This window comes from Methylobacillus glycogenes JCM 2850 (assembly GCF_000617925.1).
Classification (GTDB): Bacteria; Pseudomonadota; Gammaproteobacteria; order Burkholderiales; family Methylophilaceae; genus Methylobacillus; species Methylobacillus glycogenes.
The window spans coordinates 1-57,671 of sequence record NZ_BAMT01000013.1; the positions used below are offsets into that span (position 1 = coordinate 1).

Consider the following 57,671-nt stretch of genomic DNA (forward strand, 5'->3'; position numbering starts at 1 on the left):
CTCCTGGTCACCGATCTCAATATGCCTGGTATGAATGGCTTTGATATGTTGAGGCACCTCAAGCGCGCCAAAGAGTTTGATGGCTTGAACATTATCGTGCTGACCGCACTGAATGATGACTATATTAAGGACGTGGGCGGCTTGCCAGAAGGTGTGCAAGTATTCCACAAGCCTGTTGCACTCAGCAGGCTGGAGCCCGTGATCGAAGCTCTGATTGCCAATACGGCCGAGAGTCATTATGCCCAGGTCAATTCGCCAGCTTAGACCCGCGAGTCTTCCATCCAGCGCTGCGGTCGATATCCTGGATAGTTTTCCCTATCATCTGATTGTGGATGAGCAGCTCACTATCGTGGATTGTGGCAGCGCGCTACATCAACTAGATCCAGAGTTGCTGCCACATCGTAATATCGCCGAATGTTTTGATATTGCAGCACCCATTGAGGTTTTCTGCCTGACCACCTTGATGGCTGTCAATGATGAGCTGTGCCTGCTAAGACACAAAGCTAGCGGCTTGATGATGGGGGGCAAGCTTGCCGCTCACAAGAAAAACCGCGCGGTTTTCTTACTGTTTCCCTGGGTGACAGATACTGCTGGCTTGGCGAAGCTAGAAGCCGAGTCTGCTAAGGCGCAGCCTGAGATTAAAAGCGCAAAACATACCGTTGCCAGTATGCCTACTGCCAAAGGCAAATTTTCCGTACAGAAAAAACAGTTATTCCAGGCGCATGCCTTGCTTTCCATGCGCGAGTCAGAATCCCGCACATTGACGCATATAGTCTCAATGTCTGATAACTCCGTGGTAATTGCCAATGCTATGGGTTATGTTGAATGGGTAAATGATGCCTATATGCAGCGCTCTGGCAACAAGGCTGAAGAAGTCATTGGACGCTATCTTGGGGATTTATTGGATGCGGATGAGGCCACTGTAGATAAAATCCGCAAACTTCTGGAAAACGGGCAGGGATATCAGGCTGAATTATTGCGCACCGCTAAAAATGGTAGTGAATATTGGGTCGATCTTGATATTGAGCCTTTGCTGGACTCTAACGGCAATATCTGTAATTACATAGCGATAGCACGCGATATCACCGAAAAAAAAGCGGCGCTGGAAGTCTCTGGTCGCTTGCATGGCATTATGAAAAGCACATTCGAGCTTAGCCCGGATGGTTTTGTAACATTTAACCAAAATGGCGTGCTGACCTCGGTTAATCCAGCTTTTCTCAAAATGACAGGGCTGGTACAAACGCAGCTGATTGATATCAAACAGGACGCCTTTGAGCGTTTGCTTTCTGGCCTGGGCGACGATGATGAGGGCTTTGCAGGGCACCATCTGCAAGATGCAGTCATATTACGTCTCTCTCAACCCAAGCTAACCGTGATCAAGCGTTCTATACGCGAAGCGCATGACGACGATAACCGTTTCGTTGGCACTATCCATTATTTCCGCGATATCACTCAGGAATCCGAACTGCATCGTATGAAAGGTGAGTTTCTTTCCATGGCTGCGCATGAATTGCGTACGCCTATGTCGAGCATCCATGGATTTACCGAGCTGCTGCTCAAGCGCGAGTTCAAGCCTGAGCAGCAGAAAGATATGCTGGCCACTGTACATAGACAGTCCACACGCTTGACCAAGCTCATCAATGACCTATTGGATTTGGCCAAGATAGAAGCGCGTAAGGGCATGAGCTTTGACATCAAGCCTTATCGCCTGACCGATATCGTTGATACCGCGCTGAAAGAGTTTATGGTCAGTGGGGAAGGGCGTGCCATTGGCTTTAATTTTAATAATCATGCGCTTAAAGTATCTGCCGATTTCGACAAAATCATACAGGCGTTGATGAATGTTTTGTCCAACGCGCATAAGTACTCTGCGCCTGGAACTGAAATCCATCTTAGTATTCTCGAGCAAGAGAAGTATCAGCACTCCTTTGTCGGTTTGTCCGTGGTTGATCATGGCATAGGCATGACCAACGAACATCTCAGCCGTTTGTTTGAACGTTTTTACCGGGCTGATACCTCGGGCAATATTCCAGGTACTGGCCTAGGCTTATGCCTAGTGAAAGAGATTGTTGAAATTCATGGTGGCTGGGTTGATGTCTCATCAGAGTTGGGCGAGGGGACTACGGTCACACTCTGGCTTAAAAAACTCAAGGATTGATTCAAACTAATGGCTCAAGCCTAGCGCAATGCTAGCGCTTGAGGAATTAATCTCACTTTGCTGTCTTAACCCTGTTGTAAATTTCCCACCTGCATTCAAATATTCACCCAGATTTAACGCTCATTAGCTGATCAGTGCCTAACGGCCTTGCAGGCCGCTCCCGGGGCATTTTTTAAAAAAATGTTTTAATTTCTTACAGTTGCGCTAAAAAATAGTTATGAAAAAGTGCACAAATAAATTGACACTTATTGCAAAAGTGATAAATATGATAACTGTGTGAGCGGAATTCCGTTCACTGGAGACAACAAACGATCACTGAGCATGGATTGCACCGCGCAAGCAAAGCCAGCAATCAATGATTCGTCTGTAGTTACATGAGGTAAGGAAAACTTGCCCGGGTTCCAAATTTGAGGGGAATGCCATGTCTACTTTATCGAATCGGAAATTAAGTCGGGCCGTCAGTCTGGCGGTCATGTGTTCATCAGTTATATTGGTTGGATGTAACGACGGTGATAATGGGAATGTTCGCCCTAGTGCTGCCAATGCGAATAACCCTCCAAATCCTGTCATACGGACTTTGAGTGGAGGTCCCAGTGCGCTAAATAGCACAATCAATACGGTCAATGGGTTGACTAATGGGGTTTTGACACCCGTTACCTCGGCTTTAAATCCCGTGATTACGCCTTTGGGGGTTGCAATTGATCCGCTGTTGAATCCAGTATTATCTGGACTGCAGCCTATCGTGTCTCCTTTAGTTTCGACGATCAGCCCGGTTACCGCAACTCTGGCACCTATTACTGACAGTCTATTGCCCCTGACTAATGTCTTGGGTAATACATTGGCTCCTACCGCCTTGGCTTTGGCCCCTACATCACAAGCACTTTCCAGCGCTGTGTCACCTTTGGCCAGTGCTATCGGCCCGGTGGCCGAGGGTGCCCATGATGCGGTGCGACCTCTTACTAATTCGGTGGGGAATGCAGTTACCCCTGTATTGCAGGGTGCGGACACAGTCATAGCTCCAGTGACTGAAACCTTGACGCCAGTAATCAATGCTACAGGCGAGGTATTACAGCCAGCACTGAGTCCGGTTGCAGGTCTACTTGGGGCTACCACTGAGGCATTGGATGTACAGGCCATAGGGCCATTGAGCAATATTGTTGGCCCTGTGGTTGGTGCCGCCAGTGATGTGGTCAATGGAACGCTCTATACTGCATCCGGCCTGACCGGTGTTGTTGCAGCGATTACAGAGCCAGTTTTCCAAGTCAGCGGTGGCATTATCGGTGGCTTGAATGGCAGCACATTCCCGATTGCTGGCGTAGTCGACAATATTGCGGTGCCTTTAACTACCCCAATTGGTGCTGCTTTGGCCCAAATAGGTGGGCAGCTTGGTACAAATAATCAGTCTTTGACTCAAGCCGTACTAGCTGGCATTTCCGGTGGAACAAGCAATACCTTGTTGGATCCGGTAATTGGCAGCAATGGTCTTGTGCCACTAACCACTGCGGGCGGTAACCAAACTCTGGCTGATCCGTTAGTAGGTAAAAATGGTGTGCTGCCATTAACCAGCGGCGAGGCCAGAAATGGGCAGCCCGCTTTGCTTGATCCAGTCATCGGTGAGAGTGGGGTTGTTGCCTTGACCAGTGCGGAAGGTAATGTAACTCCATTAGATCCTTTGGTCGGTCAGCGCGGGCTGGTGCCCCTCACCAGCAATGTGGCTGGAACTGGGGCTCCAGTGCTGAACTTGAATACTGCACAACTGGCTGGTCTGGGTAACAATGTGCTAGTACCTGTGACTGAGGCACTGAGAAACGGCAATCCTCAAGCTGCATTGTTGCCAGCCAATATCCTGGCACCTAACGGCTTCCTGGCTCCTGGATTGACTCCCGTGGTTAATGTGGTGACAGGGCTTACCTCTGCTTTGCCCAATAATCCAGCGAATAACGTGCCACAAACCGGCAATCCGCTAGCACCGATATTGGCCTTGCCGCAAAACCTGCTTCAACCACCAACACTGACACCTGTTGCAGTGACAGGGGCAGGAGGAGTTGCAGTAGGTGCTAATAGCAATACTGGAGGGACTAATGTGGGTGTTGGTTTGGGTGGTGCCCTTGGTGCAATCCTAGGACGTTAGCCAAAATCAAGCGCTGAAACAAAAAATCCCGGTGACAAATGTGGTCCCGGGATTTTTTTCACAGGAGCAGTGTGCTGGAATGATAAACAAAAAAAAGAACAACCCTTTACAGCAAGTTTGTACAAAGCTGTTGATTCTGAGCATAAGTCTGGTGCATCCCAATATAGAGGCTGTGGAAAACCCGGTAGATACTCTACCTAAAGCGGATGTGCCTAAAACGCGACCAAATGCCAAGGTGGAAGTGGAGCAGCAAAGCGGGATTTCTGCAGAAATGCAGAAGGTGCTGGACACGGAAGTGCAGCCTAGCAGTTTTGGTATCTATGGTGTCAAAGCGGTGCCATTTGAGGAAGTCAGTGCCATTTTTGCGCCTTATGCCAATAAAAAAGTAACCATTGCCCGCATTATCGAACTCTCACGTGAAGTGACGCAGTACTACCAGAGTCGAGGGCTGGCTTTATCCTTTTGCTATATCCCCACGCAAAACTTCAACGACCCCATCATTAAAGTGATTGTCATCGAAGGGCATGTTAACTCCGTGAAATTTGAGGGGAATCCCGGAGCGACTGAGGCAAAATTACGCGAAATTGTGGCGCCCATCTTGGCGGAAAAACCGCTCACGCGCGCTACCATGGAGCGTTATTCCACCATGCTGGGCTTGCTGCCTGGCCTGAAAATTCAAGCATCTCTGCCTTTGCCACAACAGTTGGATGGCGCGAGCGAGTTATTGCTCAAGGTAGAGCGCAAGAGCATCGATGGCGTAGGGCGGATAGAAAGCCTGCAGCCTTTTAGTCGAGGCATCATTACCCTCAAGGCCAATGGCAATACACGCTTGGCAGAAGAAGTCACGGTTTCCACATTGATTTCAGGTGAAAACGAGCGCTACTTTGCCGCGAGTTATGCTCAGCCACTGGGGCGGGAGGGATTGGTCGTCCGGGTAGATGCCTCAGACTATGATGGCAAACCCACGGCAGACCTGGAGCCGGGGCTGGGCCGCCATGTCACTTCACAGCGTGCCAATGTCGCCTTGAGTTATCCTCTGGTGTTACGTCAGGATAGAAGCCTGTTGGCAACGGCATCTTTCACCGCCACCAAGTTTGAGGATCAGATACGCAGCAAAGCCAGTGGCCGGGCGCTGACTAGCAATACCGAAGTCAGAGCGGTCTCAGTTGGTGGCATTTACAGTGACTCAACGCCTACACGCGCCAGGCGTCTGCAATTGACCATGAGCCGAGGACTCGATGCACTAGGTGCCAAAAATGACGCTACAACCAATTTCGGCGCACTAGTGCAGCCTGCTGCAGTGGATCTTAATTTTTCCAAATTCGTGCTGAATTATGTACAGCGTAATTATTTTCCCAATCACTGGGGCAGCTCTATATCCACCACACTGCAATATTCTGATGATGATTTACCTATTACCGAGAAAGTGCTATTTGGGGGCTATCAGCATGGTCGTGCCTATCGGCCAGGGCAACTGGTAGGTGACTCGGGTTGGGGGATTGGTTTGGAGCTGAATCGCACCATACCTTTCAGTTATCAATTGCCTTACTACCAAGTGGCCGCGATACAACCGTATTTTCTGTTTGAAGCCGCTCGCGCATATCAACATACGCAAGCTCAGGAATTCGAACACCTAAGATCCATCACGCTGGGTATACGCCTGATCAGCAATCAACCCGATCGTACCAATCTGGATTTCTCGCTATCCAAAGCGGTCGCCGCTGGCGGGCGCAATAATGTCTTCAAGGATCTGGCATTTGGCTTCAACTTTGGCATACCGTTCTAGCCTGCTTGCTCAGCGGCGTTGATAACTGCGAGGACAAATAACAAAAGCACCCTAAGGTGCTTTTGTTGGAGAGGCTGGGATCAAGGGGGAGTTTAAATCACACCTTGTGCCAGCATTGCATCAGCCACCTTGACGAATCCCGCGATATTCGCGCCGTCAACATAATTCACTGTGCCATCTGCGCGAGTGCCATAACGTGTGCAAGCATCATGAATCCCCTTCATGATGTCAAATAGGCGTGCATCGACTTCTTCCCTGGTCCAAGAAATACGCATGGCGTTCTGGCTCATTTCCAGGCCAGATGTGGCCACGCCGCCAGCATTGGTCGCCTTGCCTGGCGCATACAGCGTGCGCTGGTGGTCAAACAATTTCATGGCTTCTGCGGTACAAGGCATGTTGGCACCTTCAGCGACGCAGATCACGCCATTGGCAATCAGCGTGCGTGCATCTGCTTCGTCCAGCTCATTCTGGGTAGCGCAAGGTAGCGCCACATCTGCTTTAACGCTCCAGGGCTTGGCACCTGCCACAAACTTAACGCCTGCGCGGGCTGCATAATCACTGACGCGACCATATTCATGGTTCTTGATCTGCATCAATAACTGCAATTTTTCTGTGGTGAAGCCATCTTCATCAATCACAGTGCCGCTGGAGTCAGAGGCGGTGATGACTTTTGCACCCAAGGCCATGGCTTTTTCTATGGCATATTGCGCTACATTGCCCGAGCCTGAAACCGCAACGCGCAAGCCTGCAATTGTCTTGCCAGCGTGGCGCAACATTTCTTCGGCGAAATAGACAGTGCCGTAACCTGTTGCTTCAGGCCGGATCAAGGAGCCACCGTAGGAAAGACCCTTGCCGGTCAAAACACAGTCGGCACGGTTGGTGAGTTTCTTGATCATGCCAGTCATATAACCAATTTCGCGCGCACCAACCCCAATGTCGCCCGCAGGTACATCGGTGTCAGAGCCTACATGGCGGAACAACTCACTGACAAATGCCTGGCAAAAACGCATGATTTCGCCATTGCTCTTGCCCTTAGGGTCAAAATCGGAGCCGCCTTTACCGCCACCCATGGGCAGCGTGGTCAATGCATTCTTGAAAGTCTGCTCAAAAGCCAGAAACTTGAGAATCGACAAATTGACAGAAGGGTGGAAGCGCAAACCGCCTTTGTATGGGCCGATGGCACTATTGTGTTGAATGCGGTAGCCGCGGTTAACCTGAACTTCGCCTTTATCGTCGACCCAGGAAACGCGGAACAGAATGGCTCTTTCTGGCTCAATCAGTCTATCCAGTACCCCATGCTCGGCATAACGGGGGTGGTCGCTGATGAAGGGCCACAAGCTCTCAACCACTTCAGTGACTGCTTGCAGATATTCGATTTGACCGGGATTTTGCTTGGCGACGACGGCAATAAATTCATGCGCCGATTGATACTTCATTGAAAAACTCCTCTAGGTTTGCTCCAAAACAGTGCATTTTCTCTTATTGCGATGGATTGTGCACCAAAATAATTCATTCGCTCAATTGTGGTGCATTTGGCGAATGCTAGAGAAGCGTCAATAGCGGTTCCTGCACAGTATGCAAGCGGATATAAGGCCATGCAGCATTAGCTTCAGATATCACTATCATCTTCCAAGCTAGGGTGTGTGAGGGCGCTGATCCTGAAGTGTTAGCCCCTTAGTGCGGTAATTGTTCAAGTAGCTTGGGTGAAATGGTTTAGATAAATAAGTGCAAAGCCCGGTTTTTTGCAACTTGTCACTAGTCTCTGTGTCTATCAACATATAGGTGACTTGTATTTATTATTACAGTACTTCCCTAGCTGTAATCCCATCCCCCCCGGAGATATCCATGAGTTATGGTTGAGGCTGTTTTCGCCTCAAGGCCGGAGAGCGAGGTGTGTGATGAAAAATTCTGGGATATGGCTGGATTTGTTGGTGTTGTTGATTATATTGAGTTTCTGTATATGGCTGGCCTATACCCTTTGGTTTGCATAGGTTGTAGTAACTCTCAATATTTGGCTGTAATCCTGCTTTGGTGGGACTGAACACTATTTGTTGAAATAATCGCGTTTCAAATTCCTGTTGTCCTGCTAAACAGTTCTCTCCTTTTTCCCCTGCATCCATCAGCAGCCTTTTGATTAAAACTCTACTGGGCTTGAAATGAGCTTAATTGATATTTGGGAAGGTCAGGGGCTTTCCTGCTACTATGTCCGCTTCGCGACCAAGGGTGCATCCTGGCATTAGCTGGTATGGAGTAGCGAAACAGTTGTTTCCGCCCAAGGTCATGCATGATGGCTCTTGCTATAAGGGCCACATAAGGTAGAACGTCAATCGGTACATCCGGTGTTACATGCGACAACTGTTGCTTATGTCATGCGCAAGCATGAAAATTGTGGAGGGTGCTTTGGATACAAAAAAACCAGCATTCTCGGGACTAAGCCTTCAAATCACTGGTTATTTGTATTGTTGGGATGGTGCCCAGAAGAGGACTCGAACCTCCACAGTGTTGCCACCACTAGGACCTGAACCTAGCGCGTCTACCAATTCCGCCATCTGGGCATCGATCAACGATGAGCCGCGCATTCTATAGGAAAGTTACACTTTGTCAACGAAAAAAAATCAGACTAAAAAGAAAATTGTGAAAAAGACCGCTGCACCCCACAAAGCAAAACAACAGCGGGCCGTAGATCCCTTTGCTGAGCGTGAATCGGCAAATTATGCTAACCCATTGCCTAGTCGAGAATTTATTCTGTCAGTCATGGCGGAGCAAGGCGTGCCAGTGCCTCTGGATCAGCTATATAAGCTGGTAGGCATCAAAAAAACTGAACAGGAAATTTTTGGTCGTCGTTTGAGCGCCATGGAGCGTGACGGTCAAATTATCCAGAACCGCAAGGGGGCTTTGTGCATCGCCGAAAAAGTCCATTTGCTGGCGGGCAAGGTGCAGGGCCATGCAGATGGCTTTGGTTTCTTTATCCCCGATGGTGAAGGTGATGATTTGTTCTTATCTCCACGCGAGATGGCCCAAGTCATGCATGGGGACAGGGTGATGGTGCGCCCAGCGGGGCTGGATAGGCGCGGTCGTCCTGAAGGGCGAATTGTTGAGGTGCTGGAACGTTCCACTAAGACCCTGGTAGGTCGTGTAATCAGTAGTCATGGTGTGACCATCGTTGCGGCGGAAGATAAACGCGTTAATCAGGATATTCTGATTCCCTACCATCTGGACATGGGCGCCAAGGATGGCCAGGTTGTGATGGTTGAGCTGACCGAGCAACCTTCTGCACACGCCAAGCCTGTTGGCAAAGTGATTGAGGTGCTGGGTAATTACGCGGATTCAGGCATGGAAATTGAAATTGCGCTGCGCAAGCATCAATTGCCGCATGTGTTTGCTGCGGCTGCGATCAAGCAAGCCGAAAAATATCCCAAACAGGTACGCGCCGCTGACTGGAAAGGCCGTATAGATCTGCGTGAATTGCCGCTGATTACGATTGATGGCGAAACCGCGCGTGATTTTGATGACGCCGTTTACTGTGAGCCGCAAGGCAAGGGCTGGCGTCTGGTGGTGGCGATTGCTGACGTGAGTTTCTACGTCAAGCCCGGTGATGCGCTGGACCACGACGCTTATGAGCGCGGTAATTCCGTGTATTTCCCGCGCCGTGTAATCCCCATGCTGCCGGAAGCGCTCTCCAATGGTTTGTGTTCTCTCAACCCCGATGTGGAGCGCCTGTGCATGATTTGCGATATGCAGATCAGTGCCACTGGCCAGGTTAAGCAATATAAATTTTACCCTTCGGTGATGCGCTCCAAAGCGCGTATGACTTACACCAAAGTGTTTGAGATGATCAGTCACCCTGAAGGCGATCTGGCCAAGGAGTATGCCTGGTTGCAGCCGCATGTGCAGCATCTATATTCGCTGTACAAGCTGATGTTGAGCGCGCGCGAAAAGCGTGGTGCGATTGAGTTTGATAGTAGCGAAACACTGATGGTCTTCAATGACAACGGCAAGATAGACCGCATTGAAGCTACATCGCGCAATGAGGCGCACCGTTTGATTGAAGAGTGCATGCTGGCAGCCAACGTCTGCGCGGCTGATTTCCTCAAGAGCAGCGAGCACCCGGCGCTGTATCGTATACATGATGGTCCTACGCCAGAAAAACTCGAAGCTCTGCGCACCTTTATGGGTGAGTTTGGCTTTGGTGTGGGCGGTGGCGATGCGCCACATGCCAAGGATTACGGTAAACTGCTCGCCCTGATCAAGGGGCGGCCAGATGAGCAGCTGTTGCAAACTGTATTGCTGCGTTCTATGCAACAGGCGGTGTACAGCCCAGATAATATCGGTCACTTCGGTTTGGCTTACGAATCTTATGCGCATTTCACCTCGCCAATTCGTCGCTATCCCGATCTTTTGATTCACCGCGCTATCAAGGCGGTGTTGAATGGCGAGCATTACAAGGCTGGTGATTGGCAGGAGCTGGGCAAGCATTGCTCCATGACCGAACGCCGTGCCGATGATGCGACGCGTGATGTGGAAGCCTGGCTTAAGTGTTACTACATGCAAGACAAGCTGGGTGAGGAGTTTGATGGCACCGTGGCTGGCGTTAGCAGTTTCGGTTTGTTTGTTGCGCTGGATGGGGTGTATGTAGAGGGCTTGTTGCATGTGACCGAGCTGGGTAATGACTACTTCAACTACGACAAAGCCAGACATGAAATGCTGGGTGAGCGTACAGGTGTGCGCTACCGCCTGGGTGACAGATTGCGCGTCAAGGTGAGCCGGTAGATCTGGAAACCAGCAAGATTGATTTTGTGTTGGTGGCACGCGAGTCCGAACTGGCAAAGTTAGCTGCTGATGGCGAAGCTGGTGAAGGAGATAGTAGCGCTGCACAGGTGAAAGCCTCTTCGGCGCGCAAGCCTGGCGGTAGTCGCGCTGCGTCAGCTAAGGTGCAGCCGGAAAAAACGCCAGCAAGCAAATCTGTGGCAGCGCGTAAGCCAGCAACCGTGAGTGATGCAAAAGCAGTGCCTCAGGCAGCAGAAAAACCACGTGGGCGCCGGACTGCTGCATCGACAGCAAGCCGTGAGCCTGCTGCCAAGACCGTAGCCAAGGGTGCAGTCAAACCCGTAAGCAACACGGCAAGTAAGGCCCAAGCACAGACTGTAGCCAAAGCTGAAACTAAGCCAACCGTAAAAGTGGCGGTCCGGCCGGATACCAATGCGGCTGCCAAGCCTGTTGCTAAGATGGCGGAAAAGCCAGCGACTAAAGTGGCGGGTCGGTCTGCTAATAAAGCGGCCGGAAAACCACCTAAAGCCAAAAGTGGAAAATCCACGGCAAAAGTGACAACCAAGGAAAAGAAAGCAAGTTGATTGAATGAGTGATACCCGTATTTTATTTGGCTTTCATGCCGTTTTAAGTCGTTTGCGCCAGCATGGCGCCAGCATTCAGGAAATCCTGATTGATAGGGATAGGGTGGATGCGCGCATGAAGGATTTGCTGCAGTTGGCAGAGTCTGCCAATGTGCGCGTCATGCAGGTGGAGCGCGCCAGGCTGGATGGTATGGCAGGCGGGCAAGCCAGGCACCAGGCGTTATCGCCAAGGCAGTGGATACCCCCATTCCATACAAAGATATCCATGATGTGCTGGAATCTGGCCTTACTGAGCCGCCGTTTTTCCTGGTGCTGGATGGTGTGGAAGATCCGCATAATCTGGGCGCGTGTTTGCGTGTGGCGGATGCCATGGGCGTGCATGCGGTGATTGCACCCAAAGATAGGGCTGCAGGCCTCAATGCCACTGTGCGTAAGGTGGCCTGTGGTGCGGCTGAAACCGTACCGTTTATTGCGGTAACCAATCTGGCACGCACGCTGCGCGAGTTGCAAGAAGCTGGTGTGTTTGTAGTGGGGGCGGCAGCGGAAGCGCCGTCTGATTTGCTCAACACCTCTTTGACTGGGCCGCTGGCTCTGGTGCTGGGTGCTGAAGGCTCGGGTTTGCGCAGGCTGACCGAAGAAACCTGTGATGCCTTGGTCAGCATCCCCATGTTTGGCTCGGTGGAAAGTCTGAATGTGTCGGTGGCCAGTGGTATCTGTCTTTACGAAGCCAGGCGCCAACGTAGCAAGGCGTAAAGCATTCGCTCAACATAAACCCGCGTCAGCGGGTTTTTTCTTGCCTGGCATGCCTTGAGCTTGTGCGAGGTTTTTAGCCTGAGCTCAGGGTCATAGCCCAAGGCCAATGAAATGACATGCGGCTGTCATGCAGTGGCGCTAATTTGCAAGCAAAGCTGGCTGTTTGTTGCGGCTCGGCTTTATTTTAGGCTGCTAAAATGTTATTTTATCGGTCTTTCCGTAGTAGTTTTTATCTCATCAAATCTTTGGAGTCATCATGGCTGTTGAACGTACCCTTTCCATTATCAAACCCGATGCAGTTGCTAAGAATGTTATCGGCAAGATCTACACACGTTTTGAAGATGCTGGCCTCAAGATCATCGCTTCCAAGCAAGTGCAACTGTCCCAGGCTGATGCTGAAGGTTTCTACGCTGTGCACAAAGAGCGTCCTTTCTTTGCTGATCTGGTCAAGTTCATGATCTCCGGTCCAGTCGTTGTGCAAGTGCTGGAAGGTGAAAACGCAGTGCTTAAGCACCGTGACCTGATGGGCGCTACCGATCCTAAGAAGGCTGACGCTGGCACTATCCGTGCTGACTTTGCTGATAGTATCGATGCTAACGCTGTGCACGGTTCCGATTCCCTGGAAAATGCTGCGAACGAAATCGCTTATTTCTTCGCACAATCCAACGTCTACAGCCGCTAAGGCTTAAAGGTGTTATGACGGTCAATCTCCTCAATCTCAATCAGGCAGCACTCGCAGAATACTTCCAGAGTATTGGCGAGAAGCCTTTCCGCGCCAAGCAGATGATGCGCTGGATGCATCACTTTGGCGTCAAAGAGTTTGCTGAGATGACCGACATCGCCAAGGCGTTGCGCGAGAAACTCGCGCAGGAGGCAGTGATTGTGCCTCCGTCAGTCAATCTGGAGCAGATATCCGAAGACGGAACTCGCAAGTGGTTGATTGACGTAGGTGCAGGCAACGGTGTGGAAACCGTGTTTATCCCTGAAGATGAACGCGGCACCTTGTGTGTCTCATCTCAGGTGGGTTGTGCGCTGGATTGCACGTTCTGCTCCACAGGTCGTCAGGGCTTTAACCGCAACCTCAGCGTGGCCGAGATCATAGGTCAGCTTTGGGTGGCCAATAAAGCGCTGGGACGTGACCCCAAGGGTGACCGCATCATCAGCAATGTGGTGATGATGGGTATGGGTGAACCGCTAGCCAATTTTGATAATGTCGTCGCGGCGATGAATATCATGCTGGATGACTCGGCCTATGGCCTGAGCCGTCGCCGCGTGACACTCTCTACCTCGGGTATGGTGCCTGCGATGGATAGGCTGCGCGATGAGTGTCCGGTGGCATTGGCCGTGTCTCTGCACGCGCCTAATGATGAATTGCGCGATGAAATCGTGCCTATCAACCGTAAATATCCAATCAAAGAGCTCATGGCAGCTTGCCAGCGTTATCTGGAAAAAGCGCCGCGTGATTTTGTCACCTTTGAATATGTCATGCTGGATGGCATAAACGACAGTCTGCACCACGCCAAGCAATTGCTGGAGATCGTCAAGGATGTGCCTTGCAAGTTCAATTTGATTCCCTTCAATCCTTTCCCTGGCAGTGGCTACGATACTTCCAAGCCGGACAATATCCGCCGCTTCCGCGATGTGTTGATGCAGGCTGGTTACATCGTCACTACGCGCAAGACCCGCGGTGAAGATATTGATGCCGCATGCGGTCAGTTGGCTGGCAAAGTGCTGGACAAGACCAAGCGCTCCTTGCGCCGAATCAAGGTGGAGGTAGTAGCGTGAGGGGATGGCTGGTGTTGTGTGCAGCGTCTATGCTGGTTGCGTGTGCTGGTAGTGAAACCAGGCAAGATACCGAGGCCAGCCGTGAACGTGCCCGTGTGCATACTGAGCTTGGTGCTGGCTATTACGCCCAAAACCAGATTGCCGTGGCGCTGGAAGAGTTTCAGGACGCGGTGCGTATCAATCCCAATTATGCCCCTGCTCAGAATGGCTTGGGGCTGGTCTATGGCACTTTGCGTGAAGATGCCAAGGCCGATGCAGCTTTTCGCAAGGCTTTGCAACTTGACCCCAGCAGTTCGGAAACCCGCAACAACTATGGCAGCTTTCTTTGCTCGCGTAATCGCATAGACGAATCCATTGTTCAGTTTACCGAGGCTGTAAAGAATCCACTCTATGTCACACCTGGCGTGGCGTATATGAATGCAGGCACCTGCTTGTTGCGCAAGCAGGATGTCAAAAACGCTGAGTTGTATCTGCAGCATGCGCTGCAATTGCAGCCACAATTATTCCAGGCAGGTTACCAACTGGCAGCTATTGCCTATAACCGGGGTGATTATGGCGTTGCGCGCAATTACCTAGCCTCTGGCCTGGAAAGCAACACACCAACAGCGGAAATGCTTTGGTTGGGCATCAGGTTGGCGCGACTAGAGAAAGACCGCGATGCTGAAGCCAGCTATGCCTTGCAATTGCGCAAGCGCTACCCCAGTTCGGAACAAACCAAACAATTATTGTCAGGACAGTAAGTATGAGTGAGCAATCTCCTGATCAGGCAAGCTCGGTAGATTCTGCAACTGTTAGCAATCCCAGTGCGCACTTGACCCATATTGGTCCCAGTCTGATCGCGGGCCGCGAAGCGCTGGGTTTGAGTGTGGACGATGTCTCCAATCGCCTGCGATTGAGCCCACGGCAGATACATGCACTGGAAAGTGATGATTTCATCATCCTGCCGGAAGCTGTCATCACGCGTGGTTTTATCCGCAACTATGCTAGGTTGCTAGGCATTGATCCTGCGCCCTTATTGCAAATCTACAATCAATATGTGCCGGTACAGGATAACCAGGCGATCGCCATTCCTTCCGCCAATATAGTCATCTCAGGCGAGGCTAACCGTAGCTGGCGGACCTATGCCTGGGTAGCCGGAGTGGTGATTCTGTTGCTTGGTGGCTGGATTGCCTATATGGATTATTTCAGTAAAAAACTGCCCGGCGATACGGTCGCTAGCAGTAATGCCACGCTGCTTGATGCAGCGCCAGTCAGTTCCTCGGCTTCCGCAGTGGCAGAATCTCAATCCGCGGATTCCACATCGGCGGAGCAAGCCCCAGCTCAATTACCAGAAGCGCAATTGCCCGTGGCTTCCATCGCACCAGCAACCACCGCTCAATTGACTGAGCCTGCAGCCCCAGTGATCGCTGAGCCTTTGCCCGCTAGCCCTGCACCAACTGCGGCTGTGCCCGCTGCCCCTGCCACCACTTCCACTCCGGTAGCTGCGACTACAAGCCCTAGTCCCGCTGCTGGCGCTGCAACAGGCCAGCTCAAATTCACCGCCAATGAAGCCACCTGGATCAGCATCTATGATGCCAGTGGCAAGCAGATTGCCAACAAGACCTTGTCCGCCAATAGCAGCGATACTGTTGCTGGCACACCGCCTTTCAGAATAGTGGTGGGCAATATCAAGGGTACAACCCTTGAATACAATAACAAGCCCGTTGATCTTGCGCTTTACAGCAAGGTTAACGTGGCGCGCTTGACGCTGGAGTAGTTGTGGACGATCCCGAAGTGGTTGTACAAGAGCTTGGTATGCTCAGTCGCCGTCAAACCAAGACCGTCATGATAGGCCATGTGCCTGTGGGCAGCAGCGCCCCAGTGGTGGTGCAGTCCATGACCAATACTGATACTGCAGATGCTGCAGCCACTGTGCAGCAGGTTTACGAGTTGTGGCGTGCTGGTTCAGAAGTGGTACGTATTACAGTGAATTCTCCAGAGGCAGCGGCTCAGGTCAGTACCATACGTCGTCGTCTGGATGACATGGGCTGCGATGCGCCACTGGTGGGTGATTTCCATTTCAATGGCCACAGGCTGTTGGCGCAGTATCCCGATTGCGCCGAGGCCCTGGCAAAATACCGTATCAATCCCGGAAATGTAGGCAAAGGTTCCAAGCGTGACGAGCAGTTTTCCGCCATGATTCGCGCTGCCATGGATTACAACAAGCCTGTGCGCATAGGTGTGAACTGGGGCAGTTTGGATCAACCAAGATGGCGCGCATGATGGATGCCAATGCCCAGTTGGCTCAACCCCTGACGGCGGAAGCGCTGATGCGCGAAATGCTGATTCAGTCGGCGCTGGAAAATGCCGCTGAGGCGCAGGATATAGGCTTGCCTGCGGACCGCATCATCATTTCCTGCAAAGTAAGTAGCGTGCAAGACCTGATCAAGGTCTATCGCGACTTAGGTAGCCGTTGCGATTACCCGCTGCATTTGGGTCTGACCGAAGCTGGCATGGGTTCCAAAGGCATAGTCGCATCTACCGCGGCCCTGTCTGTGCTCATGCAAGAGGGCATAGGAGACACCATACGCATTTCCCTGACGCCTGAACCTGGCGAGTCACGTACCAAAGAGGTGGTGGTGGCGCAGGAAATCCTGCAAACCATGGGCATACGCTCTTTCACGCCTCTGGTCACCGCTTGCCCAGGCTGTGGCCGCACTACCTCTACCTTCTTCCAGGAGCTGGCACAAAAGATTCAGCACTATCTGCGCGATCAAATGCCTATCTGGCGCAATGAATATCCAGGGGTTGAGAATATGAGCGTCGCGGTGATGGGGTGCGTCGTCAATGGCCCAGGTGAATCCAAGTTGGCCAACATCGGCATCAGCCTGCCAGGTACTGGTGAAGTACCGGTAGCGCCTGTGTTTGTTGATGGCGAAAAGACAGTCACCCTCAAGGGTGAGGGGATTGCTGAGGATTTCAAGCTTATCGTCGACGAATATGTACGCACCCATTACGCCGAAGGCGGACGCTTGCGCCAGGCGGTGACAAGCAAACTACCTAAAACCATTCCGCTTAAAGCGATCTAAAAAAGTACTGCTGAATATCTATGTCCGACAAGTTTCAAAGCATTAAGGGTTTTTACGACATTTTGCCTGCGGACACCGCACTCTGGCAGAAGCTGGAAGACAGCGCGCGTGAAGTACTCAGTCAGTATGGCTACCGCAATATCCGTTTGCCCATTGTTGAACCCACCGAGCTGTTTATCCGTGGGGTAGGTGAGCATACCGATATTGTCGAAAAAGAAATGTACTCCTGGGTGGATCAACTCAACCAGGACAAGCTGACCCTGCGTCCTGAAGGTACTGCAGGCTGCGTACGCGCTGTGATCGAACATAGCCTGACTTATAACGGTCCGCAACGGCTGTGGTACATGGGCCCTATGTTCCGCCATGAAAATGTGCAAAAGGGCAGGCAGCGCCAGTTCCATCAAATCGGCGCTGAAGCTTTTGGCTACGCTGGCCCAGATGTCGATGCCGAGCAGATTGCCATGCTGGCGCGGTTGTGGCGTGCCTTGGGTGTGGCGGATGAAGTCGAACTGCAGATTAATTCTATTGGTGATGCCAATGAACGTTTGCAATATCGCCAGACACTGATTGCCTATTTTGAGCAACATGCGGAACTGCTGGATGAAGACGCCAAGCGCCGCTTGCATGCCAACCCGCTGCGCATCCTGGATAGCAAGAACCCCAACATGCAAGCCATGATAGATGCTGCCCCCAGGCTGATTGATACCCTGGGTGAAGAAAGCCGTGGGCACTTTGACGGCCTGACCAGGCTGCTGGATCAGGTTGGCGTGCAATGGAAACTGAATACGCGCCTGGTGCGCGGTCTGGATTACTACAATCGTACCGTGTTTGAGTGGGTTACCACCAAGCTGGGCAGCCAGGGCACTATTGCTGGCGGCGGTCGCTATGACACCCTGGTGCAGCGCCTGGGCGGCAAGGAAACCACCGCATGTGGTTTTGGCATAGGCCTGGAACGTGTGTTCCTGCTGATGCAAGAGTGTGCGATCAGCGCGGTGCAAGCGCCGGACGTGTATCTGGTGAATGTAGGTGATGCCGCTACTGCGGCAGCCCTCAAGCTGGCAGAAGATTTGCGCGATGCTGGCCTGGCTGTCAGCCATCATGCTGGCGGTGGCAGTTTTAAATCGCAAATGAAAAAGGCCGACCAGAGCGGGGCACCTTATGCGCTGATTCTGGGTGATGATGAAGTGGCCGCTGGTCTGGTTTGCCTCAAGCCATTGCGGGAAAGTGCCGAGCAAAGCAGAATGACGCTTCCTGAAGCGATCAAGGTTTTGCAGCCATGACAGAACTCCTGCGCATAGAGAATCTGACCATCAGTCCCAAGGCCGAGCCTGAGCGTCTGCTGGTTAACAATATCTCGTTTGCGCTGGAATCCGGCAAGACCACCTGCATCGTTGGTGAGTCTGGCAGTGGCAAAAGTCTGACTGCGCTGGCGGTAATGGGTTTGCTTTCCGATCAGTTGCGCCGCCAGAGCGGGCATGTCTATTTCAAGGGCCAAGATATTGCCCAGGCCAGTCATGAGCAACTACGCAAAATCCGTGGCAAGCAAATCGGCATGATTTTCCAAGAGCCCATGACTTCGCTCAACCCAGTGTTGACTGTGGGTTATCAGATAGGCGAAAGCCTTGCAGTGCATCTTGATTTGTCTGGCGCTGAGATCAAGGCTAGAGTGGCCAGCCTGTTGCAACAAGTGGGGATAGCGCCCGAGCGCGCAAACAGCTACCCGGATGAGTTATCTGGTGGTCAACGTCAGCGGGTGATGATTGCCATGAGCATTGCTTGTGAGCCCGCCATGCTGATTGCAGATGAACCGACCACGGCGTTGGATGTGACTGTGCAGGCGCAGATTCTTAAGTTGCTGGATGAGCTCAAAAGCCGTATGCATATGGGCATGCTGTTTATCACCCATGATTTTGGTGTGGTGGCGGATATTGCCGACAATGTGGTGGTGATGTTCCGCGGAGAAATTGTAGAGGCCGGACCAGTCAAGGATGTGCTGCAAAATCCGCAACATCCCTATACTCGTGCCTTGCTGGATTGTGTGCCGGATGCGGATGGCAACAAGCCATTGAAACCCATAGATTATGCCTGGCTACAGGCAGGAGCTGCCTGAGATGAGTTCATCCGCAAGCACTGACATCTTGGTGGCGAACAATCTGAACAAAACCTATACCCAGCGCACTGGTCGTTTGGGTTTAAGCAGCAACAAGATCAAGGCGCTGGATAACGTCAGTCTGCGGTTACGTGCTGGCTCCACCTTGGCGGTGGTGGGAGAGTCTGGCAGTGGCAAATCCACTCTGGCGCGTTGTCTGTTACAATTGCTGCCCCTGGATGGAGGTGAAGTATTGTTCCAGGGCCAAAACCTGGCCAAATTGTCTGGTGAAGCCTTACGTCAGGAGCGTCGCCATCTGCAGATGATTTTTCAGGATCCGTTTGCTTCCCTTAATCCCCGCATGAATGTGGGCGATATCGTGGGCGAGGGCTTGTTGATACACAAGCTTGGCAATGCGGCCCAGCAGCGTGAGCAAGTGGTGAAAATGCTGGAGCGAGTAGGCCTCACAGCCGCTGACACCAAGAAATATCCGCATCAGTTTTCCGGTGGCCAGCGTCAACGCATAGGCATAGCCCGTGCTCTGGTGCTGGAACCCAAGGTAGTCATTTGTGATGAACCTGTATCTGCGCTGGATGTATCCATACAAGCGCAGATTTTGTTGTTGTTGAAAAGTTTGCAGCAGGAAATGTCACTGAGTTATCTGTTTATCAGTCATGACCTGCGTGTAGTAAGCATATCGCGGACGATATTGCCGTGATGTACAAAGGCAGCATAGTCGAGCAAGGTAAGGTCGCGGATGTGTACAGCGCGCCCCAGCAAGACTACACACGTAATTTGTTGAACTCCATCCCTGGGCGTAAGCATCAGGCGGCGTAATCATTAGGAAATAGCATGGCATACGATTTGGAAGAGCAGGAACAGTTAGATGCATTCAAGAGTTGGTGGAAATCCAACGGCAAGTTTGTACTCGGCTTTGCCGCACTGGCTCTGGTAAGTTTTACCGGCTATGAAGGCTGGAAATATTATCAATATCAACAATCTGCCCAAGCCTCCAAGCAATATCAACTGATGGCGGCTACCGACATCAAGGACAGCAAGACCATCAAGGCGCTGTCCGGTGAAATCATGGATAAATACGCTTCCACCCCTTACGCTGGCCGTGCGGCGGTGGCAGTGGCCAAGCTCAATTATCAGGAGCAAGACCTTGCCAGTGCCAAAGCGCAATTGGAATGGGCGAGCAAGAACTCCAAGGAAGATGCGGTAAAGGCCATTGCCTTGCTGCAACTGGCCGCTATTCAATTTGAAGAAAAAGCCTTTGACGCTGCGCTGAAGACGCTTTCCAACCAGCCTGATGCCGCATATGCAGGCTTGTTTGCTGACCTTAAGGGTGATGTTCTGGTCGCCCAGGGCAAGGCCGATGATGCCAAGGCCGCTTACAAGGAAGCCTTGAGCAAGCTGGATCTAGAAGGCAGCTATTACAAGTACACCGAACACAAGCTGGAAGCACTGGGGACTTAAGTTGCGAGCTCATTTGCGTTTAATATCTCTGCTGGTTGCCGCCTCTTTTACCGTGGGCGGTTGCACCACCCTGACTGATCTCAAGACCGATATCTCCGAGCGCGTCTTTGGCCGCGATGCGGTGGATCCCCCAGCTGAACTGGTCGAGTTCAAGCCTTCCTTGCAACCAAAAATAGTTTGGTCTACCCACCTGGGTGAGTCTGGCGACGCCGACTTTGTCCCGGCACTGGGCGCAGGCCAGGTTTACGCTGCCAGTGGCAATGGTGAATTGGTAAGGTTGATGCGCTTACCGGCAAGCAAGTGTGGAAAATCAATGTGGGTGAGCGTCTGACTGGCGGAGTAGGGCTGGGTGCAGAGCAAGTACTGGTTGGTACGCCCAAGGGTTATGTGCTGGCTTATGACCTCAATGGCAAGCTGCTTTGGAAATCCAAAGTCAGCAGCGAAGTCCTGAGTTCACCACAAGTAGATAACGGTGTGGTGGTAGTGCGTTGCGGAGATAGCCGTATCTTTGGCCTCAACATCAAGGATGGCGCACGCAAATGGGTTTATGAGCGTGCCACACCAACACTTAGCCTGCGCAGCAGCGCTGGCGTCACCATTGCTGATGGCGTGGTTTACGCTGGTTTCGCCGGGGGTAAATTGGTGGCAGTACGCGCTGACGATGGCAAGACCCTGTGGGAAGCCTCGGTAGCGCAACCTAAGGGCGCTACTGAAATTGAACGTATCGCCGATATTACCAGCCTGCCAGTGGTCGATGGCCCGCTAGTCTATGCCGCTGCTTTCCAGGGCCGGGTTGCCGCAGTTGAACGTAGTACAGGCCGTGTAACCTGGAACCGTGATATCTCCAGCTATACCGGACTGGGTGCGGAAGAAGCCCGTGTGTATGTCTCGCATGTGACTGGTGCGGTCTTTGCGCTGGATTATTCCAGCGGCCGTACTTTCTGGCGCCAGGCTGACCTTAAAAACCGCCGTCTGAGTGCACCCTTGCCCATGGGCGGCGTAGTGGCCGTTGGAGATGTAGAAGGCTATGTGCATTTCCTTGAGCGAGATGAAGGCGCATTTGCTGCCCGCATCCGCACTGAAGATAGCCCCATCATGGCACAACCTGTTGCGCTGGGCACCAATGGTTTCCTGGTGCAAACCCGTAAAGGCGGCTTATATGCCGTATCCGTAAAGTAAACATGTTACCTACCATCGTACTGGTGGGCAGGCCGAATGTCGGCAAGTCCACCTTATTCAACCGTCTGACCAAGTCGCGTGATGCCTTGGTGGCGGATTTGCCTGGCCTGACGCGTGACCGCCATTATGGTCGCGGTGTCATAGGCAGCAAACCTTATCTGGTAGTCGATACTGGCGGTTTCGAGCCCCTGGTTGATACTGGCATTCTCAAGGAAATGGCCAAGCAGACTTTGCTGGCTGTGGATGAAGCCGATATCGTGATCTTCCTGGTGGATGGGCGCAATGGCCTGGCACCGCAAGACAAGGTGATTGCCGAGCGCCTACGCAAGCGTCAACGTCCTATCCTCTTGGCTGTGAACAAGACCGAGGGCATGCAGCGCGCGATCGTCAGCGCTGAGTTCCATGAACTAGGCCTGGGTGATCCTTTGTCTATTTCCTCCGCGCATGGCGAGGGTGTGAAAGACCTGATTGAACTGGCGCTGGAATCCTTCCCGGATGAAGAGGAAGAAGATCGCACTGCCGTGCGCAAAGTACCTAAAGTAGCCATCGTAGGCAGGCCCAATGTGGGCAAGTCCACGCTGGTGAATGCCTTGCTGGGCGAAGAGCGTGTCATTGCCTTTGACCAGCCCGGCACAACACGCGACTCCATCTATCTGGATCTGGAGCGCAACGGTAAAAATTACACCATTATCGATACCGCTGGCGTGCGCAAGCGCGGCAAGGTATTCGAGGCGGTAGAGAAATTCTCGGTCATCAAGACCATGCAGGCGATTGAAGAAGCCAATGTGGCGATTCTTGTGGTTGATGCGCAGGAAGGCATTACCGAACAGGACGCCCATGTCTCGGCTTACATTCTGGATAGTGGTCGTGCCCTAGTAGTAGCGATCAACAAATGGGATGGGTTGGAAGAAGACAAGCGCGATTGGATCAAGCGCGAGATAGACCGCAAGCTGCAATTCCTCGATTTTGCCAAATTCCACTATATCTCGGCCTTGCGTAAGAAGGGTTTGACTGAGTTGTTCAGCTCGGTGGATGACGCCTACAAGGCGGCCATGGCCAAGCTTTCCACACCACAGCTTACCCGTGTGCTGGCCGATGCCGTACTGCAGCATCAACCGCCTATTAGCAAGGGCATACGTCCCAAGCTGCGCTATGCGCACCAGGGCGGGATCAACCCGCCTATCGTCGTGATTCACGGTAACCATATTGCTGGGATCAAGGATAGCTACAAGCGCTTCCTCGAAGGGACTTTCCGCAAGGTGTTCCAGTTGGTGGGTACACCTTTGCGTGTGCAATTCAATCAAGGCGATAACCCGTTTGCCGAGCCAGAAGAGCGTAAGCAGGGTGAGGGCATAGTCAGCATGCGTAGACGTAAGACCGCAGAACGTGCGGCCCTGAACGCGCGCAAGAATGAAGAAGAAGGCCGCAAGAGCGGCAAAAAGAGCCCTGGCGTCGTGGCCAGTGCGCGCAACCTAAAGAAAAAGCCGGCACTTAAAAAGAAGTAATCTAGCAGTACTTCTCAAGTATCCGGCTTTACTTTTGACTCACTCTGTAAGTCGACTCACTCTGTAAGGCATTTTTTAATCAATGACGGCAGGAGTACCGTGCCGTCATTGTTATTTAGCGGTCGTACAAGCTTTCCCAGAATTTCCACCATACACGCTCCTCAGAAGGTGCGTTCTTGCCTAGCAGTGGGCTGTTAGGGTAGTTCTTGGCCAGCACGCGTTTGGCATCATCGCGCAGGTCATCCATTTTCATGGCGTCATAGGCGCTGATCAGTATGGCCAGGGCTTCTTCCATATGCGGAGTGTCTGGGTAGAACTCCATCACATACTTGCTACGATTGGCCGCAGCAACATAGGCCTGACGTTTCATGTAGTAGCGTGCCACATGCAATTCATGTTCTGCCAGGGAGTTCACCAGATAGCTCATACGCAAGGTGGCATCCTTGATGTAACGGCTGTTGGGGTAGCGGTTGACCAGTTCCTTCAGTGCCAGGAAGGATTCACGTAAGGATTTGGGGTCACGGTCACTGATCTGTTGCTTGGTCAGTTTTTCCACAATGCCACGCTCATTGAAGGTGGCCAGGCCCTTCATGTAGTAGGCGTAATCAATGTTGGGATGATTGGGGTGCAGTTTGATGAAACGATCAGCCGCCGCCATGGTGGAAGCCGGATCATTCTTTTTGTAGTGCGCGTAAATGACTTCAAGCTGGGACTGGGTAGCGTAACGACCATGCGGATAGCGTGACTCCAGAATCTGGAAATACTTGATGGCTTTTTCGTAATCCCGGGTGTTCATGTTTTCTTCTGCGGCAGCGTAGATACGTTGTACCGGCCAACCTTTTGTTTCGTCCAGTTCGGTAGGGGCACCGAAAATGGCGCAGCCCGTAAGCCAGAGTGCTGCAATTAACGCTAAACTATGCTTCATTTACAAAGTCCATGATGAATGTTGTGGATGCCGATTAACACACTGCGCTTTATGTCCCAAGCGCTATATGCCCAGTACAGCGGGCAATATTTTCGATTATAACCGATGAGCAACACCACTACCCCTATTACCCTCACAATTACTCAAGACCTGGGCGGCATGCGCTAGATCAAGCCCTGCAGCGCCTAATGCCGGAACACTCGCGCTCACGCATTCAGGGCTGGATTAAGGATGGTCTGGTGACCATTGCCGATGAGGCTACCACCTCCAAGTTCAAGGTCTGGGGCGGCGAAAAGGTACAAATCGTGCCGCAGGCTGCACCTGACTCCCATGCTTTTGAGCCTGAAGATATTCCACTGGATGTGGTGTATGAAGATGACCATATTCTGGTCATCAACAAACCTGCAGGCCTGGTGGTACATCCTGCCGCGGGCAACTGGAGCGGCACCTTGCTTAATGCCTTGCTGCACCACGCGCCGCAGCTCAAAGATGTACCCAGGGCAGGCATAGTGCACAGGCTGGATAAAGACACTAGCGGCCTGTTGGTGGTGGCCAAAACCCTGGCCGCCCAGACCAATCTGGTACGTCAGCTACAGGCACGTACGGTCAAGCGCGAATATCGCACCATCGTCTGGGGCCAAGTCTGGCGTAATGGCAAGGTAGACCAGCCTATAGGCCGTCATCCTCACGCCCGTACCAAGATGGCGGTCAATCGCATGGGCAAGCCTGCGGTAACGCATTATGAAGTGCTGGACAGATTTGGCGTGCATACCTATATGCGCTGTCTGCTGGAAACTGGTCGCACTCACCAGATACGCGTGCATATGCAACATCTTAAGGCACCCATTGTGGGTGACCCGGTGTATGGCATACGCGGCATTCTGCCGCTGCGCCATATGTCAGAACACCTCAAGGAAGTGCTGCTCAACTTCAAGCGCCAAGCGCTACATGCTATCCGTCTGGGGCTTAAGCATCCCGCTACAGGTGTAGCCATGGAGTGGCAAGTGGAGCTGGCTGCCGATATGAAAGTGCTGCTGGAAGCCATGCGTGTTGAGACCATGCCAGCGGAAGAGTCAGAGAACTTCATGATTTACAACGAAGATCATGCCTACGAATATGACGAGGACGATGATTATGATGAAGATGACGACTGGCTTGATGAAGAAGATGAGGAATAACACGCTATGAGCATAGAGCCTGGCCTTTTGCAGTACGACATGATGATCATGCCGGACTGGCCTGCGCCAGCCAACGTGCGTGCCTTGCAGACCACACGCCATGGTGGGCAAAGCCAGCCGCCTTATGCCAGCCTTAACTTGGGCATGCATGTGGGTGATGCTGCCATGGAGGTTGCCGCCAATCGGCAACAACTCAACCGCTGGGTACCGACAGAACCAGTATGGCTCAATCAGGTGCATGGCATCGCCGTGGTGGATGCGGCACAGGCCAGCTGTGTGCCAGATGCCGATGCGGCGTTTGCGCGACATAGAAACACCGTGTGCGCGGTAATGACCGCAGACTGTCTGCCAGTATTGCTTTGTGATGAAGCGGGTACGGTTGTGGCTGCTGCGCATGCGGGCTGGCGTAGCTGCTGGATGGTGTGATAGAAGCAACGGTGCAGGCCATGTCGGCTCAAGGTAAGCTCCTGGCTTGGCTTGGCCCAGCCATCGGCCCACAAGCTTTTGAAGTGGGGGCAGAGGTGAGGGCGGCATTTATTGCCAGGGATGCCCGTGCAGAACAAGCGTTTATCCCAGCTAAGTTAGCTGATAAATGGCTGGGAGATATCTATGCCATCGCGCGTCAGCGTCTTGATAGCGTAGGGGTGAGCCAGGTCTATGGCGGCGAGTTTTGTACCTATAGTGATAGCGAGCGTTTCTTTTCTTTCCGCCGTGACCAGGTCACAGGGCGCATGGCCAGCCTGATCTGGCTGGAATAAAGCTTACTTTTTTCCTCTAAACAAGTCTGCAAACAGCTCGAAACTGATTCAACGACCGCTGTAACACATAGCCTGAGTAGGCCATCAAATTAGTGACATGATTTACTGTACGAATGTACAATAAATCATGCTCCTCAAAACCAAACTCGAAATCCTTGCCGACGCTGCCAAATATGATGCCTCCTGCGCATCCAGCGGCACCGAGCGGCGTAACTCCAGCGATGGCGCAGGCATAGGCTCTACCGAAGGCATGGGTATCTGCCATAGCTATGCGCCAGATGGCCGCTGCATCTCTCTGCTCAAGATCCTGCTCACCAATTTCTGCCTCTATGAGTGCGTCTATTGCGTTAACCGAGCCAGCAGCAACGTCAAGCGTGCACGCTTTAGCGTCGATGAGGTAGTAAAGCTGACCTTGAGCTTTTATCAGCGCAACTATATCGAAGGTCTGTTTCTCAGTTCAGGCATTATCCAAAACCCGGATTACACCATGGAGCAAGTGGTGGAGGTTGCCCGTGTATTACGGGAGGAGCATGATTTTCGTGGCTATATCCATCTCAAAACCATTCCTGATGCCAGCGATGAACTACTCGCCAAGGCAGGCTTATATGCCGATAGCTGAGCATCAATGTAGAGCTACCTACCAGCCAGCCTGAAACAGCTAGCCCCGGAGAAAGATGGTCAGCGCATTGCCATTTCCATGGACAGGCTGCGCAGCCGCATTGAAGCGGCCAAAGACCGTAGTCATGGCGGCAAGCGGCCTGCGAGGTTTTCACCTGGTGGTCAGAGCACGCAGATGATCATAGGTGCGGATAATAGCGATGACAGAACCATACTGGCGGCCAGCAGTAGCCTGTATCAAGGTTACCGCCTGCGCCGGGTTTATTACTCAGCCTTTAGCCCTATCCCCGATAGCAGCCAGGCCTTGCCATTGAAAGCGCCGCCGCTGGTACGCGAGCATAGGCTTTACCAAGCCGATTGGCTGCTGCGCTTTTATGGCTATCAAGCTGAAGAAATCACTGCCCATAACAGCATGCTCGATTTGGAGCTGGATCCTAAAACTGCCTGGGCCGTGGCCAACCGCCAGCGTTTTCCGGTGGATATCAACCGTGCCGAGCGTGAAATGCTGTTGCGCGTGCCTGGCATGGGGCCTGCCAGTGTGCTGAAAATACTGAAAGCCAGACGCTGGCGCCGTATTCGCCTTGATGACCTGGCGCGTATGCGTTTGCCTATCAAGCGCATGTTGCCTTTTATCCTGGTGGCTGATCATCAGCGGGGCCATGTTGGAAGCTACGGATTTGCGCATGCAATTATTGGCAAGCCCGCAGCAGCAACTGGACTTGTTTGCTCAAGGCGGGGGGATGTCATGAAAATCCTGCAACTTGCCCATGAGACCGATTTCGAGGGTTGGCGCCAGGCCGCGCGTGAGCTGTTACTGGCGGGTGTGCACCCTGACGACACCTTATGGCAAGTGGGGCAGCAGGCCAGCCTGTTGGCTGCTTGTGGCCAAGGCAGTTTGTTGGAGCAGCACAGCTTGCCGACGCAGGAAGCAGCAGCGATCACCCCAACGCCAGCACAGGAAATTCGCGTACCAGCGCAATTTATCAGCCTGTGCCGCAGCGTCATTATGCATCACGATGCGCAACGCTTTGGCCGTATGTACCGCATGCTCTGGCGCTTGCAGCACGAACCTGGCCTGCTGAGGATAGCCTTTGATCAGGAGGTGATCAAGTTGATGCATATGGAGAGAGCGGTGCGCCGCGATATGCATAAGATGAAGGCTTTTGTGCGCTTTCGTGAGGTGGAGGATAGCGGCTACTTTGTCGCTTGGTTTGAGCCTGAGCATTATATTGTCGATGCCAGTGCCAAGTTTTTCTATGAGCGTTTCAGCCGTATGCGCTGGACCATCATGACGCCATATAAAACCCTGCACTGGGATGGTGAGGCACTGGCCAGTGCTGCGGGGGGCAGCAAAAGCGGTTTGCCAGCGGCGGATGCGGCCGAGAGTCTATGGTTGAGCTATTACCAGCATATCTTCAACCCGGCGCGGCTCAAGGTGAAAGCCATGCAGGCGGAAATGCCCAAGCGCTATTGGCGCAACCTGCCTGAAGCAGTAGTGATTAGTGAATTGATAGGGGCGGCCAGCCAGCGCACCGCAGAGATGGTGGCCAAAGCGCCGGAAGCGCCAAGGCGCAAATTGATACCCTATAAGAGATCAGGTGACGATCTAAAGCCAGGGGGTGATTAGATATTCTGACCTATGCGCCAGAGCACGCCGCTGGGGTCGCTGAAGACAAAATCGCGCATACGCCATTCCTGATCTACCAGCGGCGATATCTTGCTGCCATAGTTTTCTGTGATGCCGGATTGCGTGATTTTCTCGTGCCAGGCCGCTACGTCTTCCACCTGCAGATGCATCATGAAGTTCTCGGCGTATTCCTTAACGTAGAAATCCTGCAGCAGAAAAGCACAATGCTCCACACAGAAGTAGGCTACGCCGCCGCCCTCTGAGCGTTTCTCAAAGCCTATATCCTGATAAAAGCGTTGTGACAGGGCGAAATCCTTGGCCGGGACAAAGGTTTTGATTTCCACGGTTTTCAGGCTCATACAAGCTCCGCTGGTGAGTGGTTTGAATTCAAGGCTTAGTGTTGCCGACGCGCCGCAATCATGGGCGTGCCGCCATCGGGGTGGCTGAGCAGTATACAGGGCAAATCAAAACAGGCTTCCACCGCTGTAGGGGTCATGATGCTGGCAACATCACCCAAAGCCTGCAAGCGGCCATCGCGCATCAGCGCTATCCGGTCTGCATATTGCGCGGCCAGGTTAAGGTCATGCACGATGGCGATGACTGCCACATCACCCTTATTGGCCCAGCGCCGTGCGATCTCCAGGATGCGATGCTGCTGGCGTGGGTCCAGCGCTGCGGTGGGTTCATCCAGCAATAACAGGCGCGGGCCTGCACTGGCTTCCCAGATCTGCGCCAGCACTCTGGCCATTTGTATCCTGGCTTGTTCACCACCAGAAAGCGTGGTGTAGATTTGTTCTGCCAGATGGCCGGCATCGACCTCTTGCAGGGCAGCCAGGGCAATCTGGATATCCTGCGGTCTGCTGGCGCCCTGATGATGAGGATGACGGCCCAGCAGGATAATTTCTAGCGCCGAATAGTCGAAACCGACCTCGGCACGCTGCTGCATCAGGCGCGTTGACGCGCCAGTTTGAGCAGCGGCCACTCAGCCAAGGAGTGACCATGCCAGCGTACATCACCCGTACTGGGCTTGAGCTCACCGGAGATCAAGCGCATCAGCGAGCTTTTGCCTGCGCCATTGGGCCCGCACACCGCGAGTAATTCGCCAGGCGCAACATTGAGGCTGACATCCTGCAACAAGGTCTTATGCGATAGATTCAAGCCCGCGTTGATGACTTCTAGCATGGCAACTCCTATAAGCCTATCTTGCGGCGCATATGGAACAGCAACAGCAGGAAGAAAGGCACACCCAACAAGGCAGTGATAATGCCAACCGGAATTTCGGTAGGGGCGGCGATGGTGCGCGACAACAAATCAGACAACAGCACCAGGATGGCGCCGACCAGCGCCGAGGCTGGCATGACGATACGTTGATCCGGACCTATGGCCAGCCTGACCAGATGCGGGGCGACCAGGCCGATAAAACCTATGATGCCAGTCACTGACACCACCGAGCCTACGGCCAGGGCAATGGCGGTGATGGTGACTTGGTTGAGCCTGCGCACTGAAACCCCCAGCAGGCTTGCTTGCACTTCGCCCAGCGCAAGGGTGTTGAGCGCACTGGCTTGTTTCAGCAAAACCAGCGCTGCGCCGCCGCTCAAGCACGCCACCATGGCGACCATGGGCCAGGTGGCGGCTCCCAGGCTGCCTAGCGACCAGAAGTTGAGCGAGCGCATCTGCAGATCATTGGCAATAAAGGTCATGAGGCCGATCAAGGCCCCGCATAAGGAGCTGATGGCGATGCCAGTCAGCAGCATCAGGGCAATGGATGTGCGGCCCTGGCGCGTGGAAATGCTGAAGATCAATATCGTGGCGGCCAAACTACCTGCAAAGGCAAAGATAGGCAGAGCGAATTCACCGATATAGCCCTGTAGCGCCGTCATCCAGCTACCGCCGAGTACGATGGCATAGGCGGCAAACAAGGCGGCACCACCAGAGACCCCCACCAGGCTGGGTTCTGCCAGAGGATTGCGCAGCAAGGCCTGCATGGTGGCACCAGACACCGCCAGTGCCATGCCAGCCAACACCCCCAGCGCCAGCCGCGGCAGGCGGATATTCCATAACACCATGGCCTGTTGCATTTGCTCTTGCGGAATAGCAAGCCAGGCATCAGTGTGCGGCGGACTGAGCAGCAGCTTTAATACATCCAGGGGTGCAATCGCGACTGCGCCTATGCCAGCGGCCAGCACCACAATGATCAGCAGCACCAGGCTCAGGCCCAGCAAAATTCGGCCACGCAGTTGCAGGCTGCGTACTTTGGGTTGCGCCAGGGGCATAGGGGTAGCCAAACTCATATCGCCAAGTTCATATTAAAAGCTCATTACTTGCGTATCGCCTGACCCAGCTCAAGCATGGCGCCAGGCAGGCGCGGGGTAAAGCCTATGATGTATTGGGTATCCATGCTGACTATGCGTCCTTGTTTGCCTGCGGGGGTCATGCCCAGGCCCGGCGTCTTGAGGAAGGCTTGCAGGCCGCCGCTGGCCTCCAGCCCTTCACGTGTGGTGATGATGACATCCGGCGCTGCTGCCACCAGGGCTTCTGCTGTCAATGGCCTATAGCCTTTGTATAAACCCGCCATGACATTCTCGCCATGTACCAGCGTAATTACTGCCGCCGCAGCGGTTTCATCGCCTGCCGCTTGCGCGCCACGGCCAGAGTTGTTCATCACAAACAACACACGTGGTTTGCCCTTGAGTTTATCCAGCTTGGCGGCTGCGTCTTTCCAGTCCTGCTCAAATTGCTTGGCCAATGGCTCGGTGCTGGCCGCATTGAGCTGCTTGCCTATGGTGCGGATATCTGCGGCAACCTGCTGTGGAGTATGGCTGGCTTCAGGCAGTTGCAAGACCTTGATCCCAGCATTGCGCACCTGCTCAATTACATTGCGTGGGCCAGCACCGGCTTCGGCCACGATCAGCGTCGCACCAGTAGAAACCAGGCCTTCAGCAGACAAGGTACGCATATAACCACTTTGGGCAGCTTGAACGCTGCCTCGGGGTAAACACTGGTGATGTCATTGGCAATCACTTCATCGCCTTTGCCCAGTGCAAAGACGATCTCGGTGACAGCGCCACCCACGGTCAGCAGTTTCTCAGCCGCAAGCGCAAGCTGGCTGCTGCCCATGAGGGCAAGCGCCAGCAGCAGGGTACGTGAGTTCATACGCTCCCCTTAAGCTGGCAATTGCGCCACAATGGCACGCCAGGCTTCCAGCTCGGGTTTGCCCGGCTTACGTGCGCCAAAGAACTGCGCCATGATCTCGCCCTGGGCATCAAACACTTCCAGCGAGGTGACAATGCCATCTTCGGTGGGCTTCTTCACTACCCAGGTTTCGGCAATCAAGTCAGTACGCAAATGCAGATTGAAGCCTTCATCCAGCACATTGATCCAGGGGCCCATGGCTTTAACGTTTTGAATAGGCCCGGTGTGGATCTGGATATTGCCAGGGTTGCCAACGAAACACATGATGCTGGTGCCATCGGCGGCAGCCGCTTCCAGCATTTTGGTTGTTGCGGTGTTGTCTACCTTGTAGGCATGGTTTTCTGGTGCCAGACGCAAAGCCTGGGTACGTGCCAGGCCAAACTTGCGCAGCAAAATAAAGAAATCATGCGTGTCCTTCATTGCCAACCAGGCAGCCGCAAAGCCTGCGGCATCTACTTCGCTATCAGGCTTAACGGCAGGGGCGGGCTTGGCAGCCTCAACTTCCTGGCCTGGGGTCTGGTCTGCGCTGCGGTATTTTTCCACCAGGGTATGCCAGCCTTCTACATTGCTGAAATCCTTGAGGTGTATCTTGTGAATGGCAGTGCCAGTGGCGTCATAGAACTGCAGGCTGCGTTGCGTGCCTTTCTCGGATTCTTCACTGACGGCATAGCCATGCTTCCATTGCGAATAGAAAATGCGCAGGTCGATATCTGGCCCAACCACCAAGCCTACGTGGTCGTAGGAAATGTTCTCGTAAGTGCCTATCTTTTCATGCACGGTGCTTTCGTTGCGGGTCAAGGCCATGACACGGCCCAGCAGGGGCACATCGGCAATGATCTCGTGGAACGGGCCTTGCAGGCGCACGGCTTCGTGGCCTATGGCATTGGCGATGGCCTGGCCTTCGCTGATCCCTATGGCCTGCGCGGCTTCACGGTTACGCAGTTTTTGTTCTTTTTTGGCGTGATGGAAAGCTGGTATTGCTGTTCTGTGGTCGCGAGCTGATTCATGGTCACTCCTGATGGTCTAATTAACTAGATTAATGTGTACGTTTTAATACGTTAACTCTACAAAAAATTTGATATTGCGGCCCTGGGCAAATATTCCTAGCCCGCCCATGGCGCTGTCCAGCCTGTATTCTTCATTGCGTAGATTCTCCCCCACCACCCTGAAGGCCAGGTGCTTGCTGGGTTGCCAACGCAGATTGGCATTCCATATCTGGTAACCATCCTGGGTGCCGAAGACAAGCGGACTGCTGATCCCGCCACCACCGATGATGACATTGCGATCCCAGACTTTACGATAGGTCAGGTTTACCTCAACTTGCTCACTCAATTGGGTGCCAAAATTGAGGTTAAGTGCATTACCGGGAACGGTATACAGCGGCACGAAACTCGAGCCATCAAATAACTTGCCCGAGGTGCGCGAATAAGCGCTCCTGAGGTAAAAGGCTTTATATTGCAGGAAAGTTTCGAATTCCACGCCATTACGCTTTTCATAACCGTCCTGGGTGATGCTGCCATCAGCGTTTTCACGCAATGAAAGCAAAAGATTCTCGGTGTCGATATGAAAAAGGTTGAGCTTGCCCGAGAGGAAAGTACCAGTATTCCACAGATTGGGATTCAGGTAGCTAACCCCGATTTCGGCTGAGGCAGAGGTTTGCGGTTTGTATAAATCTCCGCATATGCCCGAGGCTTGGCCATTCACCATGGTAATTCCGGGAATGTTTACTGATGTTCGCAAGCACCTGCTGAATGGGCCTTGAGTAAAGTATTCGTCAATCAGTGGTGGCCGGAAACCCTGGCCGTAATTACTGTAGAGCGTCAGTTTTTCAGGGTTGTTTCTCGGTAATACTTCATATGCCAGCCCCAGGCTAAGGGAATCACGGGTGAACAATATCTTGTTGGCTTGTTTGTAAGGAGCAAGCAGGCCCAGGGTGCCGCCATCAGCTTCCACCAAATACTCATCAACACGATAGCCAGGCATCATGCTGAATTGACCAAATTCGAAACGCGGTTGCACATAAAAGGCATGAAACGATTTGCTGCCAGGCGGAGCCGAGGCATTGAAGCCGTTGGGGTACAGTGCCGTCTGCATTACGTAAGTCTGGTTGTCGTAGAAGCGCTCAATGTCCCGCTTGTTTTCGTTGTACTGGTACCCAAACAGAGTAGAGAACTTGAACCAAGGTCCATTAACAAAGTGGGAGGTGTTGGTGATATCCATTGACCTGGTTTTGTAGGTGTAATAGTCATTCAGGTTGCCATGACAGTTTCTGGTCAAGCTGGGGTTAGGCCTCCATATCAGGCCATCGCAATTCCTCTCTGGGCCGTTCAGGGAGGACATGCCTGGTGCCATGGTGTCTTGTAACTTGGTATGACCGCCGCCAAAGGCAACCTTGAGATCAATAAACCGCGTGTCCGGACGAAAATAAATGGTCTCTGACCATGTCTGATCGTCGATGGCGCGCACGACATTGCCGAAAGTGCCTGGCTGCCCTCCAGTGGCATCATAGGGTTGCAAACCCTTGTCGTCGAAGGACACCAGCGAGGTAACAAATTCCAGGCTGTCTGTTGGGAAAACGCTGAATTTCAACAGCTTCGAAACCGAGGCAACCGCAGAGCTTTCCAATATTGTGCCATTACCCAATTCCATGTCTTTTGATTGGCGATTCGAGTAGTTATAGAGAATATCCAGCCTGTCATCGGGTCGCCCATAGACCATGTAGGAGCGGGAATATTCATCGTTATTGTTGCCATAGCCAAACTTGACTTTGGCACCGTAACGCTGGCCTGGCTGCAGCAGGTCCGCCGCATTCTTGGTCGTGGCAATGATGGTGCCACCCAAAGAGCCTGAGCCACTGGAAATCTGCGGGCCGCGCTGTACTTCTATGCTTTTCAGTAGTTCAGGTTCAATGAAAGTGCCACCCATACGGTATTTCTCAAAACCCTTGGGCACGCCGTCGACCTTGACCATGACATCTTCACTATCGGAATATCCACGAATACTAAAGGTCATGCCACTGGGGCGGGGGCCGCCACTGATGGAAACGCCTGGCACGGAACGCACAGCATCAAAAATGTTGCTGGGTTGCAATCGCTGTAGTTCCTGGCTGGAAATGGTGGTAATAGACTGCGTAGGATTGATGCCTGTTTCTTTTTCCCGATTCGCCTTGACGCTGACTTCAGGCAGTGTGGTGCTGACAGGAGGCGTCTGGGCTGCTGCGGAGGGACTTTCCTCAGCAAGCACCGCTTCGCCATGTAGCGAGGTAGCGGTTACATACAGTAGAACTAGGCTTATACGGGTGAAGAGATGCATTAATTTCAGAGGATTTCAGTAATAAAACGGATGGTCATACACAGAGCCATCCGTTGGAGGGGTTTAGGCAGTCTTGCCAGCGTTTTTACGTCGGCTAGCTGCACCCAGTACTCCCAGCCCCAGAGCGAGCATGGCATAGCTGCTTGGCTCAGGCACGGCGCTCACGACGGCAATTGCCAGCTGGTCTAGGCTTAAATGGCTTTCATTGGCCTTGAAATTGAAAACATAGATACCGGCAGAAGTGACATCACTCCACTTCCAATAGACTTCCTGCTCTGCGCCACGACCATTTGCAACATAGGTTTCCACCAGTGTGGCGGCAACACCATTAAGGGTTGCAGATGTGTTGAGCAGGGTGCCTGTGGTGGCAGCCCTGAGGTAGACATCGAAACTACCAGTGCTGGTGCCTAACAGGGTGGCAATGAAGTTACTGGTGCCAAGCGCGTTGTAAATATTCTTGGAACCTATCAGCGAGGCCAAGGTGCTGGTTTCAGTCAGCGTGGCACCTGCGCCAAACTCAGGCGTGGCGTTGTGAGTGGCGGAAGCGAAATTATCCCAGGCAGCATATTGCGCTACCAAGGATTCATTCCACGGTGTAGTGGAATCCCAAACGTTGCTGGTAGCAAATGCAGATGTGGCGAAACTACTGCCCACTGCGAATACAATAGCAGCTAATTGCGTGTTTAAAGTCATGATGGTAATACCCCGATATAAGGAAGAGTGGCTGGCCCGCCATGAGCGGAGCCAGCCATTTTTGACGCTATCTATATTGTTTTTAGATTAAGCGTTTTGCTTGCGGGCACGACGGCCTGCGAAAGCGAGTACGCCCAGGCCCAAACCGAGCATGCCGGAAGTGCTTGGTTCTGGAACTGCTGCAACTGCTACGGTAGCCAGTGCCAGTTGATCCAGGCTCAGGCTGGAGGAGGTGCCTTTGAAGTTGAAGGTGTAGAGGCTAGCGCCGGACACGTTGCTCCACAACCAATAGGCTTCCTGCTCGAAGGATTCACCGAAGCCGCCAAAGTCGCCTTGGGACTGGCTGAGTTGAATCACGGATGTCGCACCGACACCATTCAGGGTTGCGCTGGTGCTGGCAATAGAACCTACAGTGCCGATACGCAGGTAAACATCAAACAGGCCACCTGTTGTGCCGCTCAGGGTTGCAGTGATGTTCAGAGGCAATGCGAAGCTGTAGATGTTGCCACCGCTGGTGACGAAAGATGCGCCAGAGGTCTCGGTAACGCTGGCAGTAGTACCAGCAGACAGACCTACATCAGGAGTGGAATCAGAGGTGCCGCCAAAAACATTCCACTCTGCGTATTGGGAAAGGGTGCTAGAACCCCAAGGAGTGGCAGTATCCCAAACGGCTTGAGTAGCAAATGCGGAAGAGCTGAAGGCAACACCTGCGATAAGAGCTAAAGCTGAAATTTTCATAATGGATTCTTTCAAGGGAGTGTTAAATTTCCCTTCCTCTTGAAGGTGATAACACTCGTTTCAACATTTAAGCTCACGGACCCACACCGTCGAGCATTCAATGGTCAATGCCCTATGAACGGGCATCGCCAAAATACAGTTCAAATAACTGCTTGCGATGTGTCAGTGTTCTCGGTCTCAGCATGTGCCGGCTGGAAATCCACCACAAAGCGGTATTGCTTGCCGCAATCTATGATGATTTCTTTTTGCCCGCGCCGTAATAAGCGAATATCCACTTTTAAGCTACCAAAACCATCATGTGCGATCAGCTCATCGAGCAAGTTGATCAAGCAGGTTTTAACAGGGGCTTTAGCTGGAAGCATAAATTAAGGTCACATTAATCATTAATCACAACATTAAGGCAAATGATAACAATTATCATTGGGTAGTGCAATGGTGACATGTAATTATTTTTATTTGCATTTATGAGCTGGAGCAAATCTTTATATCTGCAGGATTTACTTGTAGGGCGGTGGTTTAGGCGAAAAACACTGCAAGATGAACATGTAATTAAACCCATGTATGCATCATGGAAAAAAAGCTTTTGGCTTGCGCAGTAAATCAACGCTGATCCCGTATAATTCGCGCTTATGTCCATATTGCTAATGATTATTTTGGTCAGCCTCGCAGGTGGGGCATTGAGTGTGCTTTTTGCGGCCTTCTTTGCTTCAATGCCAAAGCTTCTTGGGTGCCCATGCTGATCAGCTATGCGATTGGGGCTTTGCTGGGGGCGGTTTTCCTGGAAATTCTGCCGCATGCCTTTGAAATAGCCAGCAGCGTGGAAACCATGTCTGCCACCATCTTGCTGGGCATATTGTTGTTCTTTGTGCTGGAAAAACTAGTACTTTGGCGGCACTGCCATGGTGATGAGTGCGAGGTGCATGCCACGGGTCATGATCAACATGCGCACGGCCACAGTCATGGTCATGGGAATACCCATGATCATGGTCGCAGCGGCCTGATGATCATGATAGGTGACACTTTCCATAACTTTGTTGATGGGGTGCTGATTGCTGCCGCCTTCATGGTGGATGCCAAACTGGGCATGGTGACTGCAGTGGCCATCATTGCCCACGAGATTCCCCAGGAAGTAGGTGATTTTCTTATCTTGCTGCATTCAGGCTATAGCAAACGCCATGCGCTGTTGTTTAACCTGTTTTCCAGCATGGCCACACTGGTTGGCGGGGTGGCGGCATATTTTGCCCTGCAATCTGTACAGAGCTGGATTCCCAGTATTCTGGGCTTGGCGGCGGCCAGCATGATTTACGTTGCGGTGGCGGACTTGATTCCTGGCTTGCACAGACGTACCGAGCTCAAGGCCACGGTACAGCAGGCTAGTCTGATTGCATTGGGCATTGGCAGTATTTGGCTGACGGGTGTTTTGCTACACGCGGGCTAAGCAGTACTAAGTGTTGTTTAAATTTTTCCTGCTTTGGCAGGGTTTTGCATTTAAAGAGAGATGAGCTTGCAAACTCCAAAAGTTGGTTTTGTTTCATTGGGCTGCCCCAAGGCAGCTTCAGATTCTGAGCGTATCCTGACCCAGCTTCGCGCTGAGGGCTACGCCATATCGGGTAGCTATGATGATGCTGATCTGGTGGTCGTCAATACCTGTGGGTTTATTGATAGTGCGGTTGAAGAGTCACTTGACGCCATAGGCGAGGCCCTGGCTGAAAATGGCAAGGTGATAGTCACTGGCTGTTTGGGTGCCAAGAGTGATGTGGTCAAGGCTGCTCACCCCGGTGTTTTGGCGGTCACAGGGCCGCATGCGCTGGAAGAAGTCATGACGGCAGTGCATGCCAATCTGCCCAAGCTGCATGACCCTTACACCGATCTAGTGCCACCCCAAGGTGTGCGCCTGACGCCACAGCACTATGCTTACCTGAAAATATCTGAAGGCTGTAACCACAGGTGCAGTTTCTGCATTATTCCTTCCATGCGTGGTGATCTGGTTAGCCGTCCTGTCGGTGAAGTCATGAAAGAGGCAGAAAACCTGGTCAATGCCGGGGTATCTGAATTGTTGGTGATTTCGCAAGACACCAGTGCTTACGGGGTTGATGTCAAATACCGCACAGGTTTCTGGAATGGACGTCCGCTCAAGACGCGCATGACTGAGCTGGCTACGGCATTGGGTGACCTGGGGGTCTGGGTGCGTATGCATTACGTCTATCCATACCCGCATGTGGACGAGATCATCCCCTTGATGGCGGATGGTTTGATCCTTCCCTATCTGGATGTGCCATTCCAGCATTCCAGCCCGCGCATTCTCAAAGCCATGAAGCGTCCTGCAAATAGCGAGAATAATCTGGCCAGGGTTAAAGCCTGGCGCGATATCTGCCCGGACATCACCATACGCAGCACCTTTATCGTCGGCTTCCCTGGTGAGACGGATGATGATTTTGAACATCTGTTGGATTTCCTGCAGGAAGCGCAGCTGGACCGTGTGGGCGCTTTTGCCTATTCCGCCGTCGATGGCGCAGCCGCCAATCAGTTGGACAATCACGTACCTGAATCACTCAAGCAGGAAAGACTGGCGCGCTTTATGGAAGTGCAGGAAGCCATCAGTGCCGAGAAACAGAAGCGCAAGATAGGCCGTATAGAGACTGTGCTGATTGATGAAGTGAATGGCGATGAAGCATAGGCCGTACCGCAGCTGATGCGCCAGAAATTGATGGCGTGGTGTATTTGGCTGGCGGGGAAGGTTTGCAGCCAGGTGATCTGGTTGAAGCACAAATTGTGGATTCAGATGGGCATGATCTCTGGGCCGCACCGCCTCAGCGCGACTAATGCTGATATATAGAGCATCTTTGATATATAGGAAATCTTGAAGTGTCTAGGGATATCGATTTTTAATCTGCGCCCTGGACATCTGAGAGCAGTTAAGAAAACGGCGCCTAAAGGCGCCGTTTTTATTCCTGGGTGCTGAAAAGGTCGGGCATGATGGGCGTGGGACGCTGAGAATCTGCACGCTCTTCGAGAAAATCCATGGTGTAGGGGCAGCGAGTGGGCTTTTTTACCACTTTGCGTTTTTTTCCCGAAGCTTCAGTATTGATGTATGGCGTCTGGCTGATGCGCACATAACCCGAGGACTGCAGCTTTAGCGGAGTGGTTTCAAACAGGCTGAGAGGGTTGTCGATATTCTGCAAGGTAATGGCTTGTTTGCCCACCTTGAGGACGTTATACATGACAAACTTGCTGCCTGTTTGCTTGCCATAAATTTCGCCAGTGAGAATATCCAAGATTTGCCTTTCGCTAATTCATAACAATCATATCGTTATGAGGCAAAGCTGACAAGGCTCTTGAGTCGGATTTTGCCTATGGAATCGCGCGTTTGCGCAGGCCTATATGCTGACGGATCAAGGTGTTGGCTTGTTGGCGGAACCCTTCAGCGCGACTGTCCTTGACCCACATATGTAGCAAGCCGGAGAAGAACAAATGACTATCAAGCGCCAGCGCAACTGGATCTAGGCCAATGTTCAGCTGGCCTTTTTGCTGCGCACGCTCGTAAAGCAACTGAAGTTTTTCTATGAAGTAGTGACAATTCGTCACTATTTGTTGTAATACTGCTGTAAATTCATCCACATATTCGCATTTCACCATCATGATCTCGTAGATCTCACGGATTGCAGCATCGTGGTTGAGGGTTTGAATAGTATTCTCGAAAAACTGCTCTATGGTGGAGAGGGGGTCTTCAGACTCTTCATTCAGGGCGGCGGCATCAATGTGATCAATAAATGGCAGAAATGCCTGATCACGCATCGCGTAAAAAAGCTCAATTTTGTTTTTGAAGTGCCAGTACACCGCACCGCGTGTGACTTCTGCGTGCGAGGCTATATGTTCTATTGAGGTACGGCTAACGCCTCTTGCTGCAAACACCTCGCGGGCTGCGTCAATAATACGTTGCCGCGTGATGGCGGCGTCCTCTTTAGTCTTTCTTGCCATGGGCTTGCCCTTGAAAAAGCTGTTTACATACAATCATGTTTGTATATAATATACATTCGATATTGAATGTAAGCAAGTATTTTGTTTATAAGACATGGAGTTAACTATGGGAGTGCGCGTGATTAATCAAGCTCGTGGCAATAAGGATGGACTTGGGTCCAGCAAAAAAATCGTACTCGCCTTAACGGCAGCGTTGACGCTAATCTCCTGTAGCAAGGGTGAGCAGCAGGCGGCACCGCAAGGTGGCGGACAGGCAATGCCTGTGACTGTACTCACCCTGGAACCGACATCAGTCCCTGTGAGTGTTGAGTCTGTAGCGCAAACCGAAGGTGCGCGTGAGGTAGAGATACGTCCACGCGTGGGCGGTATTCTGCTCAAGCGTCTTTATGAAGAAGCTCTTCCGTCAAGGAAGGCCAAGTGCTGTTCCAGATAGACCCTGTGCCTTATCAGATTGCTTTGGCTCAAGCCAAGGCGCAGCAAGCCCAGTCTCAGGCCAAGATTGCCCAGACCCAGCGTGAGGCTGACCGTCTCAAGGGCTTGTTGGAGTCCAAGTCCATTAGCCAACGCGAGTATGACAATGCCACTTCTGACAATGATGTGGCCAAGGCCGCCTTGCTGCAGGCGGATGCCAGCGTGCGTGAGGCCGAGCTGAATCTTTCCTATACCAAGGTGACAGCGCCTGTGAGCGGTGTTTCCGGGCGCTTCCAGTATTCCGAGGGTACTTTGGTGGCTGCCAACGATAGTCTGTTGACTACCGTGGTTCAGCTTTCACCCATCTGGGTGCGTTTCAGTCTTTCCGATAATGAACTGGAAAAAGTCGGCGGCCGCCTTAGCGAAAAGAATGTCAAGAAAATCACTTTATCCTTACCTGATGGCAAGGAATACAACGAGACCGGCAAGCTCAATTTTGCTGCCAGTCAGATTGACCCGACATTAGGCACGCAGCAACTGCGTGCGACCTTTACCAATGCTGACAAGCAATTGGTGCCAGGTCAGTTTGTGCGCGCCAAAGTCACCGTGGGTGAGCAGGATGGCGTATTCCTGGTGCCGCAAGTGGCAGTGCAAAACTCGCAGCAGGGCCGTTTTGTTTACGTGGTCAATGAGCAAAACCAGGCGAGTGTGCGTCCAGTGGTGACAGGCAATTGGTCTGGCAGCAATTGGGTCATCCTCAAGGGCTTGAATGCAGGCGAAAAAGTGGTGGTGGATAATCTGATCAAGATTCGCCCAGGCGCGCCATTGCAGCCTCATGCTCCAGCAGAGCAGGGTGCTAATCCTCAAGGTGCACAGCCTCAAGGCGAAACTGGCAAGCCAGAATCCAACGCTAGCGGCAAGCCAGCTTAAGCAGGAGTCAAGATGACTAGATTTTTCATTACCCGGCCAATATTTGCATCGGTAGTTTCGATCATTATTGTGCTTGCTGGCCTTGCGGCCGCATTCCAGCTGCCGATTGCGCAGTATCCGCAAATTGCGCCGCCTACCGTAATGGTAACGGCAACTTACCCTGGTGCCAGTGCTGAAACCCTGGCCAAGACAGTAGCAGCGCCGATTGAAGAGCAGCTGAGTGGTGTTGAAGGGCTGCTGTATTACCAGTCCAGTGCCGACTCCAGTGGCACTTTGACCATCACTGCCACCTTTGAAACTGGCACTGATGTTGACCAGGCAACCTTCAACGTCAGCAATCGCGTCAATATTGCCTTGCCACGCCTGCCTGATGATGTACGTCGCACAGGCTTGATTGTGCAAAAGCGCTCCAATGACATCCTGATGGCATTGATGCTGGTTTCGCCGAAAAAGACCTATGACCCCTTGTACCTGAGCAATTATGCAACGCTGAATGTGTTGGATGAGCTCAAGCGCGTGAAGGGCGTGGGCGACGTCACCGTGTTTGGTACCCAGGATTACTCCATGCGTATCTGGCTGCGTCCGGACCGCATGGCACAATTGGGTGTTTCAACCAGTGAGATTGCTGCTGCTATTGCGGCGCAGAATGCGCAATATGCTGCAGGTAAGATAGGTCAGGACCCGGCGCCAGATGATCAACAGATCGTCTACACCGTGACTGCCAAGGGTAGACTGGTTGAGCCTGAGCAGTTTGCCAATATCATCGTCAAGGCCAATGGCCCACGTGGTGTGCTGTATTTGAAGGATGTGGCACGTATTGAACTGGGTGCGCAGAACTACAATATCCGCACCACGCTGGATGGTCAGCCTGGCGTAGGTATTCCTGTGTTCCTGCAGACAGGTGCCAACGCGCTGGATACTGCCGAGGCCATCAAGGCCAAGATGGAAGAACTCAAGCAGCGCTTCCCCGAGGATATGGACTACCGTATTCCTTACGACACCAGTGACTTCGTCAAGGCGTCTATTGAAGAAGTAGTACATACCCTGGCAGAAGCCATGGTGCTGGTGGTGCTGGTGGTATTCCTATTCCTGCAAAGCTGGCGCGCTACCTTGATTCCTATCATCGCCGTGCCTATCTCCTTGATTGGTACTTTTGCTGGTCTGTGGATATTCGGTTTCTCCATCAATACCCTGACTTTGTTTGCCATGGTATTGGCGATTGGTATCGTCGTTGATGATGCCATCGTGGTGCTGGAGAACGTAGAGCGCTTGATGACTCAGGAAAAGCTCTCGCCGTTGCATGCCGCGATCAAGTCCATGGAGCAGGTATCCAGTGCCGTTGTAGCGATTGTGCTGGTGCTGTGTGCGGTGTTCATTCCGGTGGCGTTCATGGGCGGTATCGCCGGTGAGCTCTATCGCCAGTTCGCGGTGACCGTGGCGGTGGCGGTGGTGATCTCCGGTATCGTGGCTTTGACGCTGACGCCTGCGCTCTGTGCCATCTTGCTTAAGCACGTGCATGGTGAGTCACGCTTCTTCAAGCCATTCAACCGTGGTTTCGACAAGCTGACCAACTTCTATACCTCTACCGTGGGCTTGACCCTGCGTCATCGCATTATTGGTGCTGTAGTGTTTGTGGGCATCATCGCGGCAGGAGCGTATTTGTTCCGTGTGGTGCCTGGCAGCTTTGTACCTCCTGAAGATCAGGGCTATGTGGTGACGGCCGTGATCATGCCGGACGGTTCTACGCTGAGCCGCACCAGCAAGACCATGGAGAACGTGCGCCAGGCAATATCACAAGACCCTGCAGTGGCTACGCAATTCGTCATCAATGGTTTTGATTTGATAGGCGGCGGTAACAAGGCCAGTGCGGCGACCATGTTCGTGCGTATGAAGGATTGGGATGCACGTACCGCGACAGCGGATGACATTGTCAAGCGTCTGTTCGGCATAGGCATGAGTCAGCCTGATGGTATGGCGATTGCCTTTAATCCGCCAGCGATTCGCGGTTTGGGTAGCTCGGGTAGCATGGAAATGTATATCCAGAGCCGCACTGACACTGACCCCTTGCATTTGTCCGAGGTAGTAAATAACTTCATGGATACTTTGCGTAAGGAGCCACGTCTGGCCGGTATCAACACCTTCTTCCGTCCTACCGTGCCACAGTTGTTGATTGAGGTGGACGAGGCCAAGGCCTTGTCGCTGGGTGTGCCTATCTCGGATATCTATGCCACGCTGCAAAGCACCATGGGTACGCTGTATGTGAATGACTTCAACCGCATGGGTCGTACTTACCGTGTGCAGTTGCAGGCAGAACCTGCATTCCGCATGAAGCCTGAAGATCTGGGCCGTGTTTATGTACGTTCCGCAGCGGGCGGCATGGTGCCTATGTCTGCAGTCAGCAAGGTCAGCAACATTATTGGTGCTGAGCAGCTTGAACGTTACCAAGGTCTGCTGTCAGCCAAAGTGCTGGGTGGCGGTGCCTATGGCGTGAGTTCTGGCGATGCGATCAGGTTGATTGAGCAGGCCGCCAAGGAAAGCCTGCCAGATGGTTATCAATTGGCATGGACAGGTCAGGCCTATCAGGAAAAGCTGACAGGTTCGGCTGCGATCTTTGCCTTCAGTTTCGCCATCATTATGGTGTTCTTGATCCTGGCGGCGCAGTTTGAAACCTGGGCCTTGCCTTTGGCTGTGATCATGGCCGTACCGTTTGCGCTGGTAGGTGCTTTGCTGGCGGTGATGTTCCGCGGTATGCCTAATGACATCTACTTCCAGATTGGCTTGGTCACCCTGGTTGGCCTGGCGGCAAAAAATGCCATTCTGATTGTGGAGTTTGCCAGCCAGAAACTGGAAGAAGGCCTGTCACTAAAAGAAGCTGCGATTGAGGCTGCGCGCTTGCGCTTCCGTCCTATCGTCATGACTTCCATGGCCTTTGTGCTAGGTATCGTGCCGTTGGTGATTGCAACTGGTGCGGGTGCCGCTGCGCGCCGTTCCATGGGGACTGGGGTGTTTGGCGGTATGTTGCTGGCTACTTTTGTGGCCACCATCTTTATCCCTATGTTCTTCACCTGGTTGTCTGGCAATACCAGCAGCCGTACGCATCACGATGACAAGAAGGAGACAATATAATGTCGCGTCTCAATTTAATTCATGTTGCCGTGGCCATGGCTTTGGCAGGTTGCATGGTCGGGCCTGACTACCATAGGCCCGATAATAAACTGCCTGCCAGTTATAGTGATGCTGGCAGCAGCGATGCCAATGCCACAGATGCCAGCGCTCAAGCTGGACTGAAGCTAGATGCCTGGTGGGAAAGTTTTCAAGACCCGGTGTTGACTGAGTTGATGCAAAAAGCCTTTGCCAACAATGTCGATATTGCCAAGGCAGTTGCACGTATCGAAGAGGCGGATGCGGCTATGCGTGAGGCTGGAGCTTCACTGTTTCCGCAGATAGACCTAACCAGTAACGGTATGCGTCAGCGTGTAACCGAAACTGGGGCTTTCCCCATTATGTCCGGCATCCCGGTGTTCCGCGAAAACTACAACCTGCAATTGGGTACTTCCTTTGAGCTGGATTTCTGGGGCAGATTGCGCCGAGCGCGTGAAGCTGCGCGTGCGCAAGCCCTGGGTACTCTGTATGCCAAGGATACGGTCAGTCTGTCACTGTCCAGTCTGGTGGCCAGCAACTATCTCTTGCTGCGCAGTGTGGAAGCGCAGATTGCGGTATCGCGCGATAGCCTGAAAACGCGTGGTGAAAGTCTGGATCTGACCAAGCGCAGGCTGGAAGGTGGCGTAGCCTCGATTCTGGATGTGCATCAAGCTGAAGTGGCCAACTCCAACCTGGTTGCGCAACTGGCTGATTTGGTGCGCCAACGTGAAGTGGTGCAGCATCAGCTGGCCGTTTTGACCGGGGATTACGAGCTTAAAGTGCCTGAAGGTGATATCCATCAGTTGCCGCAGCCACCAATTCCACCTACAGGTTTGCCATCTAGCTTGCTGGAAGCCAGACCTGATATTCGTGAAGCTGAGCAGACCATGATCTCGGAAAATGCGCAGATTGGTGTGGCTAAAGCGGCTATGTTCCCCACCATTACGCTGACCGCTGCGTTTGGTGGTGAAAGTGCAGACTTGAGCCGTGTACTGGAAAGCCCATCGCGTATCTGGTCTACCGGGCTGGGCTTGAATCTACCTATCTTCACCGCAGGCAGATTGTCCGCACGTGTTGATCAGGCTAGCGCCAGGCAGAAACAAGCGCTGGCAACTTACCAGGCTCTATCCAAACTGCCTTCAAGGAGGTTAGGGATGCCTTGGTGACCGTGCGCCAGAGTCGTGAGCGGGAAGAAGCGCTCAACATCAGCCAGAATGCGGCCAAGCAGGCCTTGCAGATATCGGAAAATCGTTACAAGTCCGGTTATTCCGGCTATCTTGATGTGCTGGATTCTCAGCGCGTTTACAACGATGCCGCACTGGCGTTTATCCAGAGCCGCCAGTCCAGGTTGACCGCCACGGTTGATCTATTCAAGGCTTTGGGTGGTGGCTGGAAAACTGCTAACGCTTACCAGCAGCCTGAAAAGCAAGCCAGTAATTAAGCTGTTTGCTCACTAAATCGGCGCTCTGGAAAACAGAGTGCCATTGAAAACCGGGTTACACCCGGTTTTTTTACGCCTGTAGCCTGCACAGGCCAGTGCTGAATAGTGCTGTTTGTCGATAGGGCTGAGCCAAGCGCGCGTGCTAAAATTGCCGCCTTATCTATTTTTTGATTATTTGCCGATTGCCATGACCGTACGTACCCGTTTTGCGCCTAGTCCCACAGGTTTTCTTCATATTGGCGGGGCACGCACCGCCTTGTTCTCCTGGGCTTATGCCCGCAAACATGCGGGTGAGTTTGTGCTGCGCATAGAGGATACCGACGTTGCACGCTCTACGCCTGAGGCTGTGCAAGCGATTCTTGATGGCATGAACTGGCTGGGCTTGAGCTGGGATGAAGGTCCTTTCTATCAAATGCAGCGCATGGATCAGTACAAGCGCGTGATTCAGCAGTTGTTGGACGAAGGCAAGGCCTATCTGTGTTATTGCAGCAGGGAAGAGCTGGATGCTATGCGTGAGCAGCAGATGCAGGAAGGTAAAAAGCCACGCTATGATGGCCGCTGGCGTCCTGAGGCGGGCAAGAGCTTGCCAGCCGTGCCTGCAGGGGTTGACCCTGTGGTGCGCTTCAAGAACCCACTCACTGGCAATGTGGTATGGGATGACTTGGTCAAGGGGCAGATCAGCATTGCCAATGAAGAGCTGGATGACCTGATCATCGCACGTGGCGATGGCACGCCAACTTATAACTTCTGTGTGGTGGTGGATGATTGGGAAATGGGTATTACCCAGGTGATACGGGGCGATGATCATGTGAACAATACCCCACGCCAGATCAACCTACTGCAAGCGCTAGGCGCACAAATTCCGCAATATGCGCATTTATCCATGATCCTGGGGGATGACGGGCAGAAGCTCTCCAAGCGCCACGGTGCGGTTAGTGTCATGCAATATCATGAAGACGGCTATCTGCCGGAAGCTGTGCTTAACTATCTGGCAAGGCTGGGCTGGTCTCATGGCGATGATGAGATTTTCAGTATGGCGCAGTTCTGTGAGTGGTTTGGCCTGGATCATGTCACGCCATCTGCTGCCCAGTTCAATACCGAAAAGCTCAACTGGCTCAACAACCATTACATCAAGCAGGCTGATCTCGCCAGATTGGCAGAGGATATCGCACAACGTTTGGCGCTGGCAGGTGTGCAGGTGCATGAGGGGGTGGATTTGCAGGGCGTGATAGCACTTTATCGTGACCGCGCACAAACCCTTAATCAGCTTGCCGATAGCGTAGCTTATTTCTATCGCAAGCCTGAGGTGGATGCTGCCGCGCAGGAAAAACATATCACGGCAGATATCGTGCCTGTCATGCATGCCTTATTTGCTGTGCTGGAGGGCTTGGAGTGGACTCAGGACAATCTGCACCATGCCATAGAGCAGGCAGTAACGGCCAATGCGCTGAAATTCCCCAAGGTGGCCATGCCTTTGCGCGTCATGATCACAGGCGGCGCGCAATCTCCAAGCATTGATGCCGTGATGACCTTGCTGGGCAAGTCTGAAAGTCTGGCAAGAATGCAGGCTATATTGCGCGCATAAATTCACAAGCTGCCCTGATCGTGAATTTTCGCAAATAATCTGGGCAGGGCAGAACAATTTGCCGGGCTTGAAGTCCTAGCTTTGAGTCGGCAATCAAGTACAAGTCGCTATTAGATTTTGTGCTTGAGATTGCCAGCCAAGCCTTAATATTGCTAATTGCTGGTCAGGCTTGCGATGTTGGCTTGTTTTTTTTGTGCTTGCCCCCATAGTTGCTGTAACAGTAGTGAATGAAGAGCTTGCTTGGTGGCTCTAGCTTGGGAAAAGTTTTTCACGTAAAGTGGCTGTAAGAACAAAACTCCCCATATATATAGAATTACAAGGAAAAGGAGCATCAAAATGAGCGTTAAAGGGCAGATGTTACAAGACCCGTTTCTGAACACGTTGCGTAAAGAGCACGTGCCCGTTTCAATCTATCTGGTAAATGGCATCAAACTGCAGGGGCAGGTCGATTCTTTCGATCAATACGTCATTCTGCTCAAGAACACCGTGACCCAGATGGTATATAAGCATGCCATTTCCACCATAGTCCCCGGTCGTGCTGTTTCCATTCCCCATGGTCCTGCAGCCACCAATTCTGAAGAATAATTTTTGTTAGATTCAGGTTTATATGTTTGATCGGCCAGTTGGCGGCGATGCTTCCGTACTGGTAAGCGTGGATTTTGGTGAGCCGGGTTATGAAGACAGCCTGCAGGAATTAAGGCAGTTGGTCATCAGTGCCGGGCTGGCGATTAATGGGACGGTAGAAGGTCGCCGTCCCAAGCCCGATCCCAAATTCTTTGTGGGTAGTGGTAAGGCAGATGAAGTTCTGGCTACCATGCAAGCAACAGAAGCTAAGGTTGCGGTATTCAATCATGATCTCAGTCCTTCCCAGCAGCGCAATCTTGAACGCCTGCTTGAAGCGCGCGTGATAGACCGTACTGGACTTATCCTCGATATCTTTGCCCAGCGCGCACAAAGCCATGAAGGCAAGTTGCAGGTTGAACTTGCCCAGCTTGAGCACTTGTCTACTCGACTGGTGCGAGGTTGGACTCACCTTGAACGACAAAAGGGTGGTATTGGCGTACGTGGTGGCCCAGGTGAAACCCAGCTTGAGTTGGATAGGCGCATGTTGCGCATTCGCGTCAAGCAGTTGCGCGAGAAGCTGGATAAGCTCAAGCAGCAGCGCGGTATGCAGCGTCGTTCCAGGCGCCGCTCTCAAGTTTTGTCAGTCTCTCTGGTGGGTTATACCAATGCTGGCAAGTCCACTTTGTTTAACCGCCTGACGCAATCCGGCGTTTATGCGGCTGATCAACTGTTTGCTACCCTGGATACCACGTCGCGCAAGCTTTATATTCCTGATGGTGGTCCTGTTGTCATTTCAGATACCGTAGGGTTTATCAAGCATTTGCCCCATGCCTTGGTAGAAGCATTTGGTGCGACCTTGGAAGAGGCAGCGCAGGCTGACTTGCTGTTTCATGTAGTAGATGTCGCCAGTGACAATCGCGATGATCAAATCGAGCAGGTCAATCTCGTGTTGTCGGAAATCGGTGCGCAAGCGGTGCCGCAGATCTTGGTGCTAAACCAGATAGACCGGGCGGGAATCCAGTCGGGGCTTGATAGGGACGAGTATGGTAGAATCTCGAAAGTGCGCATTTCTGCCAAGACGGGGGAGGGCATGGAATTGTTGCGGCTTGCCTTACTTGAGCATCAACAAAGCCTGTTTGCCAAACAACCTACGTCCTATCAGGACGCATAATTTTTTGATTTCACGGAGTAATGCATGGCTAACGATCCCGGTTGGGGCAATCGTAATAACGATGGTCCGCCCGATTTGGACGAAGTTTTCCGTCAATTCAGCCGCAAGCTGAATGGTTTGTTCGGCAAGAATGGTGGCCCAGGCGCCCTGAGTCAGAGCCCAAGGCAATCCCAGTATTGCCTATTCTGGGCTTGGTGGCCGTCATCTGGTTTGCCACGGGTTTCTATACAGTAGATCAGGGCTCGCGCGGCGTGGTCCTGCGCTTTGGTAAACACGTTGAAACGACACTGCCTGGTCCCCGTTGGCATCTGCCTTTCCCTATTGAAACTGTGACTAAGGTCAATATGGAGCAGGTGCGTACGGTTGAAGTTGGTTACCGCTCGGCAGAGGGCAGCTCCAGCCGTGGCCGTGAATTGCGCGAATCCTTGATGTTGACCGATGATGAAAACATCATTGATCTGCAAATGGCCGTGCAGTACAACCTCAACAATGTTGAGGATGCATTGTTCAACAACCGCTTTGCCGAAGAGTCTGTGCGCGGCATTGCCGAAACTGCAATTCGTGAAATCGTCGGCAAGAGCAAGATGGACTTCGCGCTCTATGAAGGACGCGAAGAAATTGCGGCTCAAGCGAAGAAAATGATGCAGGAAATCCTGGATCGTTATTCCACTGGTATCAATATCGTCAACGTCACCATGCAGAACTCGCAGCCTCCTGAGCAAGTGCAGGCGGCCTTTGATGATGCTGTGAAAGCTGGTCAAGATCTTGAGCGTCAAAAGAACGAAGCTATGCCTACGCTAATGATGTGATACCGCGTGCACGTGGTGCGGCTTCACGCCTGTTGGAAGAGGCCGCTGGTTACAAGCTGCGCGTTGAGAATGAGGCCAAGGGTAATGCCAGCCGCTTTGAGCAGGTGCTTACCCAATATCAACGTGCACCTGAAGTGACACGTCAGCGTCTATACCTAGATGCGCAGGAACAAATCATGTCCAGCGTTAGCAAGGTGGTCGTCGATCAAAAGGGTGGCAACAGCTTGCTGTATTTGCCACTGGATAAGCTGCTGTCTGCAACTGGTGCAGGCAATGCCCCAGCTACACCTAATGTACAGCCTGTAAGCCCCACGGCTCTGCCCGAGCTGGACGCCAATAGTCAGCGTTCGCGTGATGCATTCCGTAGCCGTGACAGGGAGAGTCGTTAATGAAAAATATCGGTACTGCCTGGTGGGTTTGATTGCAGCGCTGTTGCTGCTGAGCTTGTCTGCGTTCAATGTGGATCAGCGTGAGTTTGCCCTGGTGTTCCGCCTGGGTGAGATTGTGGCTGTGAAAAAAGAACCAGGCTTGAATTTCAAAGTGCCCTTGGTAGATAACGTACGTTATTTCGACAAGCGTATTCTGACCCTGAACTGGACTGAGCCTGATCGTTTCCTCACCAGTGAAAAGATGAACGTGCTGGTCGATTCCTATATCAAATGGCGCATCATAGACCCAGCCAAGTTCTATGTTTCGGTCAAGGGTGATGAGCAACAAGCCGAGCGTCGCCTGTCACAAACAGTGAATGATGGCCTGCGTGCTGAGTTCGGTAAGCGCACCATGCATGAAGTAGTGTCTGGTGAGCGCGGCAAGATTATGGATATCCTGCGTGAGCGAGCAGATCGTGATTCACGCCAGATGGGTATTCAGGTGCTGGATGTGCGTCTGCGTCGTGTAGATTTGCCGCCTGAAGTCAGTGAGTCCGTGTACCAGCGTATGGAAGCCGAGCGTAAGCGTGTGGCCAATGAGCGCCGTTCACGTGGTGCTGGTGAGGGTGAAAAGATCCGTGCGGATGCCGACAGGCAACGTGAAGTGATCATTGCCGAAGCCTTTAGCGAAGCGCAAAAGACCAAGGGTGAGGGCGATGCCCGTGCCGCAGAGATTTACTCGCAGGCTTATGGCAAAAACCCCGAATTCTATGCCTTCTACCGTAGCTGGATGCGTACCGCAACAGCTTCAAGAGCAAGAGTGATGTCATGGTGCTGGAGCCGAATTCCGACTTCTTCAAGTACATGCGCAACTCTGGCCGTGCTACTAGCGGTAAATAACGCTTGAGTACATCCACTTTGCTGCTGGCAATAGGCCTGGTGCTCGTCATCGAGGGCATATTGCCATTGGTCTCGCCCCAAGCCTGGAAGCAGACCTTCAGCCGTATGGTGGAAATGAAGGACGGCCAGCTACGCTTTGTCGGGCTGGCTCCATGATCATAGGTCTGGTGATTGTGTTACTGGTGCAGTAGCGGGATCAGCCACCTGATTTGACTGGCTAAATGCCTGCCTTTTTATAGATATCTTATGCGTAACTGGTTACTTCCCGAATACATCGAAGATGTACTGCCTGCCGAGGCTGCGCGCGTAGAACAATTGCGCCGTTGCCTGCTGGACCTGTTCAAGGTGCATGGCTATCAGTATGTCATCCCTCCCATGCTTGAATACATGGAGTCGCTGACCACAGGCATAGGCCACGATCTGGATCTCGCCACTTTTAAAGTGGTCGATCAACTGACTGGCAAGCTCATGGGCATACGCGCCGACATTACACCGCAAACCGCCCGTATTGATGCGCACATGTTAAACAATCAGGGTGTGAGCCGCTTGTGCTACGCCGGGAGTGTGTTGCGTACTACGCCGGATGGCCTGGCACACAGCCGCGAGCCTTTGCATGTTGGGGCTGAGCTTTATGGTCACGCCGGGGTGGAAAGCGACATCGAAATTCAGCGTTTGATGATCAAGGCTTTGCACGCGGTTGGCCTGAAAACTTTGTATATAGATATCAGTCATGCAGGCATATTCAGCAGCCTACTCGCAGATGCCCACCTTTCCGAAGTGCAGGAGCAAGAGCTTTACCTCGCCTTGCAGAGCAAGGATCAAGCAGCCGTCAAACAGCTTGGCGCAGGTTTGCCTGAAGCCACCTTGGCGGCATTGACCAGCTTGACTGACCTTAATGGTGATGTCACGGTGCTGGAGCGTGCAGCCCAACGTCTGCCAGCCATCCCTGCCATACGTCAGGCGCTGGATGATCTTAAACAACTGGCCGCAGGCTTGGCTGATCTTGATGTCAAAGTCAGTTTCGATTTAGCTGAGCTGCGTGGCTACCATTATCACAGCGGCATCGTCTTTGCGGCCTATGCCCAGGGTTATGCCGGGCCTTTGGCGCGTGGTGGCCGTTATGACGAGGTAGGTGCCATCTTTGGTCGTGCGCGTCCTGCTACCGGATTTAGTCTGGATTTACGGGGTGTGGTGAGTTCGTTGCCCGTTGCCGAAAAGCAGGGTGCGATATTTGCCCCCGTGGGTACCGATGCTGCATTACAAACTGAAGTTGAACAATTGCGCGCTCAGGGCGAAATTGTCATACAGGAATTACCCGGTCTTGAGGCGCACCGCGCTGAGCTGGGATGTGACCGCGAACTGGTCAAGCAGGATGGCAAGTGGGTGGTTATCGCCACCGCAGCCTTATAAATTTATTTATTGGATCTATTCATGAGTAAGAACGTCGTTGTTATCGGTACCCAATGGGGTGATGAGGGTAAAGGCAAGATTGTGGACTGGCTGACGGATCACGCCCAGGGCGTGGTGCGTTTCCAGGGTGGCCATAATGCCGGACACACTCTGGTCATAGGCCAGGGTGCTTCACAGCGGGAATACAAGCTCAACTTGGTGCCATCTGGCATCGTACGTGAGGGCGTGAACTGCTATATCGGCAACGGCGTGGTGCTGGATGCAGGGCATCTGCTTTATGAAATCGATGGGCTGGAAAAAGCCGGACTTGAAGTGCGTAACCGCCTCAAGGTCAGCCCTGGCTGCCCCTTGATTCTGGACTACCATGTCCGCCTGGACAAAGCGCGTGAAGCTGCACGTGACCCAGAGCGCAAGATAGGCACTACTGGCAAGGGCATAGGCCCCACCTACGAAGACAAGGTCGCCCGTCGTGCTTTGCGCGTATATGACTTGTTCTACCCTGAACGCTTTGCGGAAAAACTGCGCGAAGTGCTGGATTACCATAATTTTGTTCTGACCAAGTATTTGAACACCGATGCCGTGGATTATCAGGCGCAGCTGGATAGCGCCTTATCCAAGGCTGAATTGCTGCAACCCATGGTCACCGACATCTCCGCCGCGCTATATGAAGCCAACAAGGCCGGGCATAACCTGCTGTTTGAGGGTGCTCAAGGTACGCTGCTGGATGTGGATCATGGCACTTACCCTTATGTCACTTCCTCCAACTGTATCTCTGGCCAGGCGGCAGCAGGTACGGGTGTAGGCCCTGGCATGCTGCATTATGTGCTGGGTATCACCAAGGCTTACACCACGCGCGTAGGCGGTGGCCCATTCCCTAGTGAGCTTGATATTGAGAGTACCGATTCACCAGGCTTCCAGATGTCCGACAAGGGCAGGGAGATAGGCACCGTGACCAAGCGCAAGCGCCGTTGTGGCTGGTTTGATGCTGCTGCCTTGCGTCGCTCAGCCCGTATCAATGGCTTGTCTGGTCTGTGCATCACCAAGCTAGATGTGCTGGATGGCATACAAGAGCTGAATATCTGCACTGGCTATGAACTGGATGGCAAGCGCGTTGACATGCTGCCTGTAGGTGCTGATGATGTGGCGCGCTGCAAGCCTGTTTACGAAACTGTTCCAGGCTGGAACGAAAATACTTTTGGTGTAAGTCGTTGGGAAGATCTGCCAGCCAATGCACGTCATTATCTGGAACGTCTTGAAGCCTTGTGCGAGGTGCCTGTAGATATTGTGTCCACAGGCCCTGAGCGTGACGAGACCATCGTGCGTCGTCACCCATTCAGCCTCTAGGATAGCTGTGAAGTCAGTGGAAAAACCCAGACTGGCCTGGGCCATTACCGGCTCTGGCCATTACCTGCGCGAATGTCTAGAGATCATTGATGGTCTGGAAGATGTGGATTTATTCTTGAGCCGTGCTGCTGCCGAAATCCTGCAGCAGTATGGCTTCAAGCATAAGGTCGCCAAAGTATTTCAGGACAAGACTGCCAGCTCTATTCCTGTGGAAATGTTCTATTACGGTGCTTATCACACCGTGGTCATTGCCCCAGCAACCTCAAATACCGTGGCCAAGATGGTATATGGCATTTCCGATAGCCTGGTCACCAATGTCTATGCGCAGGCGGGTAAGTGTGGTGTACCAAGCATAGTCTTTGCCTGCGATACCGAGCCTGAGGTTGAATCCGAGGCACCACGTGACAACATGGTCAAGGTTTATCCACGCCGGATAGATCTGGAAAACATGGAAAAGCTCAAGACCTTCGAACAAACAACCGTGGCAAGTGATATGCAGCAGTTGCAGACCGCCATCCAGGCCAGGCTCGCATGGCTGAAAACCTCCTCTTCCTGACCGGCAAGCTGGCCGAAAAAAGCCTGCACAAAGTGCTGGCGGATATGCAGCCCACTGAGTTCAACTATAGAGTGGCGCAGCTTGGTGTATCCGTAGCAGCTTTATTGACCCCACAATTGATACTGCGCCGCCTCGCCGATGCGGGCGATGCTGACCGTATCATCGTACCGGGTTTGTGCCGTGGTGATTTGGGTCTGCTCGAGGAAAAATATGGCGTGCCTGTAGAACGCGGCCCTGAAGATCTCAAGGACTTGCCGCAATTCTTTGGCCGCGGAGGGCGCAAGCCGGATTTATCCATGTTTGATGTCAAGATCTTTGCTGAGATAGTCGAGGCACCTCAACTGACCGTCGAGGGAGTGTTGGCGCGTGCTGAGGAATTCAGGCGGCAGGGCGCGGATATTGTCGATCTTGGCTGCCTGCCCAATACGCCATTCCCACATCTTGAAGAGTCCATCATTGCGCTGAAAGAGGCTGGCTTCAAGGTCAGCGTGGACTCTCTCAACACCGATGACTTGTTGCTGGCGGGCAGGGCAGGCGCGGATTATCTGCTCAGCCTGACAGAAAAAACCTTGTGGGTGGCCGATGAAGTGCCAGCTACACCCATACTGATTCCTACCACACCGACCAATCCCAGATCGCTATATCGTGCGATAGAGGGCATGCTCAAGCGTGGGCGGCCCTTTATTGCCGATGCCATCTTAGACCCGATTCCGTTTGGTTTTACTGAATCCATAGTGCGTTATCAGCGTTTACGCAAACGTTATCCTGATATTGATATCATGATGGGCGTGGGCAATCTGACAGAGCTCACCGATGCCGATACCACAGGGATCAACGCCATGTTGTTTGGCATTATCACTGAGCTCAATATCAATGCTGTGCTGGCAACTTCGGTGAGTCCACACGCTACCTACGCAGTGGCTGAAGCCGATGTGGCTAGACGTGTGATGTATGCGGCGCGCGAAGAACGCCGCTTGCCACGCGACTATAGCGATGGTTTGTTGGGTCTGCATGACAGAAGGCCTTTTACTTATACTGCGCAAGAAGTGGAAGAACTGGCGGCACAGATCAAAGACCCCAGCTTCCGCATTATTGTCAGCGAAGACGGTATGCATGTTTTCAATCGCGAAGGCCTGCATCTGGACACTGACCCCTTCAAACTCTACCCGCATCTCAAAGTAGATGACGACGCCTCACACGCTTTCTATCTGGGTGTGGAGCTGGCGCGTGCGCAAATTGCCTGGCAGTTAAAGAAACGTTATAGCCAGGATGAAGAGTTGGTCTGGGGCTGCGCCACTCCCAGCAAAAACCCGGAAGGCCGTGTGGCGCACCGTGATGCCTCATTAAAAGAAAAGCGTGAGAAACGCAGTGCAAAAAACCAGGAAGACGAAACATGATTCATGAAATCATCCTGACCACACTCAGCGCCGAAGGCCAAGTGCACATCGCCCCATTTGGTATACGCTGGCGTGGCGATCAGGTGCTGATAGCCCCATTTCGACCTTCACAGACATTGGATAATCTCTTGGCTACACGCCATGCTGTCATTAACTATACCGATGATGTACGCGTGTTTGCTGGCAGTCTGACAGGCCATGCAGATTGGCCTTTGCGCCATGCAGAACAAGTGCAGGGCAGGATATTGGCGTCAGCCTTATCCCATCAGGAACTGGAGCTTGTAGAAGTCAAGGAAGATACAACCCGGCCTGAGCTTTATTTCCGTGTTGTGCATGAGGCAACGCATGCGCCTTTCAGGGGCTTCAACCGTGCACAGGCAGCCGTGATTGAACTGGCGGTGCTGATCAGCCGCCTGCATATGTTGCCCCTAGAAAAAATACTCAGTGAATATGCCTATTTGAAGATTGCGATTGATAAAACCGCAGGTGAGCGCGAGTTGCAAGCCTGGCAGTGGCTCACTGATAAATTGCAGAATTATCAGGCTGAAATCAGTGGAGACAATCAGGCATGAGTAAATTACTGATCAGCGTGACCTCCGCTGCAGAAGCCCTGTTAGCCCTGGAGGCCGGGGCTGACATCATAGATTTGAAAAACCCCCTGCAAGGTGCATTGGGCGCTTTACCTGTAAAGGTAGTGCGTGAAGCTGTCGCCATGGTGGATGGGCGGCGCATCACCAGTGCCACCACCGGCGATTTGCCCATGCAGCCGCAACTGCTACAAGACGCCGTATTGGCAATGGCAGACACAGGCGTTGATATCATCAAGATCGGACTGTTTGGCGATGCCGAGGCCAATCGTCGCTGTATTCAAGCCTTGCAGCAACCCATCATGGAGCGACAGCTTGCCGTGGTAGCGGTCATGATGGCTGACCTAGCACCTAATTTCTCATTATTGCCCGATCTGCAGCAAGCAGGCTTTTGGGGTGTGATGCTGGATACCGCCCACAAAGATGGGCGCAATTTATTAGATCACTGCAGCCTCGCGCAATTAGAAGAGTTCATTCAACAAGCTGGCGACATGAACACAGGCTTGGCTGGATCGCTGAAATCACAGCATTTGTTGCAATTGATCAAAATGAAACCTTCTTATCTAGGGGTCAGGGGAGCGGTTTGCGTAGGTTTAGATCGCGTGGCCCAATTGAGCAAAACACAGGTGTCCGCATTGAAAGATATGTTGCATGAATACAACACATCGGCTGAAAGCGCTGATCTGGTCTGATTTCTAGCCGCAGACCGTTGCGTCATTTTTGTCCATTGAGTATAGTCTAGTCGTCCGTTAGT

43 protein-coding genes, 1 tRNA gene and 13 pseudogenes are annotated in these 57,671 nt (G+C 52.6%); 41 read left to right on the top strand and 16 right to left on the bottom strand.

Translation table 11 applies throughout. The features are described 5' to 3' along the window. The 4 genes from JCM2850_RS13790 to JCM2850_RS13805 form a co-directional block, all read left to right on the top strand. On the top strand, positions 1-264 hold a 264-nt coding region (locus tag JCM2850_RS13790), incomplete at its 5' end, for a response regulator (RefSeq protein WP_025872588.1). Further along, a complete protein-coding gene (locus tag JCM2850_RS19485) occupies positions 239-2,158 on the top strand; it encodes an ATP-binding protein (protein WP_081775086.1) in 1,920 nt (639 codons plus the stop codon). The genes JCM2850_RS13790 and JCM2850_RS19485, both read left to right, overlap by 26 nt. A 742-nt stretch (positions 2,159-2,900) precedes the next feature. Next, a complete protein-coding gene (locus tag JCM2850_RS13800) occupies positions 2,901-4,289 on the top strand; it encodes a hypothetical protein (RefSeq protein WP_148301287.1) in 1,389 nt (462 codons plus the stop codon). Between the two features lie 130 nt (positions 4,290-4,419). Continuing rightward, positions 4,420-6,075 carry a ShlB/FhaC/HecB family hemolysin secretion/activation protein gene (locus tag JCM2850_RS13805; protein WP_159105176.1) on the top strand — a complete coding sequence of 552 codons (1,656 nt, stop codon included), beginning with the start codon at positions 4,420-4,422 and terminating at the stop codon, positions 6,073-6,075. Positions 6,076-6,167: 92 nt separating this feature from the next. Here the strand turns inward: JCM2850_RS13805 and gdhA are convergent, their stop codons facing one another. Further along, on the bottom strand, positions 6,168-7,511 hold the full coding sequence (gene gdhA / locus JCM2850_RS13810; RefSeq protein ID WP_025872596.1) for an NADP-specific glutamate dehydrogenase: 1,344 nt from the start codon (positions 7,509-7,511) through the stop codon (positions 6,168-6,170). 1,032 nt (positions 7,512-8,543) lie between these two features. Continuing rightward, a tRNA-Leu gene (locus tag JCM2850_RS13820) sits at positions 8,544-8,630 on the bottom strand. 43 nt (positions 8,631-8,673) lie between these two features. Between JCM2850_RS13820 and rnr the strand changes: the two are divergent. The 14 genes and pseudogenes from rnr to der all read left to right on the top strand — a co-directional run. Next, a pseudogene (rnr, locus tag JCM2850_RS19490) lies at positions 8,674-10,881 on the top strand (ribonuclease R); the annotation flags it as partial. After that, positions 10,872-11,426 carry a hypothetical protein gene (locus JCM2850_RS22030; protein WP_051525424.1) on the top strand — a complete coding sequence of 185 codons (555 nt, stop codon included), beginning with the start codon at positions 10,872-10,874 and terminating at the stop codon, positions 11,424-11,426. The pseudogene rnr and the gene JCM2850_RS22030, both read left to right, overlap by 10 nt. A gap of 4 nt (positions 11,427-11,430) precedes the next feature. Then, positions 11,431-12,179 (top strand): annotated as a pseudogene (gene rlmB / locus JCM2850_RS19495) (23S rRNA (guanosine(2251)-2'-O)-methyltransferase RlmB). Positions 12,180-12,435: 256 nt separating this feature from the next. Continuing rightward, positions 12,436-12,861 (top strand): nucleoside-diphosphate kinase, encoded by a 426-nt coding sequence (ndk, locus tag JCM2850_RS13835; protein WP_025872600.1) that lies wholly within the window; start codon positions 12,436-12,438, stop codon positions 12,859-12,861. A gap of 14 nt (positions 12,862-12,875) precedes the next feature. Then, positions 12,876-13,964, top strand: coding sequence for a dual-specificity RNA methyltransferase RlmN (gene rlmN / locus JCM2850_RS13840; RefSeq protein ID WP_025872601.1), 1,089 nt, complete (start codon positions 12,876-12,878; stop codon positions 13,962-13,964). An 11-nt stretch (positions 13,965-13,975) separates the two neighbouring features. Beyond that, complete coding sequence (gene pilW, locus JCM2850_RS13845) at positions 13,976-14,704, top strand: type IV pilus biogenesis/stability protein PilW (RefSeq protein WP_439645875.1); 729 nt, start codon at positions 13,976-13,978, stop codon at positions 14,702-14,704. A 2-nt stretch (positions 14,705-14,706) separates the two neighbouring features. After that, positions 14,707-15,720, top strand: coding sequence for a RodZ domain-containing protein (locus JCM2850_RS13850; RefSeq protein ID WP_025872605.1), 1,014 nt, complete (start codon positions 14,707-14,709; stop codon positions 15,718-15,720). A gap of 68 nt (positions 15,721-15,788) precedes the next feature. Next, positions 15,789-17,032, top strand: a pseudogene (ispG, locus tag JCM2850_RS19500) (flavodoxin-dependent (E)-4-hydroxy-3-methylbut-2-enyl-diphosphate synthase). A 20-nt stretch (positions 17,033-17,052) separates the two neighbouring features. Further along, entirely contained in the window at positions 17,053-18,312 is a 1,260-nt protein-coding gene (gene hisS, locus JCM2850_RS13860; protein ID WP_025872607.1) for a histidine--tRNA ligase, read from the top strand. Further along, positions 18,309-19,142: an ATP-binding cassette domain-containing protein gene (locus JCM2850_RS19505; RefSeq protein WP_051525426.1), complete on the top strand. Its 834-nt coding sequence runs from the start codon at positions 18,309-18,311 to the stop codon at positions 19,140-19,142. The genes hisS and JCM2850_RS19505 overlap by 4 nt, the downstream gene beginning before the upstream one ends. A gap of 1 nt (position 19,143) precedes the next feature. After that, positions 19,144-19,958 (top strand): annotated as a pseudogene (locus JCM2850_RS19510) (ATP-binding cassette domain-containing protein). A 15-nt stretch (positions 19,959-19,973) separates the two neighbouring features. Beyond that, positions 19,974-20,600 (top strand): YfgM family protein, encoded by a 627-nt coding sequence (locus JCM2850_RS13875; protein WP_025872609.1) that lies wholly within the window; start codon positions 19,974-19,976, stop codon positions 20,598-20,600. Between the two features lie 13 nt (positions 20,601-20,613). Further along, positions 20,614-21,779 (top strand): annotated as a pseudogene (bamB, locus tag JCM2850_RS19515) (outer membrane protein assembly factor BamB). A gap of 2 nt (positions 21,780-21,781) precedes the next feature. Continuing rightward, positions 21,782-23,284 (top strand): ribosome biogenesis GTPase Der, encoded by a 1,503-nt coding sequence (gene der / locus JCM2850_RS13885; protein WP_025872610.1) that lies wholly within the window; start codon positions 21,782-21,784, stop codon positions 23,282-23,284. 115 nt (positions 23,285-23,399) lie between these two features. On the opposite strand, the gene JCM2850_RS13890 is transcribed toward der, so the two are convergent. Continuing rightward, positions 23,400-24,209, bottom strand: coding sequence for an outer membrane protein assembly factor BamD (locus JCM2850_RS13890; RefSeq protein ID WP_025872612.1), 810 nt, complete (start codon positions 24,207-24,209; stop codon positions 23,400-23,402). Positions 24,210-24,397: 188 nt separating this feature from the next. On the opposite strand from JCM2850_RS13890, the gene rluD reads away from it, so the two are divergent. The 4 genes and pseudogenes from rluD to JCM2850_RS23035 all read left to right on the top strand — a co-directional run bounded on the left by rluD (position 24,398) and on the right by JCM2850_RS23035 (position 28,390). Further along, complete coding sequence (rluD, locus tag JCM2850_RS19520; RefSeq protein WP_081775087.1) at positions 24,398-25,387, top strand: 23S rRNA pseudouridine(1911/1915/1917) synthase RluD; 990 nt, start codon at positions 24,398-24,400, stop codon at positions 25,385-25,387. Positions 25,388-25,426: 39 nt separating this feature from the next. Then, positions 25,427-26,145: pseudogene (pgeF, locus tag JCM2850_RS19525) on the top strand (peptidoglycan editing factor PgeF). Positions 26,146-26,272: 127 nt separating this feature from the next. Further along, complete coding sequence (locus JCM2850_RS23030) at positions 26,273-26,764, top strand: radical SAM protein (RefSeq protein WP_234406275.1); 492 nt, start codon at positions 26,273-26,275, stop codon at positions 26,762-26,764. A 78-nt stretch (positions 26,765-26,842) separates the two neighbouring features. Further along, positions 26,843-28,390, top strand: coding sequence for a TIGR03915 family putative DNA repair protein (locus JCM2850_RS23035; RefSeq protein ID WP_234406276.1), 1,548 nt, complete (start codon positions 26,843-26,845; stop codon positions 28,388-28,390). On the opposite strand, the gene JCM2850_RS13915 is transcribed toward JCM2850_RS23035, so the two are convergent. From JCM2850_RS13915 to JCM2850_RS19545, 7 genes and pseudogenes are all read right to left on the bottom strand, one after another. Further along, positions 28,387-28,749, bottom strand: a complete 363-nt coding sequence (locus JCM2850_RS13915) for a VOC family protein (protein WP_025872616.1) — start codon at positions 28,747-28,749, stop codon at positions 28,387-28,389. The genes JCM2850_RS23035 and JCM2850_RS13915 overlap by 4 nt on opposite strands. A 35-nt stretch (positions 28,750-28,784) precedes the next feature. Beyond that, complete coding sequence (locus tag JCM2850_RS23535) at positions 28,785-29,336, bottom strand: ATP-binding cassette domain-containing protein (protein ID WP_051525428.1); 552 nt, start codon at positions 29,334-29,336, stop codon at positions 28,785-28,787. Continuing rightward, positions 29,336-29,512: pseudogene (locus tag JCM2850_RS23540) on the bottom strand (ATP-binding cassette domain-containing protein); the annotation flags it as partial. The pseudogene JCM2850_RS23540 and the gene JCM2850_RS23535, both read right to left, overlap by 1 nt. Before the next feature lie 68 nt (positions 29,513-29,580). Then, complete coding sequence (locus JCM2850_RS13925) at positions 29,581-30,681, bottom strand: FecCD family ABC transporter permease (RefSeq protein ID WP_025872618.1); 1,101 nt, start codon at positions 30,679-30,681, stop codon at positions 29,581-29,583. A gap of 26 nt (positions 30,682-30,707) precedes the next feature. Further along, positions 30,708-31,346 carry a heme/hemin ABC transporter substrate-binding protein gene (locus tag JCM2850_RS19540; protein ID WP_081775088.1) on the bottom strand — a complete coding sequence of 213 codons (639 nt, stop codon included), beginning with the start codon at positions 31,344-31,346 and terminating at the stop codon, positions 30,708-30,710. Next, on the bottom strand, positions 31,298-31,543 hold the full coding sequence (locus JCM2850_RS20645; protein ID WP_051525431.1) for a TroA family protein: 246 nt from the start codon (positions 31,541-31,543) through the stop codon (positions 31,298-31,300). The genes JCM2850_RS19540 and JCM2850_RS20645 overlap by 49 nt, the downstream gene beginning before the upstream one ends. 9 nt (positions 31,544-31,552) lie before the next feature. Further along, positions 31,553-32,446, bottom strand: coding sequence for a hemin-degrading factor (locus JCM2850_RS19545; protein ID WP_234406277.1), 894 nt, complete (start codon positions 32,444-32,446; stop codon positions 31,553-31,555). On the opposite strand from JCM2850_RS19545, the gene JCM2850_RS23050 reads away from it, so the two are divergent. Then, positions 32,435-32,584 carry a hypothetical protein gene (locus JCM2850_RS23050; RefSeq protein WP_234406278.1) on the top strand — a complete coding sequence of 50 codons (150 nt, stop codon included), beginning with the start codon at positions 32,435-32,437 and terminating at the stop codon, positions 32,582-32,584. The two genes, JCM2850_RS19545 and JCM2850_RS23050, sit on opposite strands and share 12 nt — an antisense overlap. Positions 32,585-32,632: 48 nt before the next feature. On the opposite strand, the gene JCM2850_RS13940 is transcribed toward JCM2850_RS23050, so the two are convergent. The 4 genes from JCM2850_RS13940 to JCM2850_RS13955 all read right to left on the bottom strand — a co-directional run bounded on the left by JCM2850_RS13940 (position 32,633) and on the right by JCM2850_RS13955 (position 36,687). Continuing rightward, the gene (locus JCM2850_RS13940; RefSeq protein WP_051525435.1) at positions 32,633-34,825 is read right to left on the bottom strand and encodes a TonB-dependent receptor domain-containing protein; all 2,193 of its coding nucleotides are present in this window, start codon (positions 34,823-34,825) and stop codon (positions 32,633-32,635) included. Between the two features lie 132 nt (positions 34,826-34,957). Further along, positions 34,958-35,548 (bottom strand): PEP-CTERM sorting domain-containing protein, encoded by a 591-nt coding sequence (locus JCM2850_RS13945; RefSeq protein ID WP_234406279.1) that lies wholly within the window; start codon positions 35,546-35,548, stop codon positions 34,958-34,960. Between the two features lie 126 nt (positions 35,549-35,674). Next, a complete protein-coding gene (locus JCM2850_RS13950; RefSeq protein WP_025872624.1) occupies positions 35,675-36,325 on the bottom strand; it encodes a PEP-CTERM sorting domain-containing protein in 651 nt (216 codons plus the stop codon). A gap of 140 nt (positions 36,326-36,465) precedes the next feature. Continuing rightward, entirely contained in the window at positions 36,466-36,687 is a 222-nt protein-coding gene (locus JCM2850_RS13955; protein WP_025872626.1) for a hypothetical protein, read from the bottom strand. A gap of 267 nt (positions 36,688-36,954) precedes the next feature. Between JCM2850_RS13955 and JCM2850_RS19550 the strand changes: the two are divergent. Together JCM2850_RS19550 and rimO are read left to right on the top strand one after the other, a co-directional pair. Then, a pseudogene (locus JCM2850_RS19550) lies at positions 36,955-37,763 on the top strand (ZIP family metal transporter). Between the two features lie 60 nt (positions 37,764-37,823). Next, positions 37,824-39,148, top strand: a pseudogene (gene rimO / locus JCM2850_RS19555) (30S ribosomal protein S12 methylthiotransferase RimO). A gap of 122 nt (positions 39,149-39,270) precedes the next feature. Here the strand turns inward: rimO and JCM2850_RS13970 are convergent. Together JCM2850_RS13970 and JCM2850_RS13975 are read right to left on the bottom strand one after the other, a co-directional pair. Then, positions 39,271-39,600 (bottom strand): hypothetical protein, encoded by a 330-nt coding sequence (locus JCM2850_RS13970; protein WP_025872628.1) that lies wholly within the window; start codon positions 39,598-39,600, stop codon positions 39,271-39,273. 76 nt (positions 39,601-39,676) lie between these two features. Beyond that, on the bottom strand, positions 39,677-40,303 hold the full coding sequence (locus JCM2850_RS13975; RefSeq protein ID WP_025872629.1) for a TetR family transcriptional regulator: 627 nt from the start codon (positions 40,301-40,303) through the stop codon (positions 39,677-39,679). A 118-nt stretch (positions 40,304-40,421) separates the two neighbouring features. Here JCM2850_RS13975 and JCM2850_RS24335 point away from each other — a divergent pair, with 118 nt between their 5' ends. The 16 genes and pseudogenes from JCM2850_RS24335 to JCM2850_RS14050 all read left to right on the top strand — a co-directional run bounded on the left by JCM2850_RS24335 (position 40,422) and on the right by JCM2850_RS14050 (position 57,609). Next, complete coding sequence (locus JCM2850_RS24335; protein WP_439645873.1) at positions 40,422-40,736, top strand: hypothetical protein; 315 nt, start codon at positions 40,422-40,424, stop codon at positions 40,734-40,736. After that, a complete protein-coding gene (locus JCM2850_RS19560; protein WP_439645874.1) occupies positions 40,721-41,644 on the top strand; it encodes an efflux RND transporter periplasmic adaptor subunit in 924 nt (307 codons plus the stop codon). Before JCM2850_RS24335 ends, JCM2850_RS19560 begins: the two co-directional genes overlap by 16 nt. Positions 41,645-41,656: 12 nt before the next feature. After that, positions 41,657-44,770, top strand: coding sequence for an efflux RND transporter permease subunit (locus JCM2850_RS13985; RefSeq protein WP_025872631.1), 3,114 nt, complete (start codon positions 41,657-41,659; stop codon positions 44,768-44,770). 53 nt (positions 44,771-44,823) lie between these two features. Beyond that, positions 44,824-46,226, top strand: a pseudogene (locus tag JCM2850_RS19565) (efflux transporter outer membrane subunit). Between the two features lie 187 nt (positions 46,227-46,413). Next, positions 46,414-47,811 (top strand): glutamate--tRNA ligase, encoded by a 1,398-nt coding sequence (gene gltX, locus JCM2850_RS13995; RefSeq protein ID WP_025872633.1) that lies wholly within the window; start codon positions 46,414-46,416, stop codon positions 47,809-47,811. Positions 47,812-48,147: 336 nt separating this feature from the next. Then, positions 48,148-48,396, top strand: a complete 249-nt coding sequence (gene hfq, locus JCM2850_RS14000; RefSeq protein WP_025872635.1) for an RNA chaperone Hfq — start codon at positions 48,148-48,150, stop codon at positions 48,394-48,396. Between the two features lie 22 nt (positions 48,397-48,418). Continuing rightward, entirely contained in the window at positions 48,419-49,546 is a 1,128-nt protein-coding gene (gene hflX, locus JCM2850_RS14005) for a GTPase HflX (RefSeq protein WP_025872637.1), read from the top strand. Between the two features lie 24 nt (positions 49,547-49,570). After that, a pseudogene (hflK, locus tag JCM2850_RS19570) lies at positions 49,571-50,744 on the top strand (FtsH protease activity modulator HflK). Next, positions 50,744-51,623, top strand: a pseudogene (gene hflC / locus JCM2850_RS19575) (protease modulator HflC). The pseudogenes hflK and hflC overlap by 1 nt, the downstream one beginning before the upstream one ends. A 3-nt stretch (positions 51,624-51,626) precedes the next feature. Further along, positions 51,627-51,814 (top strand): annotated as a pseudogene (locus tag JCM2850_RS19580) (DUF2065 domain-containing protein). Positions 51,815-51,869: 55 nt separating this feature from the next. Then, positions 51,870-53,033 carry an ATP phosphoribosyltransferase regulatory subunit gene (locus JCM2850_RS14025; RefSeq protein WP_025872639.1) on the top strand — a complete coding sequence of 388 codons (1,164 nt, stop codon included), beginning with the start codon at positions 51,870-51,872 and terminating at the stop codon, positions 53,031-53,033. 21 nt (positions 53,034-53,054) lie between these two features. Then, positions 53,055-54,377 carry an adenylosuccinate synthase gene (locus JCM2850_RS14030; protein WP_025872641.1) on the top strand — a complete coding sequence of 441 codons (1,323 nt, stop codon included), beginning with the start codon at positions 53,055-53,057 and terminating at the stop codon, positions 54,375-54,377. A 16-nt stretch (positions 54,378-54,393) separates the two neighbouring features. Continuing rightward, entirely contained in the window at positions 54,394-54,933 is a 540-nt protein-coding gene (locus JCM2850_RS14035) for a flavoprotein (RefSeq protein WP_439645876.1), read from the top strand. Beyond that, positions 54,909-56,330, top strand: coding sequence for a DUF6513 domain-containing protein (locus JCM2850_RS14040; protein ID WP_025872645.1), 1,422 nt, complete (start codon positions 54,909-54,911; stop codon positions 56,328-56,330). The genes JCM2850_RS14035 and JCM2850_RS14040 overlap by 25 nt, the downstream gene beginning before the upstream one ends. After that, complete coding sequence (locus JCM2850_RS14045; protein WP_025872646.1) at positions 56,327-56,902, top strand: DUF447 domain-containing protein; 576 nt, start codon at positions 56,327-56,329, stop codon at positions 56,900-56,902. The genes JCM2850_RS14040 and JCM2850_RS14045 overlap by 4 nt, the downstream gene beginning before the upstream one ends. Further along, complete coding sequence (locus JCM2850_RS14050) at positions 56,899-57,609, top strand: (5-formylfuran-3-yl)methyl phosphate synthase (RefSeq protein WP_025872649.1); 711 nt, start codon at positions 56,899-56,901, stop codon at positions 57,607-57,609. Before JCM2850_RS14045 ends, JCM2850_RS14050 begins: the two co-directional genes overlap by 4 nt. The last annotated feature ends 62 nt before the right edge of the window (positions 57,610-57,671 follow it).

Excerpts from the sequence above, each read along its gene's own strand:
- JCM2850_RS19485 (WP_081775086.1), top strand. The coding sequence starts at position 239 with ATGCCCAGGTCAATTCGCCAGCTTAGACCCGCGAGTCTTCCATCCAGC.
- gdhA (WP_025872596.1), bottom strand. The coding sequence starts at position 7,511 with ATGAAGTATCAATCGGCGCATGAATTTATTGCCGTCGTCGCCAAGCAA.
- ndk (WP_025872600.1), top strand. The coding sequence starts at position 12,436 with ATGGCTGTTGAACGTACCCTTTCCATTATCAAACCCGATGCAGTTGCT.
- rlmN (WP_025872601.1), top strand. The coding sequence starts at position 12,876 with ATGACGGTCAATCTCCTCAATCTCAATCAGGCAGCACTCGCAGAATAC.
- JCM2850_RS13850 (WP_025872605.1), top strand. The coding sequence starts at position 14,707 with ATGAGTGAGCAATCTCCTGATCAGGCAAGCTCGGTAGATTCTGCAACT.
- hisS (WP_025872607.1), top strand. The coding sequence starts at position 17,053 with ATGTCCGACAAGTTTCAAAGCATTAAGGGTTTTTACGACATTTTGCCT.
- JCM2850_RS19505 (WP_051525426.1), top strand. The coding sequence starts at position 18,309 with ATGACAGAACTCCTGCGCATAGAGAATCTGACCATCAGTCCCAAGGCC.
- JCM2850_RS13875 (WP_025872609.1), top strand. The coding sequence starts at position 19,974 with ATGGCATACGATTTGGAAGAGCAGGAACAGTTAGATGCATTCAAGAGT.
- der (WP_025872610.1), top strand. The coding sequence starts at position 21,782 with ATGTTACCTACCATCGTACTGGTGGGCAGGCCGAATGTCGGCAAGTCC.
- JCM2850_RS13890 (WP_025872612.1), bottom strand. The coding sequence starts at position 24,209 with ATGAAGCATAGTTTAGCGTTAATTGCAGCACTCTGGCTTACGGGCTGC.
- rluD (WP_081775087.1), top strand. The coding sequence starts at position 24,398 with ATGCCGGAACACTCGCGCTCACGCATTCAGGGCTGGATTAAGGATGGT.
- JCM2850_RS23030 (WP_234406275.1), top strand. The coding sequence starts at position 26,273 with ATGCTCCTCAAAACCAAACTCGAAATCCTTGCCGACGCTGCCAAATAT.
- JCM2850_RS23035 (WP_234406276.1), top strand. The coding sequence starts at position 26,843 with ATGGACAGGCTGCGCAGCCGCATTGAAGCGGCCAAAGACCGTAGTCAT.
- JCM2850_RS13915 (WP_025872616.1), bottom strand. The coding sequence starts at position 28,749 with ATGAGCCTGAAAACCGTGGAAATCAAAACCTTTGTCCCGGCCAAGGAT.
- JCM2850_RS23535 (WP_051525428.1), bottom strand. The coding sequence starts at position 29,336 with ATGCAGCAGCGTGCCGAGGTCGGTTTCGACTATTCGGCGCTAGAAATT.
- JCM2850_RS13925 (WP_025872618.1), bottom strand. The coding sequence starts at position 30,681 with ATGAGTTTGGCTACCCCTATGCCCCTGGCGCAACCCAAAGTACGCAGC.
- JCM2850_RS19540 (WP_081775088.1), bottom strand. The coding sequence starts at position 31,346 with ATGCGTACCTTGTCTGCTGAAGGCCTGGTTTCTACTGGTGCGACGCTG.
- JCM2850_RS20645 (WP_051525431.1), bottom strand. The coding sequence starts at position 31,543 with ATGAACTCACGTACCCTGCTGCTGGCGCTTGCCCTCATGGGCAGCAGC.
- JCM2850_RS13950 (WP_025872624.1), bottom strand. The coding sequence starts at position 36,325 with ATGAAAATTTCAGCTTTAGCTCTTATCGCAGGTGTTGCCTTCAGCTCT.
- JCM2850_RS13955 (WP_025872626.1), bottom strand. The coding sequence starts at position 36,687 with ATGCTTCCAGCTAAAGCCCCTGTTAAAACCTGCTTGATCAACTTGCTC.
- JCM2850_RS13975 (WP_025872629.1), bottom strand. The coding sequence starts at position 40,303 with ATGGCAAGAAAGACTAAAGAGGACGCCGCCATCACGCGGCAACGTATT.
- JCM2850_RS13985 (WP_025872631.1), top strand. The coding sequence starts at position 41,657 with ATGACTAGATTTTTCATTACCCGGCCAATATTTGCATCGGTAGTTTCG.
- gltX (WP_025872633.1), top strand. The coding sequence starts at position 46,414 with ATGACCGTACGTACCCGTTTTGCGCCTAGTCCCACAGGTTTTCTTCAT.
- hfq (WP_025872635.1), top strand. The coding sequence starts at position 48,148 with ATGAGCGTTAAAGGGCAGATGTTACAAGACCCGTTTCTGAACACGTTG.
- hflX (WP_025872637.1), top strand. The coding sequence starts at position 48,419 with ATGTTTGATCGGCCAGTTGGCGGCGATGCTTCCGTACTGGTAAGCGTG.
- JCM2850_RS14025 (WP_025872639.1), top strand. The coding sequence starts at position 51,870 with ATGCGTAACTGGTTACTTCCCGAATACATCGAAGATGTACTGCCTGCC.
- JCM2850_RS14030 (WP_025872641.1), top strand. The coding sequence starts at position 53,055 with ATGAGTAAGAACGTCGTTGTTATCGGTACCCAATGGGGTGATGAGGGT.
- JCM2850_RS14040 (WP_025872645.1), top strand. The coding sequence starts at position 54,909 with ATGGCTGAAAACCTCCTCTTCCTGACCGGCAAGCTGGCCGAAAAAAGC.
- JCM2850_RS14045 (WP_025872646.1), top strand. The coding sequence starts at position 56,327 with ATGATTCATGAAATCATCCTGACCACACTCAGCGCCGAAGGCCAAGTG.
- JCM2850_RS14050 (WP_025872649.1), top strand. The coding sequence starts at position 56,899 with ATGAGTAAATTACTGATCAGCGTGACCTCCGCTGCAGAAGCCCTGTTA.